Below are 57,671 nucleotides of genomic sequence, written 5' to 3'. Positions count from 1 at the left end.
CTCCTGGCTGCCATCTTTCGTGAAATAATACCGGACTTTCAGCTCACTCAGCTTCACTGGTGTTGTACCTTTATTTTTCAGATTTAAGAAAGGCTTGACTGCGTTATTAGCTGGATCGGTGTCCCCGGCCCGATACATTACAACCAGATCACCCGCTGGTTCTGTAGGATCTGTAGGGTCCGTTGGATCTGTCGGTGTACCTTTTGGCTCAGCGCTTACCGCAGTGGAATCCTTGCTTGTTCCTTTCGTATTCGTAGCACTTACAACATAGAAATAAGTTGTTCCGTTGGTCAGCCCCTTATCTGTGTACTCTTTCTCAGTAACAAGAGGTGCAACGGCTGAAAAAGGACCTGCTTCGCTGGTTGCACGTTTTACCGTGTAGCTGTCGGCCCCAGTGGACGCATTCCAGGTCAGCTTCACTTCCGCATTACCCGCTGTCGCCTTTAAGCCCGCTGGTACTGCCGGAGCGGCTGGTGTAGGAGTTGTTCCGCCACCGGATGAAGGGACAATCGCTGGATATGCATTTTGCACAAGCATAACAAACTGATCATGGAACCAAGCTCCTGAAATAGGTGCATTCGGTAAAGCATCTGTTAATGTGCCATCCTTGGTTGTATAGGTAGGATCACAGTATCGGTCAAAGCCTTTACCCTCATCGTTCGGAATGAGCGAGCTGGAACCATCGGAATCACCCGGAGGTTTCGCCCATACATAAGCATCAACATGGGAAGCTGGAGCCGTTTGTGGCGGAGTTCCCATACCTGCTCCGCTGTTATTGCACCAGTTACCACGGTGCGAGCGTTTGTCTACACGGCCTGAGTTCACATAGGAGTTAATATCACTGCCGACAGCGGCAGTCGGACGGTTAGGTCCTCCCCATCCGTTACGGCCCGTATCAATTAACATACCGAGTGAGCTCGGCCAGCCTGCACTCACAAAGTCTCTATGCAATGCCTCTGCGAAATCAGATTCATCGAAATTAGGATTCCATTCGTAGTATTTGGAAGATTTGATCGGCTGTCCGCCGATATTCAGGTTTGGATCAGGCAGATTAGGTTCTGTCAGCGGTGAAGTATTGGCTGTATTCGTGATAAAGCCATCCACACTGGACAGTCCTTTGCTCGTGTCTCTGAAAACATTCGTGAACAACGATACGGTTGCTGTGCGATTGTTATCCCAACCCAGCCAGCCGGAGTGACCGATATCTACATATTTGTAGACATTAGGAATCTCGTTCAGCTTATTAATTGTATACTTGATGCCGGCTTCATAAATTCCTGTAGATTTAGCTTCCGCGCATTTGGGGTCATTCAGATTGGTCACGAGGTTTGGCAAGCTGTCTGGTTCAATAATCGCTACAATGCGGATATCCTGATACTTCGGATTGGCAAAAATAGCAGCAATTTTATCGACATAGTCCTTTTTGTACGTTTCGAGACCCGCTTGGGTCAGCGGCAGCTCACCGTTGGAGGCCAAGGCATGGCAATCCCGTCCGGGCAGATCATATACAATAAACTCTGCCGTAATTGGTGTGTTGCCTTTCTTTTGCGCCAACACTTGATCCAAATGCGCTTCCAGGCCAAGCTTGCCTCCACCGCCGTTAATGGCAGCGATGCGATCAAGCCATACGGCTGTCGGGAATGTTTTGATGGTTTGCATTTTCGCTTTCAGATTGGCATCAGTAATCTTGGCAATCGATGTGTCGACACTAGCCGCATAATCAGGACTAACGTATTTTGTCGCCCCTTGATAAGGATTGTCCACATGGGATTCTGCATGTATTTTATCCGTAAATCCTGCACCTGGTAGAAAGCTGCTTGCGACGAGTGATAGCGCAAAAGCATACTTCATGCCTTTACGAAGCACTTGCTTGGTTTTCAATTGCTTCACCTATCTTTCCGTAAATTTTGTTGAATCTTCCTATAGCGGCACCTGATTGTTACATGATTATGTGTGAGTTACGCCATCTTTCTCCAAAAAAAGCGGCGTTCATAGCTGTCTAAGGTAAGCGCTTTCTATTTTTCCACGCGCTTACTTCCTCCCCTTTTTGTCACCTCCTATGTTAGATTATAGTGAGCTGGAAAACTGCTGTAAATTGAATAAATTAAGGTTTAAATTATTAATTAGGCACATGAATTGCCACAGTACCCGTTTTTGCTATCTCCCCATTTCCAAGGGCCGAGTCCTTCATATGATGAACTATGCCTGCTGTGACAAGCTCTCCCGACCTTCGGGATCGACACCAAAAAAGCGGATTTAGAAAAAAATTAGGGTATTTTCTTTAATTTCCGTCAGCTCAAATCGACAATGATAAACTCCAAACTCCGGTCTATGCCAAATCATTAAATCTATCGACACCAAAAGGGCATTTTCAGGCTCTCATCGCCATGAAAATACCCTATTCATCGTAGTGCAGCCTCACGGCCATTCATCATGCATGTACATGCAGTGAGCGTTCATGCAATTGTACCAAGCTGCCAGGCCTAGCTGGGCTACTCCTTTTCGCGTTCCTTGCCTTTGTCGGATTCGCCCGCGTTTTTGTTGGCCGCCTCCCGATCCAGCTGCATTTCCTCAATCGTCTTGACCTTAAGCCTTGCCGCTCCCTCATACGCACGAGTTGGGATCAGATCGCCCGCAGCTAAACGTTGACGCGCCTCGGCAATTGCCGCTCCGTATTGTGGAAGCCACGCTTCCTGCGCTACCAGCATTTCATCGACCATTTGCCAGATTTCCTTCGGATTACATACCGCACCCACCAGTGGGTCCATCATGAACGCCTGCCGCAACAGCTTGTCGTCCCCATGTACAGCAGCTTCAACCGCCAAACGCTGCACTGAAATGCTAACATTGCAGACAGCCGCAGGGCCGAGCGGCAGTTCACCCACATGAGGCATGGAAATGCCGTTACGATCCACATATCCGGGCGCCTCAATAATCGCATCATCCGGCAGATTGGAAATCACTCCGTTGTTGACGACATTAAAATGCCCCCGGTATACACGTCCTGTTTCCAGTCCTTCGATAATGTAGGAGCCATGCTCCTCACCACGATTCTCTGCCTTGTACTCCAATGGGTCTTCCTTCATCCAGTTTGGGAAATCTGTTTCAAACCAGTTGCGTCCTTCCGTACATACACGCAGATAGCCTCCCGTTTCTCCGTTAATCCAGCTTCCCAGATCAATCCAGTCGAGAATTTCATCCGGACGCTTCCGGTACCAGGGAACATACTCGCTTAGATGGCCGTTCGATTCGGTGCTGTAATAGCCAAAACGGCGAAGCATGTCGATGCGTACCTTTTCGGTGCGGCTATATTCGGGATGCTTTTCAAAAGCCTCCAGCAGTCCAGCTGTCAGATCCTTGCCTTCATGTGACGCCTGAATGTACCACGTCTGGTGATTGATTCCGGCACACACAATGTCCACATCCTGCTTCTCCAAGCCATATACTTCAGCAATTTGGTGATGTCCATGCTGTACACCGTGACACAACCCAATCGTACGTACACCGCTGTACTTGTTGCAGGCCCAGGTAATCATCGCCATCGGGTTCGAGTAGTTCAGCAGCAGCACATCTGGTGCGCTTAGCTCGCGGATATCCTTGCAGATCTCCAGCATTTCCGCAATACCACGCTGCCCGTACATAATACCTCCTGCACACAGCGTATCGCCCACGCATTGATCCACGCCATATTTCAGCGGAATGTCTACATCGGTCGCAAACCCTTCCAGCCCGCCAACCCGGATCGTACAAATTACATATTTGGCATCCTTCAAAGCCACTTTCCGGTCCGTAGAGGACTGTATTTGAATAGACAAACCGTTCTCCCGAATATCCCGCTGGCACAGCTCAGTGACCATATCCAGATTGTGCTGATTAATGTCCGTAAAAGCCACTTCAATCTCGTTAAATTCCGGCACCGTCAACAGATCTCGCAAAATTCCACGGGTAAAACCGATGCTCCCCGCTCCAATAAAAGTCACTTTAAATGACACGGCATTCAACCTCCAGCGTTAGATGTGTAGTATACCGTCATTGTAGCAATTTGCCAGAGGGAAGCGTTATCAAAATCATGACCAGATTCGCGTATAGGTGTCAAAAATCCTAACTTAACTTGCCATCTCATCCCTCTTCATCCTCCGCATAGTTCCACACATGGCGTTCCACGGCAGAGCGGTATTCGACAGGTGTCTTGCCTGTGTGCTTTTTGAAGAGCATATGGAAATATTGCCTGCTGCCCACGCCTACATAATCGGCAATTTCGTGAATGGGAATGTCCGTTTGCTGGAGCAGCATTCGGGCCTTGTCCATCCGTAGCATCGTCAAATAAGCAGTAAGCGTTTGTCCGGTATGTTTTTTGAAAATGCGATGCAAATACCCTGGATGCAGATTCACCGCTGCTGCCATATCCTTCACCAGAATATCCCGGTCATAGTTCAGATGAAGAAATTCGATACATCGTTTAATGTAAACATCCATTTGCTGCGTGTCACTCCGTCCTACTTCCTCACGCAGTCTGGCGATTCGCACGAGCAATTGCATAAACAGCAGCTCAACCATCGCACCGGGATGCTCTTTTCGTTGATCCAGCTCCAGCACAAGACTTTTCAGCGCATAATACACCTCTTCCGGGTCAGACAGCACCAGATACGGGAATGGACGCGACATGAGGGCCGTGACCTCCTGCTCCTCCGCTGCCATTTGTCGGATAGACGGCCCTATCCCCACCCCCTCCGTAAAACCGAACTCTACGTTCAGCATCCGGCACGGTTGATCTCCCTCCACCACCAGCCGGTGGGACACCCCCGCGTCGAGCATAATAAACTCGCCCTTGCGCAGGGTGATGCTCTCTTCCATTTTCCCGCCCGTCTGTACATCCACTCTGCACAAGCCTGAGATCATATACATAATTTCGGTAGAATGATGATCGTGATACGGCATGGTGTAATCGTGCCACTGCTTGTAATAGTAAGCAAAAAAACGGGGAATATAATCCCCGTCACGCAGCCGTGGCTCAAACAGACTTCCGTTCATCCCCGCACCTCCTGATGTATGTACATTTTTTAAGAGCTTTGCTTTCTCAACTGCCCATAAAATAAATCGCTGTAAAAGCCTCTATGAGCCAGCAGCTCATCATGCGAGCCTTGCTCATCCAGACGACCGTCCTTTAAAACGAGAATCCGGTCAGCCTGACGAATGGTATTCAGCCGATGCGCGATGACGAAACTTGTTCGACCCTGCATGAGCCGCTCCAGTCCTTCTTGTATTTTCATCTCGGTAATCGTGTCGATGCTGCTGGTTGCCTCGTCGAGTACGAGGATCGAAGGGTTAGCCAAAATAGCACGGGCGATAGCCAGCAGCTGTTTTTGCCCTTGGCTGATGCCGCTACCGTTAGCCTCCAGCACCTTGTCGTATCCGTCCTTCATCCGCATGATAAAGGAGTGGGCGTTCGCCAGCTTCGATGCTTCCTCTATCTCTTCATCGGTGGCATCCAGCCTGCCAAAGCGGATATTTTCACGGATTGTCCCTTGGAACAGGAAGGAATCCTGTAGTACAAACGCCATACGTGAGCGCAAGCTTTCACGCTGAACGGTGGTAATGTCGCGCCCGTCTAGCGTGATCATTCCCTTGTCGGGACTGTAAAAACGGGATATCAGCTGAATCAGCGTTGTTTTTCCTGCCCCGGTCGGACCGACCAATGCGATCATTTCGCCGGGCTTGGCTTCAAAGGAAATGCCTTCTAACGTATTTCCCCCGTCATCATAGCCGAAGGAAACATCGGTAAACCGAACTGCGCCCTCGACATGCTCCAGCTCTACGGCGCCGTGCTCGTCCTTGGACTCCTCATCCTCATCCAATATTTCAAAAACGCGTTCAGCTCCGGCAATAGCGGACAGCAGGGTATTCCACTGGTTAGCCAGATCGTTCAGCGGTCTGGTGAACTGACGGGCATACTCTACAAAAATGATGATCGTCCCGATGGTAATAGAACCGTGAATGGCCAAAATCCCGCCGATTCCTGCCACAATGGCAAAGCTGAGATTGTTCAGGCCGTTCATCAGCTTGGGGATAAAGCCGGAAATCGTCTGTGCCCAGAAGCCCGACAAACGGATACGGTCATTACGCTCACCAAAGCCGCGAATCACTCTCTTTTCCTGTGAAAATGCTTTGATAATTTGCTGCCCAGATAACGTTTCTTCGATGTATCCGTTCAGTTCGCCCAGGTTCTTCTGCCGTTCCTTGTATAAGGGACCTGTGCGGCGCGTAATCCAGCGCATCCCGACTGCCATCAGCGGCACCACGATAAAGGTCAGCAGTGTCATCAACGGACTTAGCCACAGCATGACTGCGAGTGTACCCACCAGCGTCAATACGCTCGAAAAAATCTGAATGGCTGAGCTATTCAGCGTAGAACTGACATTTTCGATATCATTGGTCAATCGACTCATAATCTCTCCCTGCTGACGTTTACCGTAAAAAGGAATCGGCAAGCGATGCAAATGTGAAAACAGGTCGAAACGCATCCGGTACACGGTCTCTTGGGCGATTTCGATCATCCAGATATTTTGCAGCCAGGAGGTCAGCGAATTGAGCAAATACACAGCCCCCAGCCCAATGAGAAAATAAATCCACGTGCGTCCACCCGGACCTTCCAGAAAATCGTCCACTGCGACGCCGACCAAATACGGACCCAGCAGAGCCAGCCCTGAACTGAGCAGTACCATAAACAGCACCAGCATCAGCTTGGCCTTGCGGCGGGCCAGATACTCCCATATCCTGCCCAGCGTGCTGGACCAGTTCTTGGCCTTGGCCTTGCGGCGTCCCTCTGCTCCTGCCGGGTTGCGCAATACACCGGACGGTGGTGTAGGCTGACGGAAGGGATCAATGAGTTCCTTGAACATGCGACTCCTCCTTACCGTATTGTGATTCATAGATGCGTCGATACAGCTCCGAACTGTCCATTAAATGATCATGACTTCCGCTCGCGATCAGACGGCCTTCATCCAGCAGTAAAATCTGATCTGCCGATGCGGTCGAGCTGATCTTCTGCGTAATAAGAAAGGTCGTGCAGGACAAGCCCTCCAGCGCCTCCAACAAAGCCGCCTCTGTCCGCACATCTAGCGCACTGGTGCTGTCGTCCAAAATAAGCACCGCCGGATGGCGCACCAGCGCGCGGGCAATAGATAGCCGTTGCTTCTGTCCACCGGACAGATTCACACCGCGCTGTCCCAGCATGGTGTCATAGCCTTGCGGCAAGCGCTCAATCATATCGTGAATTTGCGCCATACGAGCTGCTTCCTGAATCTGCTCCAGACTGGCATCCTCCAGCCCCCAAGCGATATTTTCCCGAATCGAGCCAGTGAAAAGAAGCACCTCCTGTGGCACGTAGCCAATGGCCTCACGCAGTATGGAAGCGTCCAGTTCCCGCGCGTCCTTGCCGTCAAAGCGCACACGGCCCTCATTTTCTTCATACAAACGCGTAATGAGCTGCACAAGTGAGGATTTACCCGACCCAGTGGCCCCCATAATAGCGATGCGCTCACCCGGTCGAGCCATAAAGGAAATATCCTTTAGCACCGCGAGATCGCTGCCCGGATAATGAAAGCTCACCCGATCCAGTTCCACCTTTCCCTCGATTCGCGTGTTATGTATCGGAATAGACTCCCGTTCTCTGTGGTCTTCATTATGTGTTTCTAATACCTCACGAATCCGTGCTGTGGAAGCGGTCGCCCGGGAAAACACAACAACAATCCCCGACAAGGCAGATAAGGCTCCAATCGTCCGCAATGAATAATTGACGACAGCGACCACCTGTCCCACACTGGCATCCCCTGTCGCAATCTGACCCCGTCCGAACCAAAGCACGGCGATAATCCCTGCATTCATCGTAAACAAAATGAACGGCATCGTCGTTTCTGTCCAGCGCAGAGCAGAAACCGTCCCTTTCATCAGTTCGCCCCCGTAGTGGGCAAAACGCTCGATTTCATGCCGCATCCGCACAAAAACCCGAATGAGCCGGATACCTGTCAGGTTCTCCTGAATCACCCCGTTAACGTCATCCAAACGACGCTGGACGCCTTTAAACAAAGTGACGGTTCGCCGCATCATCACCAGCACAAACACGAACAGCACCGGGGCCATAACCGCCAGCAACAGTCCAAGTCTGAAATGCACGACCAGCGACATCACGATGCTGCCAATCACCACCAGCGGCACCCGTGTCATAAACCGCAAGCTCATAAACACCGTATCCTGCACCTGTGTCACGTCCCCCGTCAAACGCGTAATCAGCGATGAGGTAGCAAAACGTTTAAACACCGGATAGGAAAAGGATTGTACCTTATGATACAGCTTTTCCCGCAAATCATAACCAAAGCCCTGACTGGCATGAGAAGCAAAAAAGGAACTGGAAATCCCCGCTATAAAAGCAATAATGGCGCTTCCCACCAGCACACCGCCCCATAACCAGACGACGGACAAATCCTGCTGCCGGATGCCCTCATCAATAATTTTGGAGATCAGATACGGTTGCGACAATTCCACCGTCAGCTCCAGCAGCATCATCACGAGGGCCGCGATGGCCGGAACCCGGTATTTTTTCAGAAAAGAGAGCATCATCCCCACTAGCATTCCTCCGATTCGCTCGACAGCCGTCCTTCCAGATCAGCGTGTGATCGTCATAACTTTTCAACCTGTCATATTACAATATATACACACTTTATACAGCACTATATTTTATTATACCCTTCTGAACGCCCTCCTTCTAACTAATAAATTAAAGATTCCTGCTGCCACAATTAAAAATATGCAAAAAAAAGAGAGTCCGTAAATACGTAAATACGGCTCTCCTTCTGAAAAAAAATTCAAATTTCCTTGACCCTTACATTTTGGTAAAAAGCCTGCCCTCCAAATACATTCACGCCAAAATGCCCTTCTGCAAACGTACCGTCCTCCAGGTCGATCACCTGTAAATTCAGGTAATAGCCACTCGATCCGTCAGCATTGGCGCAAAAGAGCATGGAACCAGCACTTCCACTTTCCTCCCTATGAGGCTTTGTAATAAATTTGAGATATTAATAAAAAGATTAGTGGTTGTGTTGGAAAGCATCTTCCTCATTCCACATCTACTTGAAGAGCGTCGCTGCACTTCTTGTCCTATCCTGAAATTCCTTTTTTCGAGGCTAACACAGAATAGCTCTTATTCTTCAATTTCAACGATGACGTTAACGACAGATGCATCGTGGTCTTTAATTCGAAGTGGTGCTGTGAAGGCAGAAATGAGCTTTTTGCCAACCAATGGCGCTGGATTAATGTCTTCATAAATGAGCATTGTCGGCTCTTCATACTTTTCATGGTCTAAAAAGGCATGGTGGACAAAATAGCCGTTTCCTTTTGCTTCTGTCAAATTTTCAATGCTCAAGGTATCTATGGCCACCGCTTTGCAGTTTGGCAACTTCGTCCGGATGTATTCGGCGGCTTCCGGAGAGACAGCCGGGAAATTATTGGCGTATTTCTCGAAATCCGTATCCCGGTGTTTCCAATGGCCCGTGTTGAAGATTAGAATATCCGCCTCATTCAGTTCTTCATATTCCTTGAGCTTTTCGATGGTGATAAAGCCGTTCGGGCCAAGCGGGCAATCAATTAATAGTGGCTTTCTGTAGATGAAGTCTTCAATCGGAACAGCATCTATTCCCTTACCGTTATTCTTATGATGCCACGGGGCATCGACATGGGTACCGGCATGAAGATACATGCTTAACACGCTTCCGTTCCAGTCATCCCCGTTGTCCAAACGCTCTCTAGGCTCTAATTTCACTTCCGGCAATCCTGGATAAACAGGCATTCCTTCATAAATTGGGTAACCAATTTCGACGTATTTTGGCATACTAACACGCTCCTGTAGAATATAAGATTCCATACTTAATAAGGACATTTTTACACCAAGTCCTTTTGTTAGCCTGGTAAACTCCATCACCATCAACATAAGGCTCACTGCTCATTAAAAATACTGTAACATTTAGTTTTTGCCAATTGAAAAGATCTTCTCTGAGTAAAACTACAAACATAGTTTTAAAAACATCCTTAATTTAAATGTGACATATATTCAAATGCTGTTGTTCCATATACGTTTTTAAATTGTTTATTTAAATGAGTTAAATCAAGTTCTTTACATATATCATCAAGTTTAAGTACATTTTCTAAGTTGGTATGATGAATTATATCTTTTGCTTTCCTGATTAGAGCGTTATCTCTCTTATAGTCTGTAGAAAGATTAGTTTGCATAAGGTTTTCCGTTAGAGATAAGAATAAATCACAGCACAAAGCCTCATCTTTTTCGTTTAATATTGCATTAAAAAGACTTAATATTCTTTGTTTAAGTCTATAATCATACACGATAGGGGTTGAAAAACGTACGATATCCTTTTTCTCAATAACATCTAAAAGCAAGATACCAGTTATTGTCCTCAGCTCGGGACAATATAACTGATATCCTTAAAAATAAAGCCGCCATTATGGCGACTTCATAAGCGTTTATGTTCTTGCCTTTGGCCCCTATCGTGAACGATTCAATGCTACGTTTCAATTGAGCATATGGATTAAAGACTTTCTCAGAGAATTCTACAATTGTTGCTGTACGCATAATATCTCATTTAGTAAATTTGGGATATGGATAGGTTACTCCCTCTTGAAGGGAGTTCATGTCTGCTTCCTGAGCGATATCCTAGAGTTATTTTATTTATTAATGAGAACAGATAACTCCCCTTCGAAAACTTTCACATCTTTATTGTTATATGTTGACAACAAAACTGTAACTATTCCTGTTCCATTATTCTTCTCATTTACTGCAATAACCTCGACTATTGTATACAATTCGTCACCTGGATAAACTGGCTTTAAGAATTTAAGATTATTCATAGCTGTTCCAGCAATTACATCATTACCATAACTCCCGGTTTCAACCCACAATTTGAAAGAAACAGCTATTGTTTGTATTCCAGAAGCAATTATTCCATTGAATCTACCTTGTTTTGCTTTCTCCTCATCCAAGTGCATATATTGTGGGTCAAACTCTGCCGCAAATTTAGTAATATTTTCTTTAGTTATTTTTATGGACTTCGTTTTAAAAATTTGGCCAACGTAAAATTCATTGAATTTCATTATTTTCACCTCATCGTTAATTTGCATTTTTTAATATTAAATCAAGGTTGTAAGGCTAATCAAGTTATGACTCTTTTGTTATGTGCCTGTCTGTACTCTTCAACTTTATTGAAGTGTGAGTATGCCTATTTTTAATTTCATGAAAATGACAGGTAATTAATATTAGACAATCATCTAATCGGATATGGATACATTTATCAAAATTCAGAATGATCAGTTAAGCCCTAATCAACTAAAGGGAGTTTTGTTGAACAAGGAATTAACATTGTAACACAGAAGGTTTAAAGTAAAAAAACAGATTATATAGAGAAGGTTTTCTATTGGAAGCCTGTGGGGAAAAGCGAATTTTATTTTGCAGTAATTTTATTACTTCGTTGGCTTACCTTTCAGCTTTTTATTATTAATAGAGGTAAAATATGTAGCTATAAGGCTTAATTAGAAACTATAAAGTCAGTTTGTCAATTTTTTATTATAATAATAGATACTTCTAAATATAATAAGGAACTCCGTTAGAAGTTCCTTATTATATTAAAAAATCAACATTTAAATTTAACAGAGCCAAAAATTTAATAACTATATAAGATGTCTGCCTCTATTTCCTTCGCATTTGTCTCCGAGGTCTCTGCCTCATCCACCTCATCGCTACTCTCTTCCTGAATTACGGCTCTTGGTGTGTAGAGCTTGGGAATTGGCACGTTCGCCCAATCCATATCAGATGCGAAGTAAAAGCTTGTATAGGATGGCTGGTTATAGCCCGTATTTTGGCGGGCCACGTCCGCGCGATATTGCGGATCATGCATCAGTGTGTACAATTTATGCGTCGTAGGCTCAGTGCTCAAATAGATACGGATCGCCGAGCTATCCGCTGTGCGGACGAGCATTTCTTCTCGCCAATCTCCGAAAATGTCGGCTACCAGCGATGGTGTTCCTTTGGTATAGTTGTTCGTCTTCGTTCCTGTTGCGGTCAGCAATGTGCCCCGTTTCCAGTCTTCAATGGTTGGGGTTACGTCAATTGCCCCGTTTACGATTTGAGTGGTCATGTCCGCCGCCCATTTGATACTCATATTAGTGCCAGGCATCTTGGTATCAAGCTGCTTGCCGGCAGCGGTCCATAAGCCCATAGCCCAGGTTTCCAGCCCTCGCTGATCCGGGTCTATGTCACCGACCATTCCGCGGCCTGTATCCTTGCCGGAATATCCACCGTAGATGACTTTGCCCGTTTTGGCATCTCGCAGCGAATAGCCATAAGGAGCATAGGTGCCGCCCTCATGCACCATAAAGATTTCTTTCCCCGGCCGATCAGGGTCAATATCCGTCACATGCAGCGCATCGCCGTGTCCCAGTCTGGCTGTTTGGCCCGGAATCGCGCTTTCAGGAGGCATGACATCAAATGAGCTGTACAGCAGGCTGCCGTCATGGTCGATGGTGGCAGATCCGTATACGATTTCATCCTTGCCGTCACCATCCACATCCGCCACGCTCAGCGAATGCGCTCCCTGTGTGGTTAAGGTGCCGAATTTCGGGTCTGTTCCATCGCGCCCATGCGGACTATCGTTAAATGGATTCGTCATTGGCGCCCAGCCGCTGTCCACCATCCAGTTCTTTTGGAGATGGCGACCGTCCCATGTGTAGGTGACCAGCGTGGAGCGCGTATAGTACCCGCGTGCAAAAACAGCGTACGGTTTGCGTCCGTCCAAGTAAGCCACGCCTGCCAGAAAACGATCCACCCGGTTGGCGGGTTCAATCCGGGCCATGGCGTAATCGCCCCACATGAGGCCATCGTCATGACGCTCCGGCTCATAGCGGACGGTGTCCAGCTCTGCTCCCGTTTTTCCTTTGAAAATGGTCAAATACTCCGGTCCATCCACAATGAAGCCTTCGAACTCTCTCAGCTTGTTTTTGTCGCTCCGCGCAGGCGCGTATACATCCATAAAGTAGTCGGTCAAACTTTCCGCATCCTTACGGGATAACGGATAGCTATACTTTGGAGCGATACCAAAGCATTCCTCCAGCGTAGCAGGCCATTTTCCTTTGACCACTTCTTCATGTTCCGTCCAGTTCATGAACATGTTCACCACATGCTCGTAATAATCCGTGCGGCTTAAACGGTAATCGTCCTTATGCGTAATCCCTGCTTTGCGATCCTCACGGGGCAGGGTAATATAGGTTTCTTTTTTTGGCTTGCCCTTCTTGTCAAAAGTAATCGTTTTGGTACCCGGAGCCGTTTTGAACATCAGCTCGGCTTTGCCGTCGCCATCAAAATCGTACACCATCATCTGTGTATAATGTGCACCTGACCGAATATTCACACCCAGGTCGATCCTGTATAACAGCTTGCCCTCAACCGTATATGCATCGACATACGTATTTCCGGTATAGCCCTTCTGAGAAACGTCCTTGGAGTTCGACGGGTCCCATTTTACAAAAAATTCATATTGTCCGTCTCCGTCCACATCCCCCACACTCATATCATTTGCAGAGTAGGTATAGGACTCACCTGCGGGTGTTACGCCATCGGCAGGCTTTTGAAGCGGAAGCTCATAGTAACCCTGCTGCCATGGCGTCACTTTGGCGCTGCGATCCTTTTCCCGTCCATTCACGACTGAAGCCACCCTGTAGACTGCATTTCCGGTTCCTTCTTTATCCACATAGTTGGTGCTGTCGGTTACCGTCGCGATCTTTTTACCGTCACGGTATACATTAAAATTCGCGCCTGTCAGCCCTGTTGGGCCGTAACCATTCACTTCCTGCGCCAACAGCCGCCAGCTTAAAAATACACCCTCCGGCGTCACCGCAGCCACCAGTCCCCGATCCAGCTTTTCCAGTTGGATGCTGCCACTTCGGTTCTGTTCGACGGCAACAGCCGATGCTGCCTGAAGCTCCGGTTCAGATGGAGCTTCTGCCGCCATCCCCACAGTTGTACCCGTCATCGCCAGCATCGTTGCCAACGCGGCGGTCAAGGTTCCCTTTCGCCATGCGCCTTTCCTTTGAGCCATCCAAGTCGTCCTCCTCAATTGTGTTGTGATGACAAGCAAATACCCAAAATGATTGCGCTTACATAATTTAAATTCCTTATTATTATAGTTTTGCCGTTCTCCCAAAAGCGTTTAAATATCCGGGGATTGTCTTCACAAATCCGTGTTGTTTGCCGTTTCACATAAAACAGCCCCCAGCAAGCCTGTACGAACACGGCAAGATGAGGGCTGAAAAGTATTGCTGATGAACTAGACCATTTCGATCTATATATTGTTCATTGGAAGTCGCTTATTGGATTTTTGTAAATTCCTCAGTTTAGTGATATCCGATGATTTGAGCGACAACCACGAATACTGCACCCAGTACGAACCAGACAGCCAGTAGCGGCCAAAAGAAGCGAACCCATTTCTGATACGGAATACCCGATACGGCCAAGCTCCCCATTAAGGCTGAGGAAGTAGGCAAAATCATGTTCGAAAATCCATCTCCAAGCTGGAAGGCAAGCACCGTCGTCTGCCGTGTAATGCCGAGCAGATCAGACAGTGGCACCATAATCGGCATCGTCGTTGCGGCCATTCCCGAACCAGAGGTGATGAATACGTTCATAATGTTTTGGAACACATACATGCCCAGCACTTGTACCGATTCAGGCAAATGTCCCACCATGATAGCAAGGCTGTTAACGATCGAATCAATCACATTGCCGTGATCCAGTACAACCACGATGGAACGTGCAAAACCGATAATCAGCGCACCATAGGTGATATCCTTGGCCCCTTTGGCAAACTCTGTCGCAATGCGACTTGGCCCGTAGCCTGCACAAAAGCCGGAAATGACTCCCATCGAAAGAAACAGGGCCGCCAGTTCCTCCATCCACCAATCTTTTTTGGACACTCCCCAGATCAACATCGCGAAGCTTACTACAACGGTCAAAATGATCAGGATATGCTTGAGCTGTACGGAAGGCAGATTGGATAGATCCACCGGCTTGTCTTCAGCGCTCTTTTCCAATTCGTAAACGAGGCTGCTTTCCGGGCTTTTCTTCACTTTGCTGGCATAACGCATAATATATAAGCTCGTAATGACGATCAGGATGACCAGCAGGATGGCACGAAGCCACAGCCCTGAAAAAATAGGGATTTGCGCAATCGCCTGTGCCAAGCCGACATTAAACGGATTCAGCAGCCCGGCAGTAAACCCACAGGAAGCCCCTAGTGAAATCATGGCCGTACCCGTCATCGCATCAAATTTCAACGCCCGGGCGATAGCAATACCAATCGGCACGAATACCATAACCTCGGTGGACATGCCCATCGTAAAACCGCCCACGGAAAACAGGGTAATAAATACCGGAATCACCCATATACCTTTGTTGGAAAAAGATCTCGCGACTCTTCCCGTGACCGCCTCAATCGTTCCAGAGGACGTAATAATCTGAAAAACACCGCCGATGGTCAGAATGAAAAAGACCACATCGGCAGAATCGACCAGACCGGATACGATGGATTTTGGAATATCCCACAGCGTAACCGGATTCGGATCGACATGAGTGTACGAACCGGGAACGAGCAGGGTTTTGCCGGTTGTTTCATTTTTAACCCGTTCAAACTCTCCAGCGGGGACGACATAGGTCAATATCCCGGCCACTAAGGTCAGAAAAATAAGAATGACAAAGGTATGCGGCATTTTCAGCCATTTTTTCGGGCCGCTCGGTACGGCCGTGTTGCTACTCATTCGGATGCTCCCCCGTTTCTCTGCGCTTGCCACTGTTCAAATTCAGTCCGTACCTCATTCAAAGCCATCGGATCGGTCACTAGATCATAAGCCGTTAATGCCAGCGCTTTGGCGGCATAGTTCATTTCAATCATACCTTCCTCCGCTCCCGCAAGCTGAGCAAATTCCGGCGTATGCGTGGAAGCGTCACCCAGTCGGATATAAGGATGAATTGCTGCGGTAATCTGGCTGACATTGCCAATATCCGACGAACCGATGCCCCCCTGTGCAGGTGGCTCGTGAACCTCCAGACCGAGCTGCTCCAGATTGCTCTGGAATAAAGCGGCTAATCTCTTGTTTGTATTGCGCTCCGCATAAATAAGTCCCTCGGCAATATCCACGGTTGCCCCCATGCCTTCTGCCGCTGCACGAACAGCGCGGTACACCTTGTTCCGCACCTCAGCCAAGCCGACGACGGTTTGCGCCCGCAAAATAAACACAGCCTCGCACAGCTCCGGTACAACATTCGGGGCGTCTCCGCCCTTTGTAATAATGCCGTGGATACGCACGTCGCTGGTGACGAACTGGCGAACTGAATTAATAGCCACAAAGGCATTAATCATGGCATCCAGTGCGCTAATGCCCTTCTCCGGGGAGGAAGCGGCATGGGCCTGCTTGCCATGAAACGTAAACGTGGCATCCACGCAGGCCAATCCCCCGCGCAAAACCATCGTTTTGCTCTGCGGATGCACCATCATTACGGCGTCAATGCCGTCGAACACGCCATGCTCGCACATGATGATTTTGCCGCCACCCTCTTCCTCGGCTGGTGTGCCTAGCACCACGATGCGTCCGGGCAGATCCGGCATCGCTTTCTTGAGGGCTATAGCGGCCCCCACTGATGCGGTACAAATCAGGTTGTGTCCGCAGGCATGTCCAATCGCTGGGAGTGCATCATATTCAGCCAGCAGAGCGATTGTGGGTCCGCCGGACTTCCCTTCCCATTCCGCACGGAAGGAGGTTTCCAGTCCGGCAATACCTTTTTCCACAGCAAAACCTGCCTGTTCCAGTGTATTTGTGAGCCAGCCCTGTGCCTGATATTCATGAAAGCTTAGCTCAGGATGTTTATGTATTGTTTGGGCAAGCTCCCGTAATTCGTGGTCCTTTGCATCTACAGCCTTCATAATCTCTTCATGGGATGGCGTTCTGCCATTATGTCCGTTCGCTGTTGAGTTCATCAATGGAATGCCGCCTTTCATTCGTCATAACGAATAAATATACAATCAATATTCAACATTGTATAAGCGAATGCCAGTGAAGTAAATTTAATATTTTTTGGCTTTATACTTAAAATTATTTTATATGTGACATGACTTTTTTTGAAATACGCCATTATTCGCCAATAATTACGTATATTCGCTGCCTTCATCAGGTCAAGACTGGAGCATCCATTCTACAAATCTTTCCACTGCCATAAGGTGGCTGGATTTATTTTTATACAACATCCATGTTCGACGCAGCACAGGCTCCCCATTCTTGCGAATCAAATTAAATGCATACAATTCATCCTTTGGAGAGACAAAAATTTCGGGTACGATGGAATATCCCAGTCCGTGTCGGACCATTTCCTTACAGGTTTCGTAGCTGTCCACCTCCATAGAAACCCGCGGCGGCCTGCCCAACATCTCACTCCACCACGCCTGCACCGATTCGTTAAACGAGGAATACATGTGACCGGAAAGCTGCGGTTTGCCCGGGTCCTTATAACGAATGAGCGGAAGCTCCGGCAATTGTCCAAGCTCTACAGCTTCTTTGGAGATCACGCAAATATGCTCCTCAGAAAGAAGATGCTTCCCCTCAGACCAAGGGTAATCATTGCGAATGACACCCAGATGAATTTCATCCCCGCGAAGCATTTCATAGATTTCTGCACTGAGTCCGCAGGTAACCGAAAATTGCACGTCAGGATAAATATCCTTGAAGCTCTTTAAGATCGGCGGCAGCCGATAATGCCCGTAGTAGCTTGAAATTCCCAAACGAAGTGTTCCTTTTACCTCACCTCTCAGGTGAATAACGGCTTCTTTTAATTCGGTCAATTCTCTCAAATTTCGTTTGGCATATTCAGCCAGTCGTTCTCCTTCCATGGTCAGCTTCGTTCCTCTGTTCCCGCGTACGATAATCGGCACCCCGAACTCCTTTTCCAATTGGTTCAAACGGTAGGTCAAGGCGGGCTGTGTAATATACAAACGCTCGGCGGCACGTTTCAGACTATGTTCTTCTGCAATGTAGCACAACATCAGGCAATCCTTTTCATCCATCATCGTCACTCCTTTCGTTATATTGTTCCCTTATTCATCCGTTCTTGTGTTCTCCGCAGGAAAAAAGCCCACAGATGTATCGGTCTATTATACCGCATGAAGGGCATGGGCAAAGACCCGGTTAAATCCAGCAAAATGATCCCCGTCCCATCTCCATCCACTTTGCAAAAGAAACTCGCTTTTAAAGCGACCGCTTCGCTTGTACAGCACCATTCCGCCTACTCCTTTTACATGTACATTTTTTTAGTTCAGCCTGCATAGAAGAAGCTCACCGAAGGATGAAAAGCATCTCCCATCATGTGAGCTTCTTTTGGGTTCTTAATGTGGAACAAAGGAGCTGAAATCATCCCGGCTGGACTGGTCTGCATGGTAAAACACTGCATCCCCATCCTGCAAATGAAAGGGTTGCCCGTACGGGTCTTTTACTTCTCTCCGGTAGCCTTCCAGTTGCCACTGGTTCAGCAGCGGGCCGTTAATATACTGCAAATGTGGACGCTCGGTATCCCCCTGACGGAGCGACTCCAAATTGAAGTTAACAATGATGTAGCCCGTTTTCTTAAATATGCTCGCATGCTCGTTTAGCTCCCGGCGACGGCTTTCTTCACGTAAATCAGTCCCTTTAGGAACCACGTATACATCAGCAGGCAGGCTATATTCGCCATACCAGCGCTGAATCGACGCATTGGCACGGTCGACATCGACTCCATCCGGCAGGTCCGTCTTCGGACCGATCAAGGTACGGACCGCAGCAGGCAGCACCAGCCAATCGTAACGGCCGATCCACGTCTTGCTGCGCGTGATACGCTGGGCATAGAGGGAAACATAGCGTTCCAGCGTCGACTGGCTCCGCTGTGCTTCGCTCAGCTCATGCTTGTATTGGTAGGCTGCTGTATCCTGCATTTCCTCCGTCGGTACATTGCGCAGCCGCTCATTTAAAATGACATATCGCTTCTCCCGATCCTCCGCCGATCCCAAACGGATGAACTTGCGGCTTCCCGCATGTGTATACAGCTCTACCTCTTCTCGCTGACGACCATCCTTGCTCACCCAATAGAATGATGGCGTGATGCGGATACCATCCTTGGCGCTGAACATATTCCCTTTGGTTTTGAGATCAAACTTGAAATGGTAGCCTGTCTTGATCGCCACATTTTGGTATCCTCCATGCGGATGACTGCCAGGGCGGACAGGCAAGGTAAACGGCTCCTGATTCCCCCTTGGCAATCCGTCGATGTTCCCTAGTCCCGTCCAATAGGACAGTCCGCTATGCACCGGGCTTCCTTTGCGCTGTCGGAACACCCGCTCCCAATGGTAGTCGGCAATATCCGTGATATGAAAATCATACATCCGTCCGATGACCTCGATCTCTACCACATCATTGGCGACATGATGCGCGATATCCGTATTGGCATGACGCTGCTCAGTGAACCCGTCCGGTGCGTTTTCCGCAATAGTCCGAAACTCGACGGTATAATTCCCTTCATCCACCCATACGGGCAAATAGAAGTCTGTGTCCAGTTGCCTTACCGGAATGTCAATCCAGGTTCCATGCGGATAGAATTGAGTTTTCCCCTTGTCGTACACATCGAACGGAAATCGCACCTGCTTGGTTCGCACATATTTGGCATACTCCCGATCACCATAACCGGGAATATTCAGATGCGGGCCCGCCGTTGAAATCGTCACGCAGAAAGGACGTTCCAGAATAAGCGCCGATCGACCTTTCGTCGGTTGGGTTTTCTGGTTGTGGGCCGCATCGTCTGACACACTTGAAAGATTCACCACGGGCGTGTGGACAGTCACGGTATTGATCCCTTGAATCGGCAAAATCTTATCTGCACCGCCATTGATATTTCCTTTGAGAATGGTATAGGTGATATCACCGCTACTAGGCGTATCGGGCTTATTTGTCTTGTGCTTTTCAATCACATGGCCCGGGCTGTAGAGGGTATCCGGCCCGATTTTTACGGGTTCAGGGATTTTGCCAGGAGTCGGGCCCTTTTCCTTGACACGCTGGTGGTCCATGATCGTTTGACCGTTGAATTTCACGGTATCGTTCTCCACCTCCACGTCTGGTGTAGCCTTCTGGGCCACAGGCTCCAGTGACCTTTGTTCATTGGGCACCTTAGGCATACTCTTGCCGCCATAAATATAAAGTGAACCCCCATCGATGATGCCCGGAGAAGGAGCCGGATAGTATTTTCCGTTGGTCGCTGATTCTACAGACGGCGGCGTGTAATTCCGTGGTGGAATCGTAATACTACCTCCCGGCAGTGCATAGTTGCGTAGCTGTGCGTTCTTGATACCATACACCTCAAGGTTGTCGATCGCCCAGTAGGAGTAAGGTTTTACAATTTCGTATTTGTAATACTCCACGACCTTCATGTGCCGGGTATCGTTGATATCTTCCCATTCCAGATCATAAGTGCGCTTCAGCTTGACGTTGTAGGTGCATTCGCCCTTCATCTGTTGGAACGTATTCTGAAACAGGTAATTCCGGGCCAGCACATTTCCGTACAGGCTTTCAGAAGTTGGAATACCCTTGGCTACATCAAAACGTGACGCGCCTCGCTGATCGGCTTTAATAACACCTGAAGCCATTGGGTCGAGGTATTTGTCCGACTGGCTACCGCTAGGCGTAGGTCGAGTGCAGGCGACTCCTGTCGGGGGCTGCTCTATCGTCTCTAGCTCCTTATAATATAAGTAAGCTGTAAACTGCTTGAAGGAGCCGTTATAAGTAAATCCGGGTACATTTCCCGGCAAAATGTCTCCGATGGGCGGTTTACCCGTAGTGCTTTTTTTGTAGCCAACATACTCATATCTGGGATCGGTTGGTGGGGTGAAATCATACGATTGATCAGGTTCCAGTTCATCTTCTATTGGTGTAAATACGTTGTTAAGAGATTTTTTATCAGTAGTAAAATGCTTGACGATTAGACTGCTGTCCAGTTCGATTTTGAAGAGGATGGGCTGGTAGATACGCCAGGCTTCTACTTCTTTTGCGCAGTTCGGGCATGACTCTTCTTTGATGTTTTCAGCTCGTACTTCTGGATTCAACCTTATGTTTACTGTAATCGGAATAATCGTGGTGTCCGTACCAAGCCCCTGTTTCTGGAAAGGACGAACATCCTTATCATAATCTGTGCCTTTACTCATCGAGTAGGCATACTGTTCGTAGTTATCAGAACGGGATTCTCTAAAGTATTCCGGGTGATTCTCATTGTCATTTTTCGTATACAGGCTTGCTGTAACTGCCTTGATTTTACGACCCGGAAAACTAAATTTATAGGTGAATGTGGCTTCACCCTGCATGTTCTTATAAGGTTCCTTGCCGCCGTCTGTAACCCATTTCCCCGCGGTATTCTTCCACATGTCGAAGTACATCATGCCGACAAAGTAACGGTCATTCTTGTCTGCAAAGTAGGACAACGGTGTAATTTCCGTATCGGCTACCGCCTTATTTGTGAGAAAAGAAAAAGGTGGGAGCTGCAACAGTAGCAGTACCCCCACCAGCAATACGGCCAGAATGCATTGTGCCTTCTTCATGCGCTTAATTACCTTTCCATGGGTTGACCATTATCGGAATATACTCCCTTGACGCTAATCCGAATGCAATATATTCAATGTCTTGGAGTTTAAAAGATTTGTAATTTTTTATGCCTTGAAAGAGCTCGTCTCCAGACGAATAAATTGGGTAATAGATCATCTTTGTACCATCCCCATTATCTTTTGTCATTGCTCTAAAAGGAGTGCGAAGACGGGTATCATTGTATTTGGTAATGAAAAAAATGCTGCCTGCTGTAGACTTCGTTTTTACCCTTATTTGGAGATATGGTACGCCGCTAGGAGCCGTGTAAGGTTCAACAGAATAAATATCGTTCAGTAGCTTAATAGGCAAAACAGATTGCTTGAAGATCAATACTTTGTCGTATGGCTTACCTGCAACATCATCGATGAGGTTCGGTATAGTGTTAATAGCCTTCTTATACGGCTCAATACTCACTGCCTGATGCCCCGTATCCTCCAGCGCGGCAATATCCTTCTTCCCAATCCAAACCCAGCGGCTGACCTTGTCCCATTCCACCGTCTGACCCAAGCCTTCACTTACTAGCCGCAGCGGTACAAAAGTACGGTTCTGCTTGAGAATAATCTTCGTCTCATATGTTTTAGTCTGTCCATCCACGGTAGCCGTGTTCTGTCCCACCGTCATGTTGACCACATGCGCGTCATTCTTAATCGACACGGCCAACTGACCGCCATTTTTCTCCCAGCCTACTTTAGCCCCCAGCGCTTCGGATACAAAACGAATGGGAACCATCACATAATCGTTATCATCCTGAAATGGTTTAGCGTCCGGAAACTGTATTTTTTTCGCATTCAATAATACTTCAATCGGTTTGGAGCTACTTGCTGCTTCCGTCGTTGGAATTGTACTGGTTGCTCCCCATAGCAACGTGACTGCGGTCAAACTCAACATCCATTTTTTCATACTCATCTCTCTATCCCCTTTGTCTGCTTAAACTATGAACTATGAACTATGAACTATGTATATCAGCCCAAAGACCACGAATTTATCGCATCCCCACTTTCGGAAAATACTGGATACAACTTATATATTATATGGTTTCCCTATCACAAAATCTATAAGAAAAACTTCTAATATAAAGCATTCTAAAAAAGCCAGACTACATTGACCAAAGTTTTATTTCCCTAATATCAGGAAGCTAACTCCTTCAAGTAGTTACATTTCCCAAAAAATCTCAACAAAAAAGGGCTGCCTCCCCCCTGTAAGGAAGAAACAGCCCGTGTGCTTCACGCGCAAAAAACGATGAATATATCAGTTCATACCCTAATGATTGTTCCAGCATCATCCAATATTTCTTACATCATAAATCATAACTGACTAAAAATCAAACGTTACTTTTTTCTCACGAAACATCTCAAATATCATTCATGCACACCTGAACTGCCATCCTGATATAGCTGCTCATACACGTCCTGGTTAACCATTCTAAGCCCAAACAATCGGCGGATACGCTGCCCCGGCTTGGCTTTGAAGGTTACTGTCGCCTTATCCTTGCCCTCCAGATATGCAGCCGGAATGGCGGCATTTACGTTATAAAACTTGTCGGATTCATCAAAGCCATCACTAAAATTTTCAAGCGGATGACCGTTAATCAAAATATCAAAACCGCAGTTTGGCATTTCCAGCGTAGCTGTATAGGTGATGACCAACAGCATCGGAGCAGCCGGATCTGTATTCAGATCAAAAGAAAACCAGCCGTCAATGCCCACATTCCGGTAAGGTCGGTTGTTCACATATCCGGTACGAGTCGAAGCATCTCCCTGGAAGTTATGATCCCGCTCCGGCTGCATTTCTCCAGGTTGGGCGAAATCGATCGTACACTGCTCCAGAATAGCCAGTTTTTCACGCGCAGCCGTGTATTCCTTTTCTGCCTCCTGCCACGCTTCCGGTGTAAAGATGTCCCAATATACGGAATAGGTGCGGTCATGCATTTTATACAAAGGAGACAATTCCACATCCCGGGGGTGGCCTGCATCCAAAGTGCGAAATGTGTTCGTTTTGCCCTCCACGGGTTGTATCCAGGCATCCAGCCCATCCGTTTTGGGAATGAATACCGGTGTGTACAGGAAATCCTTAGCCTTGGGATCATCTATGGGACCGAGGTCCCCTGCCAGTACCAGCGGTCCATACATAACAGCCGCCCGGTCAGGGTTATCCGGCATCTGCTCCAGTCTCAGCGACATCGGAATCGTCACCTCTACAACATCGCCGTCAATCCACGTTCTGGCGATAGAGACGAAGCTGCCCGGTTCCGATACGACCGCTTGTTCCTTGCCATTTACGCGGATGGTGATCCCTTTTTCAGCCCAATAAGGATAGCGTAACAGCAGCATAAATTTGGCAGGTTGATCACATTGAATTTCCAGCGTCGTATGATCGGTATCCGGATAGGACGTGCTTTGTTTTAGCGTAACGCCTGTGTCTTTCCATTCCAGCGTGGAAGCAATGAACTGATTGACATACAGCTTATCGTGATCGTGAAAATAAATACCGCTACCGTAGCTCGCATGGTTTTCCATCCCTGTCCCAACGCAGCATGTAAAATCATCAAACTTGCTTTCAAAATGCTTGTGTCCACCCATGGCCAGCGACAGAAAATACGTTACACCCCCATGAACCGGGTCCTGAGAGGCCAAAATATGATTAAACAAACCCCGCTCATAAAAATCTGCCTCCTTGGCGGATACATTCCACTGAAACAGATGGTTGGTCAGCTTGAGCATATTATAGGTGTTGCACGTCTCTGTCGTATGCGGCCCGATGCGATCATTTAAACCACCGGGCGCTCCAAAATATTCTCCAAAGCTGTTGCCGCCAATGACATACGAATGATGATCCACCACCCGATCCCAAAAAAACTCCACCGTCGCCCGGCGCTTCGTATCATTCGTCAGCTCATATTCCTTGGCAAGCCCGATCAGCTTCGGAATTTGCGTATTGGCGTGAATCCCCTGTAAACAATCCTCCTGCGAGCTAAGCGGGTCCAGCACCAGCTTGTGCCAGAAGCACTCAGCCAGCCGCAGGTAGCTCTCTTCTCCTGTATCCGCGTACAAATCCGCCAATACCTCGTTCATGCCTCCATATTCACAAAACATCATTTGCTGCATCTGCTCATCATTCATCGGCTTCAAAATTCCCCCGAGCCAGTCCGCCAGCTTGCGCTCTACTGCCAATGCCTTGTCACAGCCTGTCAAATGATATGCATCACGCAAACCAGCAAACAACTTATGCAATGTATACAGGGGAGCCCAGGCACCATTCAGGTCAAAGCCCTTCGAACGAATATTTCCGGCAGACACCTCTTCAAAAAGTTCCTTTCCCCCCGGAATGCCGGATACATACCCGTCACCATGCGCTTCTTGGCAAACGTCCAGCTCATCCGTAATATAATGTGCGATTTCTTTAAAACGGTCGTCGCCCGTCGAAGCATGCATCATAGAGCAAGCGGACAAATAGTGTCCCAGTGTATGACCGGAAATAGACATGGCTTCCCAGCCTTCATATTGAGGCGCTTTGGGCGCAAGTCCGGCATATTCCCGAAAACGCGCCAACAGACGATCGGGTTGAAGCTCCAGCAGATAGGATCGGTTCAACTCCATCGCCTGTTTGAAGGGACCTTCAGCCAACACCACCTCGTTCAGTGCGAACGGTCTTGCTTTCATATGGGCTTTTGCTTTGAGCGTCATTTTCCGTTCCTCCTTTAAGGCGAATTGGGGATGTAAAAAAGAAAGCGCGTATCTAGTACAGCCAGCCGTTAAGCCCCGCTGCCAGTGGTTTGCCCCCACTGCTGGTACAGCTGCGTTCTCGCCTCTGTAATGCCGGGATGAAACTGGATCAGAGCGTTTTTCCGTGTAAAATGGACCTCACGGATCGCCTCCTGTATCCGTTGTTCCCCGTCGGCTCCGCTAAGGCCAGCGGCATGGATCATGGAGGCGGCGGCTAATCGGCCTTGGGCCATGGCGACCAGCCCGCTTTCGATGCCGGTAATATTTCCGGCAACGTACAGCCCCTTGAGCGAGGTTTCCATTCGCTCACCATGCCGTGGAACATGCCCGCCCAGTTCGGGGCTGTACACGAATTTGCACCCCGCTACCGCCGCCAGCTCGGCGAGCGGATACAATCCGCCGCTCAGCGCCACGAAGTCGGCGGGTTCGACGCGCTCGCTGCCGGGAATAGGCGAGCCGTCCGGTTTAACGTGGACCAGGGTCACAGATTCGACCCGGTCCTGCCCGTTGACGGACAGCACTGCCGTCCGCAAACGGATCGGGATATCCCACAGACGGAAACCTCTGTGGGGATAGCAGCGCGCGATGAGACCCTCCATCCGCATCGCTGCTGCCAGCTTGCCGCCTGCACGCATCCAGGCGGCGGGAGCCAATCCCGACAGCTGTAGCAGCAGCTTGGCGGAGGCTGTCGGATCTGCCGCCGTACCAGCCAGCGGATTGGCGCACGGCAGTGTAATCGCCGCCACCTTCACCCCGGCGACGGATAACTCCCGGGCAATCGCCATGGACAGTACGTTCATGCCTACAATGATGCCGCGTTCTCCCGGCTTTACATAATGAACGTTGGTCATCACCTGCGCGGCCCCGATGGACATTACGCCCGGCAGCGTCCAACCGTCTAGCGGAACGGGAATTTCGGCGGCCCCGGTCGCCAGCAATACATAATCGGCAGTGAACAATCCACAGGAGGTGGAAATTTCCCACGTTTGGGTATACTCCATGCCATGCACAGATACGCCGCAGCGGATGTCCACCCCAAGCTCCACGCAACGGGTAACCAGTTCATCCGAAACGTGTTTTCCGACCCACCAGCCTTTGCTGCCTTCCTCATGATACTGTCCGGGCATACGTCCACCCGGCTCCGTAAATTCATCCAGTACGGTGACTGGCAACCCTTGCTCAGCGGCCGATGCCGCTGCGGACAATCCGGCGGGACCCGCGCCAATGACGATGAGATGCGCCATTTTATTCATGTCACAATTCTCCCTGTGATTTCATTCGAAAGCTGCCGTCCGGTTTCCACCACCATACCTTCCTCCAGCTTGGTCAGACAGGAACGGACGGTACCGAGCGGATGAACCGTCAGGCGGCATTCGTTACAATGCCCAATGGCGCAATATATGCCTCTGGCTGTGCCGGATTCCTCATTCCTTCTCAGCAAACGGACACCACTTGCCAGCAGCGCAGCCGCGAGTGGCTCTCCGGCCAAGCCCTGCATGGGGCGGCCGTCGAAAACGAAAGACACCTGTCGCCGCTCTGGCTTCGGCCCCAAAATAGGATGGTTCACAATACGCGCACGATTCATAGGGATCCTCCCTCTGCCAACTGACCGAACGTTACAGGACGCACCGGGGGCCTTTGTGATAACAACTCTGCCTCCCGGCGGGCAGCGGGATACTGACTGTAAAACCACGACTCGACCAATTGTCGGCATACCCTGCCCTGACACGCCCCCATCGTGACTCGCGTAGCCATTTTAAGCTGGCGCACCGTATCCACTCCCATGCGGCAGGCCTGCTCCAACTGCGCCATACTCACTTCTTCGCAGCGACATACGAGCAAATGACCTGACGCCCCAACCGTCTCGCTCTGGTCCGCCGCCCGCTTATTCATAGCTGATCGCACAGGTTTTAATGGCTGAATAAAAATCCAGCGCCGCCTGCCCCTGTTCCCGGGTATGTGAGCTGGATCGCTTCAAACCGCCGAACGGGGCCTGATATTCGACACCAGCCGTTTCCTGATTAACCCGTACCATTCCGGCGTCCGCTTCATCCAGAAACCGATGGGCGAGCCGCAAATCGCGGGTGAACAGCGAGGCGCTCAACCCGTAAACAGAATCATTGCACAGTCGAATCGCATCCTCGAAGTCGTCCGCCTGCATGACACCGATCACGGGGCCAAAAATCTCCTCCTGAATCAACGGATGTGACGAATCCAGCCCGGCTGCCACCAGCGGACGCACATAATACCCGTTATCTGTCCCGGCGGCGGCTCCGCCCTCGGCCAAAATATCTGCTTCCCGACGGGCCAGCGCGACATAGGACATGACCTTCTCGTACTGACCTGCGGATGCCACAGGTCCGAGATACGCGCCGGGGTCCAGCGCCGGGGCGATCTGAATTTTTTCCACCGCTTGGCGCAAGGCTTCCGTAAACGTTTCATAGACAGACCGTTCCACGATCACCCGGCTGGTTGCCGTACATTTTTGCCCGGCTGATCGGAAGGCTCCGCTGGCAATCATCGCTACCGCCTGCGCTATATCTGCATCCTTTAGCACAATAGCGGCATTTTTACCGCCCATCTCAGTCTGGTACTTGATGTTACGGCGCGCGCACCGCTCGGCAATGCCCAAACCTGTAGTGGTAGAACCCGTGAAGCTGACCGCATCCAATGCCGGATGCTCCAGCAGGGCATCGCCAATGCGACTGCCCTGCCCGACGACAAGGTTCAATACCCCCGGTGGAAGCTGTACAGCCTCGAACAGTTCTGCCACCCGTACCGCGGTTAATGAAGCACTTTCGGCAGGCTTCCAGATGACCGTGTTTCCGCACAAGAGTGCGGGGGCGATTTTCCAGAGCGGAATGGCTACCGGAAAATTCCACGGCGTAATGACAGCCGTTACGCCCAGCGGAATACGCTTCGTGTACTGGAGCACTCCCGGCTCATTCGAAGGGATAACCGTACCTATGGAACGTACGCCCTCTGCCGCGTAGTATCGGAGCAGATGCACGCCTCGCATGACCTCTCCGCGCAGCTCTGTAATCGGCTTGCCCATCTCACGGCTGGCCAGCTCAGCCAATTCGGACACGCTCGCCTCCAGCAACCCGGCTGCTTTGAACAAATAAGCTCCCCGCGCTGCCGGACTTAATGCCGACCATCCCGCCTGTGCAAGCCGTGCCGCCTCCCCGGCCTGTGTAATATCGCCCGTATCTGAAAAATGGACGACACCCACCTCCTCTTTCAGCGCGGAAGGATTGCGAACCACCATTTCTTCGCCGGAAGGACTTAGCCACTCACCGCCGATCCAATTTCTGCTCTCCATCGTCTTCACCTCCATTCAGGATGAAACCCCGCTCGGACGAACCGCCACCTCAAAAGCTTCGCGAATGCGGTCGTAATCCGCCTGTGGCAGCGCAAGTCTGGGCGGGCGTGTCGGGCCGACCGGAAATCCGGCCAGCTCCATCATGTATTTAATGGACTGTACGAGTTGCGGGCTGGCATCATAGCGGAACAACGGTAGCAGCCTGCGATACAAAGCGGAAGCTTCCGCTATATTTCCCGCCTGTGCAAGCTGGAACAGCTCTACCCCTTCCTTGGGTAACGCATTAGGTACCCCCGAAATCCAGCCTGTCGCGCCGAATAACGCCCCCTCCATAGCCAGATTATCTACCCCCACCATGACCTCCAGCTCTGTATTTTCCAAAATAGCGTGAATACGTCGTACATCACCTGAAAATTCCTTAACCGCTACGATATTTTCAATGCGCGACAAGTCCGCAAGGATATCCGGGGTCATATCGACCTTGTAATCATGGGGATTATTGTATGCGATGATGGGCAAGCCTACCTCCGACAATGCTTCATAGTGGGCCGTTACCTCATGAGGCAGCGGATTGTAATTAATGGGCGGCAGCGCCATGACGCCAGCTGCTCCGGCATCCTTTGCATGCTGTACCCAATGCACCGCCTGCCTGGTGGATGGAGCCGCCGAGCCGACAACGACCGGGACCCGCCCCGCCGCAGCGTCAATTACCGTATGCACAACCTGCGACCGTTCCTCCGCGGACAAAGCTGCATATTCTCCCAGTGATCCCGTAGGAACCAGTCCGCTAATGCCGTTTGCAATCAGATGCTCGCACAGCTCGGTCAGACGTTTGTAATCGACCTCCAGCTCTGCCGTGAACGGTGTAACCAACGCCACATATACACCTTCAAAACGTGCCATATGCTCACCAACCCTTTCCCATCTTTATTTTGATATCCAGTATGTTGCATCCTTCGATTCCAGTCGCTCGCGGGTACAATATATAGACGGATAGAATCATTCCGATCTATGTGCTGCTGATGGAAAGCCGCTCTTTGAATTGATGCAAAATGCTCACATAAGTAAAAATCCTGCTCTGAGCGGGTCCTCTGGATCAACCACAAATTGATGATGTCCCGTCACCCAAGCCGAGCCTGTAATTTGCGGAATCACTGCCGAATAAGGGCCTACCTGTGTTTCCCCCACAATTTCAGCCCGAAACATGGAGCCTGTGATGCTTTCGTGTACAAATGACTCATGCAAGCCCAGCTTTCCATTGGCGTGTAGCACCGCTACCTTGGCCGAGGTTCCTGTGCCACAAGGTGAACGGTCGATGCCTCCCGGCGGAATGACGACTACATTGCGGCAATCGGCCTGCGAAGCCACAGGTTCCCCGTAAAATTCAATATGCGTCAGTCCCTGGATGACCGGATTTTCAGGATGCACCACCTCAATCACAGCATTCACCGCCTCCCGAATCCGCACCGCCGTTCGTACAATCTCTGCCCCATTGCTCTGCTCCAGCGCAAGACCGATGGAAGCCGCCTCAATAATGCCGTAAAAGTTACCTCCATACGCAATATCCAGCGTGACTAGACCGATCCCCTCGACATCCACCTCTACCTCCCGACGGTAAACAAAAGAAGGAATGTTCGTGAACGTCACCTGTCGCACTTTTCCCTCGTCTACATCCAGCAGCACTTGAACCGGGCCTGCTGGGGTATCCAGCAAAATCGTTTTTTTGTCCGCAGCAATCAATCCGCCTTCCATCAGCGCCGTGCATACGCCAATCGTATCGTGGCCGCACATCGGCAAGTAGCCGCCTGTCTCCACGAAGACCACACCGATATCGGCACCCGGATGGCAGGATTCTGTTAAAATACAACCCGACATGACCTCATGCCCGCGCGGCTCGAACATCAGCAGACGACGAAAATCATCATGATGCTCTGCCATATACGTCATCTTTTCCAGCATCGTATGACCCACCAGCTTGGGCGCACCGTGAATGACTGTCCGCGTCGGATTTCCTCCCGTGTGGGTATCAATCGTCGTAATTTTGCCTGGTACACTCATCCGGTTACCTCCCCATAAAGCTGATTGCTGCTAAAAGCTTCCCCAAATCGGTCATACCGCAAGGGCTCTACCGGAATGCAAGTCGATTCGCCGCGTACCATTTCGGTCACCAGCTTCCCCGTAACTGCCGCGAGGCTAATACCGTCTCCTTCATGGCCCGAGGCGATAAACAGCCCTGGTATTTCGTTCACCGCCGATACAATCGGCAAGTGATCAGGCGTCCATGGCCGCAATCCGGTATATGCCCTCATCAGCGGCACGTTTACCAAGTCTGGAAAAAAGCGAATCGCTCTGCGGGCGATTAACCGGATCACCTGCTGATCCACACCTGTATCCATACCGACAAACTGACGGCTACTGCCGATCAGGATATTTTGCGATGCGGTCGGCTCGAATACCAGTGCTACACCATATTTTTCATACACCTCATCCACACTCCGCTGCCCGCCAAACTTGCTCATCAGATACCCGAACTCCATCACCTTCCGGTTCCCGATCGAGGGCATCCGGGCAGACACCAGAATATGTCCTTTGCGCGGCTTAATCGGAAGATGAAGACCGAGTGATTGACCGATGCTGCGTGTCCATACGCCTGCCGCCAGCACCACCGCTCCAGCGTGGATAACACCATGAGGCGTCTCCACTCCCCGGACGTTCCCCCCTTCGTCCTTGAGGACGGACTGTATCGGCGTACGCGGCAGTAATCTGGCTCCCATCCGACGTGCGGCCCCGGCCAGTGCATACGTCATCAGCACCGGATTCACGGTTGAATCTGTCGCACATTCCAGCCCGCCCGGCAAATCTTTAGCCAAATGCGGCCATTCCTCCTGCAGATCCTGCTGATCCAGCATGCGAAACGGAAGTCCCTCCTGCTGCTGACGGGCCACCCACTGCTCTGCCGCCTGCATCTCCTGATCATTTTCACAGACCAAAATACTGCCCGGCGCACGATACTCGAACTCATCCTCCAGTTCTCTAGCCAGCTCTGCCACCAGCTCCTGTGATACCAGCGACATTCGGCTGTCAAATCCCGGCTCCTTGTCGATCGCTAAAATATTTCCATCACAACGGGACGAAGTGCCTCCAGCAATCTCCCCTCGCTCAGCCAGCACAACCTTCAAACCGGATTTTGCCGCATAATAAGCGATAGCTACCCCGATGATCCCGCCACCTACAACGACCAGATCTGCCGCATCGTGTTTCATTCATTTCCCCTCCCTCCGACCACTCAAGCCCGAGTACATCATAATCATACGCATCATAATCAAGCCGACTTTGTCCCCGAATCTCCACCCTTGCAAGTTCACTTTAAAATCCGTGGCAGCCACGATGGATTATTTTCAGTTACAGCTTGAGCGTAAAGCTTTGGGTCACAGGCTTGCTCAGCTCGTCATAATCCCGTAGCTGTACGGTGAACGTATATGTCTTCTTCTCTGCTCCGCTGTCTGCTGTCCCGCTGATCGTTCCTGTGAAGCGATCCAACTTCAAGCCTGCGGGCAGTTCACCGCCTGTCACAGTCCAGTCGTAAAACGGTACGCCTCCTTTTGCCTCCAGCTTGGCCGTGTACGCCTTTCCTTTGGCGGGTTCAGGCAGTTCCTTCGTAATGATTTCCGGCGCAATGAAAGGAGTCAGATTCTTACGCAGCGGCCAGCCTGCCTTTTCCGCTACCAGCAGCGAAAGCTTCGTGTTCATCCAGCGCCGGGTCGGGAACATATGCCGCCAGCCACCGTTTTGTCCGCTCAGTCTGTCAACCTCCGCAAGCTCCCCAGAGAGATGATAGCTGTCGTCCAACGCGGCCGCTCTGTGTTGATAGGCCATAATGTCCGGGTCAATTCCTGCCGCTTCCTTCAGTGCTTTGACGCCCGGGAACGTGTCGCTGAACACAATCGCATGACCAAATTCATGCATGATCAACCCATGCACATCAGTTACCTTGGAGAGATCGGATTGATACCATTCTTCATCGTCCACCGATGTGAATGGAATTGCATCATCATAAAAATCCAGAATCAGACTGTAGGAACGGTTTAAGTTCCCCGGCACAGTCACACCATTGCGTGTATGATAATTGCCGTTATCGGCTGGAAAGCCTGTAGAATAAGGTCCATTCAGACCTCTCATAAACACCCACATGCCCTTATAGGGCTTATCATTCGTCACCTGTATTTCATTTTGCCAGTCGTCTCCCGGCAGATGGTTTACCTCCGCATTGGCAGGAACCTCGTCGAAGGAATCCAGATCAAAGTAATAGAACCAGTCCTTCACCGCCAGCTCTGCGGCTTTTCTGGTAGAAGCATCTTTGAAATAGGGCATAATCGTATCGAAGCGGTAGTCAAAATGTATGGGTACTTTTGGCTCTTCATTGTCGTCCTGATCCAACACCCGAATCGGAATGGACTGGACCTTCGTCTGCCCATCATGTCCGGCAATGGACATAGAGAGCGTATAATGCTCTATTTCGCCGTTTCCTCCGATCCGGTCGGGATGGATGGCTAGTCGGAATTCTTTTTCCTCCTGCGCGTTGTTAAAGGTTAAGGTCTTGCTTGCGCCTTGGGCCGACAACGTACTTGGCAAATCCATCATCAGCCGGGACGTGCCCTGCGCATTCAGCGTAACCGTCACTGGAAAAGCGGCGTCCGCAGGCGGCTTTACTTTTAGCTTCACATACGGGTTCGCAAGATATCCTTGCCAATCGACCAGGTCTATACCGTAATCGTTCACCGTCCGGCTAAAGATGTCGATGACTTTTGCATCCGATTCCGCCTCGGCATAAGCCTGTTGACCCGGAATGGCTGGGGTCAAAACAACGATGAGAGAAGCCGCTAGCGCGGTCAGCCATATTTTCGTGCGTCTTTTTTGCATGTTCATGCGATCCCTCCATATCGTTTTTGGATGACTGGCAGACAGACATGTTCTTACAGCATTTTGCATCATTTGATTCCCAACGCTCGAAAGTACAATATATAGACGAACTAAACCGTTTCGATCAATATAATATTGCTGATTTGAAAACGCTCTTGGGATGTATGCAAAATGCTCACAATAAAAGCAGCTCTTTTGGCGAAGAGGTCAGTACCTTTACACCATCTTCTGTGATCAGCACATCATCCTCAATACGAACCCCGCCGAAGCCGGGGATATAAATGCCTGGTTCCACGGTAATGACATGGCCCGGTACGAGCACCGACTTACTTTCGCGGGACAGGCGTACCTGCTCATGAATTTCCAGACCAAAACCGTGGCCCAATCCGTGACCAAAATGTTCCCCATAGCCGTATGAGGCAATCACATCCCGCCCCAGACTGTCCCCCTCACTGCCGCTTATTCCGGGGCGAAGTCCTGCAATCGTCTTCATGTTCGCTTCCAGCACAATGGCATACAGTTCCTCATGACGTTCTGACGGTTTGCCGACGAAAACCGTACGCGTGATATCGGACAAATAGCCGCGCACATTTGCGCCAAAATCCATCGTGACGAACTCGTTCTGACCAATTTCCTTGTCACTGGCCAGTCCGTGCGGCAGCGCTGAACGCTCACCCGAAGCGACAATAAATGCAAAACCACCCGATTCCGCGCCAGCCAGCCGCAGCCGATATTCCAGCTCCGCCGCAATCCGCCGCTCTGTAACCCCTGGCTGAATGTAATTCAGCACCTCCGCAAAAGCGGCATCGGTGATACGCGCCGCTTCGCTGATCGTGCGAATTTCCTCATCGTCCTTCACATCGCGTAGCCGTTCAATCACATCCTCTGTTTGCACATATTCCAGCGAACCCAGCACGGCTGAAAGCTGATTCGATTGCTGAAGTGAGAGATGACGGCTCTCCAACCCCAGCCTGTGAACCCCCAATTTGTCTATCAGATCAGCCACCGTCTGGAAAATTTGTGCCTCATGCCGAATGACCGAATATTCCGGTGCCTGATCCGTTGCCTGCATCATGTAACGGAAATCCGTCACCAGAAAAGCATCTTCCTCCGTAATAAGCACGATCCCTGCCGAGCCTGTAAACCCCGACATATAGCGCCGATTGGGTCCGTGTGTAATGAGCAGCGCATCTATACCCAGCGCCGAAAACTCCGACCGCAATCGGGCCAATCTGCCCGGAACACCCTGTACCCACTTTGCCGAACCGATTTGCTTTTCCAAAGCTACAGCCGCCTCCTGAATTGTAGTTTCAATTCCTTCTAGCCTTTGATGCCTGTCAATGTGATGCCCTCAATAAAATAGCGTTGTCCGATAAAGAAAATCAGGACAATGGGAGCCAAAATCGTGCTGGAAGCCGCCATCAGATAAGGCCAATTTGTGTTGTTCAGCCCCCGGAAAGTCGCCAAGCCCAGCGCCAGCGTAAAATGCTTTTCATCGCTCAAATAAATAATCGGGCCTAAAAAGTCATTCCACACATCAATAAAAGTAAATATCCCGATCACAATCAACGCGGGCGAAGACAATGGAATAATGACGCGCCATAGTACGGTCAGAGGTGTGCCCCCGTCCATATATGCCGCTTCGTCCAGATCACGTGGAATGGTCAGCATGAATTGTCGCATCAAAAAGATGTTAAACGCCCCTCCACCGAACCATGCGGGAACAATCAGCGGCAGGAATGTATTCAGCCCACCCAGCTCACGCCACATAACGAAGGTTGGAATCAGCGTCACTGCGTAAGGCAGCATCATCGAACCGATCAGCAGTGAAAAAATCAGATTACGTCCGGGCCAGCGCAGGCGGGCAAAGGTAAACGCCGATACAATTGAGGTCATCATCACTCCTGCCAGCACACATACCTCAATCATGAACGTATTCATAAAATACCTGCCGAACGGTACAGAAGTCAGCGCTTCCGGGTAATTGCTCCATTGAAAAGGAGACGGTATCCACTCTGGCGGGAACACGAAAATTTGTGATGTGCCCATCAGAGAACTGCGAATGAGCCATACAAATGGCAACAGCATCAAGATACTGCCCATGATTAAAACGACATATAGCAGAACACGACTGATTTTGAGCGGCTTGGCTCGGGTGGTGGTGGCGGGACTACGGGAGCGTTCAGGCTGTGGATGCGGTTGTTTCGGTGTTGGTGAATTGTTGACAGAAGAAGCGACTTGATTCATGAACGTTCCCCCCCTTCATAGTGAACCCACTTTTTGGACGTGGAGAAAATCAGGACGGTCAGCACCATAATGACGAAAAATAAGATCCAGGCCAGCGCCGACGCATAGCCGATTTTGGTCTCCGTAAAGGCCGTGCGCCACAAGTAGAATACATAGAACAGGGTCGAATTGTTAGGCCCCCCGTTCGTCATGACATACGCCTGATTAAATGCCTGAAAGGTACTGATCAAAGACATGACCAAATTGAAGAAAATGGTCGGTGTCATCGAAGGAATCGTAATATGAAAAAATTTGTGCCACATATGGCCGCCGTCCACCTCAGCCGCTTCATACAGATGGGTGGGAACGGACTGAAGCCCTGCCAAAAAGATAATGACCGTGTTCCCGATACCCCAGGTGCTCATCATAATCAGTGAGGGTATCGCAGTGCTCTCGTCATAAATCCATTTGCTCCCCGGCAGTCCAACACTCTCCAGCAGCGAATTCAACAGACCAAAATCCGGGTTGAACATCCACAGCCACAGCATCGTGTTGGCAATACTCGGCACAATGGTAGGTAAATAATAAATCGTGCGGAACACCGATAAACCCTTCACCTTTTGATTTAATAGCAGCGCAATGATAAACGCCGCCACCAACCCGAGAGGCACGCTGCCCAGCGCGTAATATGTGGTCACGAACATGGATTGGGAAAAGGTAGTGTCCTCCGTCAGAATCGTCCGGTAATTATCCAGGCCAATAAAGGTCATCTGTCCGCCAATGGTCCAGTCGGTCAGGCTGAATACGAATGAGGCAGCGATTGGGCCAATCGTAAATATGAGTAGTCCCAGAATGGCAGGAAGCGCGAACAACAGACCCCAGTTACGCTCCATGCGCATCATTCCTGATTGCTGCCGCTTCATGGGCCAATCTCCTTTCGCAGCTGTGCTGCCGATTTATTCATCCGGATATACTCCCTGGAGCAGCGGCTGAATAATAGGCTCCAGTTCATCCAATGCCTGCTGCGGCGTCTTTTTATTCGTCCAGATCAGGTCCAGCCCCGGGGTCAGCTTGGAACCGATATCAGGCCAATTGCGAAGGGTAGAGGTGGACGGCTTGATCGCATAATCTCTGGCATACTCGATGCCTGCCTGCTGAAATTCCGGCGGATGTGCAGCATTATTTGTCCATGATTGGATGGCTTGCTTATCGGTATAATATTTTTCCTCGATAGGCATCCACAGACCGGATTTGAACAAGTCCACCTTTTCCGGATTGTTATGATACAAATAAAATTCGAGTGCTTCCTTCGGATGCTTGGTGCTCTGGAAAATAACAGTGGCTCCCGCAACGATCATCGTTTTGGGTTCTTTAAGCTTCGGCAGAACGCCGATACTCCATTGCAGCTGCTTGTTGTTCGAAAAATCGAGCAGCGACCAGGTTCCGTCCACCACCATGGCAACCTTTTTCGTCTGAAGCCGGATCGTATTGGATGGCATGTCCTGCTGCTGGATCAAATCGGGAGATACATGCTCTTTGAAAACCAGATCCTGTAGCTTCTGAAATACCTCCACCGACTCGGGGCTATTCAGTGTGTACTTCTTGCCCGTTTGGTCGGTCAAAGCTCCGCCGTTGCTCGCCAGAAGCGGTCCCCAGGAGCTGCGGTCGTTGCCGAAGGCAAAGCCGTATTGCACAATATTTTTCGGATCAAAGCTGCTGTCACCGGGATGCCTGCCGTTCTGATCCTTGGTCAGCTTTTTGGCGATTGCCAGAAATTCATCCCATGTCCAGGCCTTTTTAGGATCAGCCGGAGGAACGGGTACGCCTGCTTCTGCAAACAGCTCCTTGTTGTAAAATAACTGCATCACTTCCAAGGCGGTGTAATTGCCGATAGACTTGCCGGGCTCGCTGTAGAGATAAGAGGATTTAAGCTTGTTTTTTAATTCGGGATATTCATCATAATAGGAGGATAAATCCAGGAGTCTGCCTTCACTTGCCCATTTCATAGTAAGCGAATCGCCGAGGTAGGCGATATCGGGAAGCTGATTGGCGGCCATTAACGTGTTAATCTTCGTCGTGTAATCACCCGGGACATGCTCGCCCTTCACTCGGATATCCGGGTGGGATGCATTAAAGCTTTGGATCATTTTTTCCATTGCCTGCTTCTCGTCATTGCTCCCCCAGTACATGAACTTGAGTTCGACCGCATTAGGGTTGACCGGTTCACCAGCGTTACCACTGCAAGCCGTCAGCCCTGTCAAAATCGCCGTCATCACGAGAGCCATCCATGTCCGTAACCTTCGTTTCAGCAAATCAACCGGCCCCTTCCTGAACTGGATTCTCCTTACAAGCCTATTATGCGCCGAGAGCCCGGAGCCGACTACCCAACGACTCCAGACTCTCTTTGTTTTGGTATGATTTTTTTAACAGCGCGTTTACAAAAATGTTTTACGAAACTCCGTTGGGGTCAGTCCGGTATGCTTTTTGAAGGCAATGCTAAAATAGTTCGTATCCGCAAAGCCCACAAGCTCCGCCACCTCAGCAACCTTCCGATTCGTGTCCAGCAGCAGCTCGCGGGCACGTTCGAAGCGGACACGCGTCTGATAGTCGGCAAAGCTTTCTCCCGTAACCTGCTTGAAACGGGCACTCAAATATTTGGGGCTCATATTCATGTACTCTGCAAGACGGTTCAGCCCGCCATCCTCCTGAAGATGCTCCCGAATCCATTCCTTGGCCCGCTGGAATTTGCGTGGAATGCCCTTCTCGCGTGATTCTCGGACATGGCGACCCACCCGCACAAAATAGCGGGATACATAGTCGATCATCTCGGGACCGTGCCGCAATCGGGACAGCTCCAGCAACGGGTCCTGCTCCTGCATGGACGTTTGGCCTACGGATGCGTCGCTTTGGACGATCCGCATGACGAACAGAACGAGCTGGGTGACGATCATTTTTACCTGCTTGACGGGCAAACCTGCCAATTGTCCCGACCATTCCTGTAAAATCGCATGTACAGCGGCATCATTTCCGGCCCGAATTTCCGTAATCATCAGCAGCTCCTTCTCCAGCAAATGACTGCTATTCGGCTCGGCCGCCTGAATGCTCTCATAGGGGATGATCTGGCTATAGCCGACCCAGCCCCGATGTTCTGCCGCCCGCACAGCTTCCTCATATGCTTCGGGGAGCTGCTCCATCCGCCCTACAGGCCGGCTAATCCCGATGGACACCGCACGGTTCAGCCGCTCCTGTACCGCCTGCCGGATATGCTGTGCTGTCCGCTCCGTCGTCCTGCAAGATGCTGCTGCCAGCAGCACGACACGCCGATCCCGGGAAACCGCCGCTCCGTGTGCCTTCGCCCCGGTTGCTGCCGCAGCTTCCCAAGCCAGTCCGGCGAATACATTGCTGCTTCCCTCCTTGCAGCCGTGCAGCTCGCTCGTGGCGGCCGCTTCCTGCTGCTGCGGCTCTTCCAGCTCGCAACACAGCACGGTATAGGGAGGCCCGGAAGTCTCGCCGGAAAGCTCCAGCCCGTCCATCTCCCGAATAACCTCGGCTGCGGGACGCCGCTGCTGTAACAGATCCAGCAGCAAATGCTCCCTGTACAGCGGCTCCGACGAACGATGACGGTGAATGACTTCCTCCTCGCTTCTTCTCAACTGCACAATACGGTCTTCGGCCCGCCGCAGGGCCGCTTCAAAATCCCCGCTGGTCACAGGCTTGAGCAAATAATCGACCGCTTGAAGCGAAACCGCCTGACGAATGTACGTCACAGATTCGTACCCGGTCAGGAATAGCAAAGGTGTACGCTGATCCTTTTCCCGAATGATTTTTGCAATGTCCAGTCCGCTCATATCCGGCAAATTAATATCCAGTAAAATTATGTCCGGTCGCCGCTCCGCATACAAACGTAATGCCGTTTCGCCGTCACCCGCCACATCACTGACTTCCACAGGCAGGCCGCTTTCCGCCACCATCAGCTTCAGTCCTTCCCGAATATGATATTCGTCGTCCACAATCAGCAGCCGGTACATGCCATCCTCTCCCTTCCTTATTCGTTTCGAATCGGTGCCAGCAAGGTAACCGAGGTGTATGCTCCCGGCTCGCTCGTCACGGACAGTCCATATTGCGGGCCATAATGGCGAAGACGCTCATGTACATTACGCAGCCCAAAGCCAATGGCACTTTCCCGCCCGGCATCCAGCGACTTCCGAATATCGTCCAGCCGCTCGGCTCCGATACCGCCTCCATCGTCACTGACCGTTAATCGCAGCGCATCGCCTTCCTTTGTACCGGACAACATGATGTAGCCACGGTCGGTACGCCCTTTTAAGCCGTGGTAAATGGCATTTTCAACGAGCGGCTGGAGTATAAGCTTGGGTACGTAAAACCCGCAAATATCTTCCTCCACCTCGCAAATCCACTCGAACGAATCCCGAAATCTGAACTGCTGCACCTTCACATAGGCGCTCACATGCTCGACTTCCTGCCCCAAGCTAATCTGCTCCAGGCCATAGCTTAGCGAGATGCGAAAGCATTTACCAAAAGCCCCGATCACCTCTGCCATATCCCGTTGCCCATTTGCCAGCGCCATTCCCTTGAGCGACTCCAGCGTGTTGTACAGAAAATGAGGATTAATCTGTGCCTGAAGCGCACGAAACTCTGCCTGCTTGCGCGACAGTAATGCTTCATAGACCTGCCCGTACAGCTCATGATTTTTTTGCATCATATGAAGAAAACGCTCCCCGATCTGCCCCACCTCATCCTTGGGATTAAAAATAACAGGGGGAGGTCCCTCGGAACCTTTGGCTGAGCTTGTGGCGCTCGTGCTTCCATCCACCGCCATTAATCGGCTCAACTGAAGCAACGGACGACGGATCGTGTCACTCAGCCGATAAGACAGCATCCAGCCCGACACCAGTGCAATTAAAAAAGTCCAGATGGTCCAGGCACCAATCTGCCGCGCATCCTCGAACAGCACGGACTGATCGACTTTTTGCAGCAGTGTCCATTGTCCTTCATTCAACGGGCCGTAGGAAATCATGGTCTGACGACCGTTCCATATTCTCCAGTCCTTCGTAAGCATGGGTTTGTCCACAGCGGATTTGGCAATCTGCCGCAGCAGCGACTTGTCCGCAACCGCCTGCTCCGGCAAACGGTATACAGGCTCGCCCTTCTGATCCAGCACCCACATTTGGGTATTGCCGTCCGTTTCATGAAAGGCAAGCCCCCGGAACAGGCTGGCCTTGTCAATTTCCAGCAGTAAAAATCCAAGCGGTGCATAGTCTCCAGTCGTTTTTCGAAGCAGCTTCCCGACATAGAGTCGATCATTCGCCATTCCTCGTCCTGATTCGAACGGTGAGTGGGCCATCCACATCATGGGCTGCTCGGCGAGCAGTCGATGATAGTAAACACGTGCTTCCTCTAATGTAGGAAGGCCGCCAAAGCGGACCGAAACATTCCCTTGATACAGTGAATGCTTGGACCCGCCATTGGCGGCATACATGAGGAAGGACGTGATATACGGCTTGGTCTGGGTTTGCGCCCGAACGACCATGCTGAGCGTTTCATCGTTCCGTAAGTATTCATAATCGTCTTCCGGCTTGTTCTCCAGGGTGGCCTGCACATCGGGATTGCCGAGAATGGCATTGGTCAAATCGTTCAAATCGGAAAGCGTCGCATTGACGTAATTTTCACTCATTTGCCGGGACTGCATAGCCAGCGTTTCCGACTTCTCACCAAGTGAATGGGCCGCGATTCGGTAAAAGGTAAAGGTCAGCACCACCATCGGAATGACCGTGAGCACCAGTGTCAGTACGATAAATTTCCCACGAATTGTAGGAATCCCGGTAAACTTTTGACGACCACGGCCTCCCATTCATCTGCCTCCCTTACACATAGGCTGGAAGCCACTCTCCGTGCGCCGCAATCAGGTCATCGCACAACGAAACAATCTCATCCATGGACAGCTCGGCTGATGTGTGCGGATCCAGCAGTGCGGCATGATAAATATGCTCTTTTTTCCCGGTGATTGCAGCCTCAATCGTCAGCAATTGTGTATTGATATTCGTCCGGTTGAGCGCAGCACATTGGGGCGGCAAATCTCCGACATAGGTCGGCGTGACCCCGTTGCGATTCACCAGACAAGGCACCTCCACACATGCTTCCTTCGGCAGATTGGTGATTAAACCTGTATTCATCACGTTGCCGCCAATGGTAAAAGGCCGATCCGTTTCGATCGCCTCCAAAATATACGAAGCATATTCATTCGACCTTTCATGGCGAAGATCCTGATTACCCAAAAGCTCCCCGCGCATCGTTTCCCATCGTTCAATCTGGCTCACGCAGCGGCGCGGGTACTCATCCAAAGGAATATTGAACCGTTCGATCAGTTCAGGGTATGCCCGCTTGATAAAATATGGATGATATTCCGCATTATGCTCGGACGATTCTGTAATGTAATAGCCGAATTTCAGCATCATCTCAAAACGCACCATGTCGTTATGCTTTTCCCGCTGCTTGGCGGCGGCCCGCTTTTTAATCTCAGGATATAAATCCACACCGTCCTTGCTCACTTCGAGCAGCCACGCCATATGATTAATGCCTGCGATTTTCGCCTTTACGCCTTCCTGCTCCAGTCCCAAGCTTTTGAACAGCTCCGGTATACACGCCTGCACGCTATGACACAGCCCCACCGTACGGACGCCGCCGTATACGTTCATCACATTCGTCAGCACAGCCATCGGGTTAGTGTAGTTGAAAAACCATGCATCCGGGCATACCTCACGCACATCTGCGGCAAAATCGAGCATCACCGGAATCGTTCGTAAGTTGCGGAAAATACCGCCAATCCCGACCGTATCGGCAATCGTTTGGCGCAGACCGTATATTTTGGGAATTTCAAAATCCGTAATCGTACACGGATCATAGCCGCCGACCTGAATGGCATTTACCACATAGGCTGCTCCACGCAGCGCTTCCTTACGGTCGGTGTAGGAGCGGATCACACAGGTGCTCCCTGTTGTTTTTTTCAAATTGGATAAAATATTTTCCGAATCCTTCAGCCTTCCGGGGTCAATATCGAACAACGCCAGCTCAAAGCCCTGCAAAGCAGGTGTCAGCATACAATCGCCAAGCACATTTTTAGCAAATACCGTACTGCCTGCACCCAGAAATGTAATCTTGCTCATGCCTTTTCCCCCATTCACATTCGTATTCGCAGCTTTGTACTCCAAATGCAAGGATACCCACCGCCACTCTCCCCTTTGCAGGAAGAAAGTGACGGTGGGAAAGGTTATTTAACAAGAGCTATTCAATGTTTCCTCCAGATCGTAATACCCCTGCTGATTTAGCAGAGCTGACAGGAGTAGGTGTTTCGGGTGTTACCGGGTTAACCGGATTTGTCGGCGTTCCCGGAGTTCCAGAGTTGACAGGGGCCCCTGCCTCGATCACGGTCACCTTGGCAATCGCCTTCAATTCTGTTCCTTCTACATTGCCCTTCAATTCAAATGAACCCGGAGTAGCATATTGTGCAGGATCAATATTTTCCCACTCTACAGCTACCCATTTAGTGGAGTCTTCTCCATACGTTGCTTCCACTACGCTTGGCAATTCGGGTTTTTCACCCGCACGAGTGGTCACGTTTACTTCTTTTAAAGCCGTGATTTTCTCGGCTCCCGTCAGGCTCTGTGCTGTACCGGAGGCCAGACCTGCCACCTCGGAAGCATTCAGAGCCCGGCTGTAGATGCGGAATTCATCCACCAGACCGTCGAAGTATGGGTCAGGGTACTGAGACTTACCGATAAAATTGTTTTTGGTTTGACCCAGACTGGTAGGATTCAACGTCAGGCTGGTATTGCGTCCCACTTCTTTTCCATCCACGTATAAAATACCTGTGGAGCCTGAGAGAGTGACCGCAACGTGTTTCCACACCCCTGTCGGCAGCACAGGAGCCTCAATCGTCTGTTCCTGTCCCTGCCCGTTGCCTTGGTTGGTAATCGCAAACAGCATCGTATTTCCGGCTTTAGGGGTCAGGAACATATATTCATTCGTCCCGGAGCCGAAGTCAAAAATCCGTACATAATCGCTCAGGCTGTTCGCTTTGACCCAACCGGATACGGTCAATTGCTGTGCCCGGCTCACGATGCCCGCCGGGAGCTGCACGTAGCTGTCCTTACCATTCAGGCTGACAGCATTGCCTTTTTTCCCCACAGCCCATGCAGCCGTGCCCTTCACGACAGCATCATTGCGACTGTCCGACGAATCCGTAGCGACTGAACCGCTGGTTTCGTCAAACTTATACAACGCAAGCTGTTCAAGTAACGGAGCCGCCGGTTCTACGATCACGCTTACTCTGGCCTCAGCCGATAACAGCGAGTCGCTGGATGTCAGCTTGAATATATACGTTCCCGGCTCAGAAACGCCCACCTTCGTGCGCAGCGATGTTTTGCTGCTGAACGTAACCTTCGCACCTTGTGGCCCTTCGACCAGACTCCACTCGCTCGTAACCTTGCCTTGTGGAATTCCATCATCCGTCGCCGTGCCTTTCAGAATGATTGGATCCGGCAGCTTCACCTTGGAAGCTTTACCAGCATCTACGACAGGCGCCTTGTTCGGATCAGGCGTCGTTGGTGTCAGCTCCACCGTGTAGGAAGAGGCTGTGCCAATGTCCAATTTCAGCTTGTTGGTAGGTGCATACGCATTAAATTTACCTTGCGATTGACCACCTACTTTAACCAAATACGTTCCTTTCTTCAAACCATCAAATGTAACGTACGTGGAATGTGCTTGGCCTGGCGTTTGGTTTTTCAGTTGGAACCATACATAATCCTTGGATGTTGCCAGCTTGGCTTCTGTGTATTGATCCCTGTCCAGCTCGATATACAGCTTTTCCGTGATCAGGTTGACCCGCTTAAACAGGCCGTCCAGCGGCTTAATCGTATACACGTTGCCGCTTTTGCTCACCTCCGCTCCGTAGCCTGTCAATCCGAAGATCGGATCTACTGCAATGTCGGCACTTAGCGTTTTGAGTGCACCGAACAGTCCAAGATCGGCCTCGCCGCTCATGCCGCGCCAGCCGTTAAAGAGCGGAACATTTTTACCGCCTCCGGTGCCGTTTGTTCCCTGGTTACCTTTTTCCGCCTGATACGTCCATGCGACTGCCCCGATGTTCTCAGGGTCCGAGCTGATTTGCCCGGAATTAACCGCCCCCACATTGGCGATTTTAGCTGCATAGGACAGACGCTGTTGTTCCTCGCGGTGATTGTCCTCATGGTGCCGTATCCAGTCGTCCATCGCGTAGCCTGCAAGCGAAGTCGTGTACTGGAAGTTAAACCAGTTCTCCCCGGTAATCGTCACCGGATCGGTATAGTAGTACCAAATGGGCATATGTCCGCGTGCTGCACGGGTTTTAGCATTGATTTTACTCATCATTTCCAGCGCTTTGCTTTGCTCGCCTTCTGTATCTATATTCTGCTTGGCTAACGTATATACGGCCTCTTCCCCAGTGTTATCGTAGCTGTATTCGGAGCCGTAAGGATATTTTGTGTTTTTAAAATTGTTATATTTGCGATTCATTTTTTCCTTGAGATCGTTCGCCTCATCGTCATAGCCTTCATCATGAAGTGCCTGAATAATATCCGGTGTGGTCAGTTCGCCCATCAAGCCCGTTTCCCAGTTGTACGCGACTGGCCCTTCGTACAATGCTTTGAAAATGTTATACGCCCGCAGCAAATACGTTTCCTTCGGCTGCTTGTAAGTGACAAGATCCGGGTATTCCTTCGCAATCTTGTACATGCTGAAATACGTGTTATACACATGCGGGTAAGCGTACCCCCGATAGGTTGGTGTATCGTTCGGCTCCGGCATCAGGAAATCATGAATCAAATAATCCTCATGATGGCCGTTCATCAGATTCGTCCAGATGGCCGTCTCCAAATAATCGTCTACCGCCCGTACCTCTTTGGCAACCGGAGAAAGTGTGTTTTTCTCAGCCAGGAACTGTCCGTGGGTCAGACCCCAATCATCCCCCCAGCCCCAGTATCCGTTGAAAATGTTACGCTTGGATTTGGTATGCATCATCCAATCGTCAAAGACTTTATCGCGCAGATCACCCGGTACATTCCACTGGGTTTTATCTACCATAAATGTAGCGTGCCGTTGCAATGCCAAATCAATCGGCTCGATGGCATAGAACTGTAAAACAGTCTTGTTGCCGTTTCCATACTCCACTGTGATGAAGTTTGGACCCAGTTTGGTGAATTTCAGTTCATAGATGTGGTGCCCTCCAGTCTTGCTGTCCGCCTGCGGAATGACGGTTCCATCTGGATAGGTTACCTTGCTGATCGCCTGCTTGGTGCGCAGATCCACTTTTGCCTTCTGATTCGTAGGCACGATCATCCCCGGTACAACCGTTGTATCCACCAGGTTTTCTTGATACAATGCATCTTTCACATCATGCTCGTCCTTCACCGCCAAAAACTTGAAGCCATAGTTGCGGCTTTGGCCGGGGTTCAGGATCAGGCTTGTATTGGGCAAATATCCACGGTTTGTGGACTTAATCACATTGGAGTGAATATAAAATACATTCAGTCCCTCCAGCCATTTGCCTTCATTCGCCGGATTCCAGGCCCATTTGCTGCCCGGATGCTCCTCATCCCGCCAGTGATCCTGATACTCAAAACCCGCACCTGTTGTGGAATCAGGTATCAGCAGCAGCGAAGAACCAATGCCGCTGGGACGTCCAGCCGTAATATAGGAGCTGTTATTGCCGACAAAGGAATGCGTTACGACTCTAGTCTCGTAAATTGCATCACCGTTGGTCCACTGCTCATTGAATGGCAGCGGCAAACCTAAATCGCCAATCTCCAACTTTTTGCCACTTGTGTTCTGTACCTGTATATTCCACAACACCGAACCGTTCGACTCCGCCGAATACGTTTCGATGACTTTAAAATTGCGTATGCCTTCTGCGTTGCTTGAGTTCTCATACGTAACGGTAACGCGGTTGCCACTGGTCGTGATTTTGCGTGCATCTGCCGACTTGTTCGTCCATGCCTTGGTCCAGCTGCCTTCGTCCAGTCGGTACGTGAACATCAGCTCACCGAGCCATTGATGATCCGCCGTATTCTGCTCGGGTGTTACCGTTGCGTTCATCACGTACTCTGTTGGGAAAGCATCTCCCTTGATACGGATGGATGAAATTTCGCCATGCTCACCTGTCTGAATCGTCAGCTTGTCATTGGATAGTTCATGGGCCTCTGCCGTATGCGTCCCAAATAGCACAGACGCCGCGGTTAAAAACAAAAATGCCGCCAATATTCCCTTAAATTTCATCAATACGGCCTCCTTTTGGATCTTGGGGTCCTGATTTGCTTGCCAATCGCCTGAACTCTCTTCATTTCGCCGCAACCTCCTTGGAAATGTAAGCGTTACAACTCCATTGTACAAATACTTGTCCATTGGTAAAATCAACATTTTCAACCGATTTATATAGGATTTCAACCTAATAGGGGGAGGAGTTATGGTGGGGGAGCTCGCTACGCGTGCAGATTGTTCTTCCGATTGAATAATATCCATTATTTCATAAAACTATAAACGCTTATAAAAACAAATCAATACCTTTACGGACACAAATACATTATGAAAATGACCGTCCGTAAAAGTATGCTTTTTGACACAACGGAAAACATCCGGAATTCATAATATTGAAACATTTCGTTTTCCTTGGCGAGTATCGTTTTGACCCGAAAGGAGTTACCACCTTAGATTCATTGCGGCCATTGAACCAAGGAAAGGCAATAAAGCCGGTTACACCCTTAGCGTTGTAAATCCGCGTTTTACTGGCGGTACCCCTTGAAGCACTTTCAGGACTATTATAGGTTACTGCAACGTTCAAAGCCCTATCAGAATAGGAATAGTTAATATGTTCATGTTCATGTTTATGTTTAGCACTAACGAAACGAACGATCAACAGCGAAAAGCTTAGAACAAAAAAAACGCCAAGCTTGGACAAGATCCAGGACTGGCGTTTTTTTGATATTATCCCCATATGCATCCATTTACTTTGCGGGTGGTATCAGCTTCGCTGGTACTACCCCAAGACCGACGATGCTACGTAAGTGGCTTTATCAACGGCAATTCAGGATCAATCACACCTTCGAATCACGATTGGCAATCTAATCAAAATCACGGTTGGTAAAAATATGTATAGCAGAATGAGAACCATCGGTGTTTGGGAAATTCCCGGCATCGATGGTTTCTTTTTGTTTTCGACTTTGGCTAAAATAAAAATTTGCAATAAAGGAATATAGAGGTGAAATCTATTTATTCCTTCTCTTAGCTAAAAACACTAAAAAATACAATATTCCAAAAATAAGACTTACTAGAAATGAGGTTGATAATGCACTAAAAATAAAATCAGACGCAGGCAAAGTGAAGAATTTAGTCACACCGTTAACTGTAGGCGACTGTGTTGGGCCTTTGATGAAGGAATAATATATGCCTACCATAAATCCATAAGACAAATACTTAATTAGGTTTTTTTCAAATTTGCTCATAACGATAACCCACCCTAAAATTTTTTTTGAAAAAGGAGAATTTCAATAATTATGAAAACAATCAAAATAATGACTAAAACCGCAATCTTGGCAGCAATGACCGCTCTATTACTACCATACGGCGCTCTTGCTTCTGCAAGTGAAGCACCAAGCCATTAGCTTTTTTATTTTTTCAAGCTTCAATTATGATTGTCTTATCCCAAAAAAACTATCAAATTTGACGGAATATTGATCATTAAACTTAATACCGTTCCATTGATCAGTTTCTTTTTCAATAGCTAGAAATGAGGTCATTTTAGGAGAAAAGTAACTATGGACAGTTCCTACGTTTTGATAAACTTGATAAGAACAAACAAAAACAATGGTTAATGTAACGAATATCGCACCAATTAAGCCCATTTCCTTGAGTTTACTATTAACCATATTTCTCGCTCAACTCCTTAATCAATAGAAATATTATTTTATCCAGTAGTGTTACCTTTTCCTTGCAGAAACCATCTGCTTTTTAAAATAAAGTGATATAATGCTTATTATACATACGGATGTTTATATTTCCCAGTAAATAATATTGCAATCTCTATATAAGCCGAACTTGAAAAATGACATCAAAACAGAGTAGGCAAATGGTCTTATACAATTTGAACACATCAACTCAATTTGAATGGAGTATATCATGATCATTAACAAGCAAGAATTTTATGTGACTGGGCTAAATTATACCGTTAGATCGGCAATCAACAAGGATGCAGCAGATTTATCTGAATTAAGATTACAGATTGATGGAGAGACAGAAAATTTGGATAGAGAGCAAGGGGAGGCATTTATAGATGCATCGGGGTTTGAACAGATTATACAAACAGACACTGTAAAACCAAGAAATTTATTTTTAGTTGCTGTAGTTGGTGATCAAATCGTGGGGTTTTCAAGATGCGAAGGAGTTTATTTAAATAGATTCGCTCATAAAGTAGAATTTGGAGTCTGTGTTTGTAAAGAATTTTGGGGATATGGTATGGGGAAAAATCTGCTGAAAGCATCTATCGACTGGGCTGATTCCAATGACATTCAAAAAATGTCGTTGAATGTTTTAGAAACAAACGATAAGGCCATTGCACTGTATAAACAACTGGGGTTTGAGATCGAAGGTATATTAAAAAAAGACAAAATTCTGTCCGATGGTAAGTACCACAACACAGTTATGATGGGACGATTCAATGAATAATTCTAGCAATAAAGCTCCTGTGAATCATCACGGGAGCTTTATTGTGCATGTTATGCCTTTTTACCTGTAACGTTTAGGATTATCTGTCTGATCAATAATAAACCAAGTTGAACAAGAACGGAGTGGGCGGAATGGTGCTGTACAAGCGATAGCGTTCGCCTTTGTGCCCGGATTTCAACCTTCTTGGCTTGATTAAGAAATCCGGGCGCAACAGCGATGGGAAGCACCATCCGACCGCGTAGTGGCGCCTCATGTACATTTTTAACTCAGCTTATAAAAAAACTTTATGCGAATAACGCATAAATATCAATATGTAGCTTCCGCATGCCGTATACTTGCCTTGGGTGATGGATTTACGTGAGAACAAAGACTTAACAAAATAGTATTTATAGGAGGCATAGTGAAAATGATTTTGGAGGATATGTATTATGGGAATTGGCATCCCAGTGAACAAATAAAGTCTACCGATCCTGAGTCTCAACAAGTGAATCAAAAAATTAGTGAACATATGGAGATGCTGAAAAATAAATTTTCAGAAGTCGATTTTGAGCAAATGGAAGTCATATTTGATTTATTAAACGAGTCAACCTCCCTGCACTCCGCAGCAGCGTTTATCCACGGGTATCGAACGGGAGCAATGACGATGATTGAGGTATTTAGCGGGGAAAAGGGAGCGGGGTCAGCTTAAGAATGGGAGCCTTAAGCCCAGTTTGCATCACGCCCTGAAACCTGCTCCACACTTCCTGCTTAAAAATAGGTTCGTGCATAGGTGGTCGGTCAGCGAAGCGGGCAGAATTGTTCTAAAGAAGGGTTAGCGTTCGCCTTTACCCCCGGATTTTCACCTTGTAATGGTTCATTAAATGAAAAAAATCCGGGGGTAACAGCGATCAAAAGAACAATCTGCACCCGTAGCGTCCCCTAACAATGTTTTTAATCCCCCACCCGATTCAAAAACACCTTCGTCCGCTCCAGCTGCGGATTGCCGAAAATTTGCTCCGGTGTGCCCGACTCGGCAATCTCTCCATTGTCCATAAAGATGACACGATCCGCCACATCTCTCGCAAAGTTCATCTCGTGGGTCACGATGACCATCGTCATATGCTCCTCAGCCAGCTTTTTAATAACTCGCAGTACCTCGCCCGTCAGCTCGGGATCAAGGGCCGAGGTTGGCTCGTCGAACAGCAAAATGTCAGGGTTCATCATCATTGCCCGGGCAATCGCCACACGCTGCTTCTGTCCGCCCGACAGTCGGGACGGATACGCATCGGCTTTATCCGCCAAGCCGACTTTAGCCAGCAGTTCCGCGCTTTGACGACGCAGCTCAGCCTTGCTCGTTTTTTTCACCAGCTTTGGAGCCAGCTCCAGATTATCCTGTACCGTCAAGTGAGGGAACAGATTAAAATGCTGGAACACCATGCCCATCCCCGTGGTAATGCCCTTAATGTCGCCTGCCGGGGCGTACTGACCATTTTCCACCAATGCTTTATCATGAATGCGGATCGTCCCGCCCGTCACATCTTCCAGATGAACCAGACTGCGAAGCATGGTGCTTTTCCCCGAGCCAGAAGGACCGATGACCGCAACGACCTCACCCGCCTTGACGTTAAAGCTCACTCTTTTCAGAACGTCGAGCTTACCGAACGATTTTTTCAAATCGATTACTTCTATTGCGTTAGTGTTCATATCCCGACATTCCTTTTATTCGAATTTAAAACGTTTTTCCAGCGCTCTAAAGAATAGCGTCAGCACCAAAGCCAACAACAAATAGATCATAGCCGCTACAAAATAAGGCACAATCGTAAAATCACGGTTCACAGCCGTATTGGCAAAATGTAGTAGTTCCGGTACAGCTACCGCATATAGCAACGCCGTATCTTTGACCAGTGTTGTCGCCTCATTCGTGACCGCAGGCAAAGCAATCCGTACCATTTGCGGCACAATGACTCTAATCAGCGTCTGCGACTTGCTCAGGCCCAGCACTTGTGAAGCTTCGTATTGTCCCTTATCAATCGACAACATCCCGCCTCTGAAAATTTCAGCAAAATAAGCCGCATAATTCAGCACAAACGCCAGCAACGCAGCCGTTGTCCGGTCCAGCACCAGATACTCCCCGATCACAGGCAACATCGGCAGACCAAAGCAAAAGAACAGCAGTTGCAGCAAAAGCGGTGTGCCCCGTATGACATAAATGTACGTATGCATCAGCCAGGCAATAGGCTTAATTCGGCTTTTCGCCAGCAACGTAACGATAAATCCCAGCGGAATGGACAAGATGAGCGTGATGAAAAATAAAATAACCGTCATCTGCGCCCCTTCGAGCATAGGCTTCATAATTCGTAAAATATAATCCATACTCATAACCTTCGACTCCTAAACCCTTAGTTCAATACGCTACGTATTAATTCAAAACTTTATCTTCACCAAACCACTTTTTCGAAATTTCAGCGGCTTTACCGTTCTTGTGCAGCTCATCCAAAGCGGATTGTAACTGCGTTAGCAGCTCGTCGTTCCCTTTTTTCACGCCGATACCATACTCCTCAGGGGCCAGCGATTCGCCAAGCAGTTTATACGTTCCTGGCTCTTTGGACATGTAGTATTTGGCTACCACTTCGTCAATGACAACCGCATCCAGACGTCCGGTTTTCAGATCGGTCAACGCAAGCACATTATCGGGATACTCAGACACCTGTTTCAGTTTGCTCTTGATCGGATTCGCATCCAGTGCATCGGCTGCCGAGGACAATGTTTGAAGACCCACGTTTTTGCCCGCCAGATCGTCCAGCTTCGTGAGATTGGATTTGGCCGGGAGCGCGATCACCTGACTATTTTTCAGATACGGCTTCGTAAACAGCACTTTTTCCTTACGCTCATCCGTAATCGTATATCCGTTCCAAATCAGATCAATACGGCCGCTGTTCAGCTCGGATTCTTTGGCAGACCAGTCAATGGGCTGGAATTCCACTTGCTTGCCCATTTGCTCCGCAGCCGCCTTGGCATAATCAATATCAAAGCCGGTCAGTTCGTTATTTTCATCTCTAAAACCCATCGGTGCAAATTTATCATCAATTCCGATAATCAGCTTGCTGTTATCCTTACCACCGGAACATCCGGCCAAAACGATCATAATCAATCCAATCATCATTGTAAACATGGCTGTTTTTCTCATTTTATTCCCTCCAGCAATGGTAACCTCCCTATCCTAAAGGACAGGCGGCAAACGCTTTAGTTCGTTAACACGTTATCAGAGTATCATCATAACATACCGCAAGATACTCGTCGAGAGGATGGAGCGGAATCTTAGCCTTATAAAAATGGAAAACCTGTGACGAAAATTTGACCAATGTTCTATAATGTAAAACCTTACCTTGACATGTCACCTAAACCGTTTTATCATTTCCTAGTATTCTTATATACTTTTATTTATTTAAAGAAAGCTGAAAACCAGCAGCGTAGCTGCCCTGAAATGACGATTAGCCTACAGATAACCATTATTTTCAGCATAGACAGGAGAAATAAAGCCCCATGTACATTTTAAAACGTCTTTTTACGATGCTCGTTACATTGTGGATTATCGTCACTTTAACGTTTATCATCATGCACATCATTCCGGGGGACCCATTCTCGAACGATTCTAAAACGATTCCGGAAGCAGTGCTGCAAAACATGCGTGCCAGATACAATCTGGACAAGCCGCTTGCCGTGCAGTATGTGTTGTATCTGAAAAATTTGCTGGTGCTGGATATGGGCCCATCTATTCAATCAAAAACGACGGACGTAAACATGCTCATTGCCAGAGGTTTTCCACCTTCCGCATTGCTCGGCATTCAATCCATCGTAGTTGCGATTATTGCGGGAATTGCACTCGGAACGCTGGCAGCTTTACATCATAATCGACCATTGGATTATATTTCGATGTTTATTGCCATTGTCGGTATTTCCGTGCCCAGCTTCATTTTGGCACCGCTTTTAATCAAATATGTCGCCGTCAAATGGCATCTGCTCCCGGTCGCCTCATGGGGAACCTGGCAGCATACGGTGCTTCCATCGCTGGCTCTCGCCGTTTCCCCTCTCGCCGTCATTGCCCGCTTCATGCGGACAAGCATGCTGGAAGTAATGCATCAGGAGTACATACGCACCGCCAAAGCGAAAGGGCTATCCTCTTGGGCCGTAGTCATCCGTCACGGATTACGCAACGCACTGATTCCCGTGCTGTCCTTCATCGGACCCCTGTTCGCTTCCGTCATTACAGGTACCTTTGTTGTGGAAAAGATATTCGCCATTCCCGGCATCGGTAAATACTTTGTAGACAGTATTTTTAACCGGGATTATCCGGTCATTATGGGCACAACCATTTTCTACAGTGCCATTCTGGTCGTTACCTTATTTTTAATTGATATTTCCTATCGCCTTGTCGATCCGCGAATCAAATTAGTCAGCAAAGGAGATTAACATGAAAGCAGCACCCACTGTCGAAAGGGACAGCCTGTTCAGTCCCGTTGACCGCAGCCAGTTGCCCGCCCCCACATTGTCCAGACCCAAAGAATCACTATGGCGGGATCGGCTTCGCAGACTTTTCAACAACAAGCTCTCTCTGCTGGGGCTTTCCTTACTTATCATTATTATCGCGCTGGCGATTGCCGGACCTTCCATGGTTCCTTATGCACCCAGTGACCAATCCCTATTAAAGACGAACCTTCCTCCTTCGGGAGCGCATTGGTTTGGTACGGATGATCTGGGGAGAGACGTATGGGCACGAACCTGGGCCGGGGCGAGAATCTCGCTGATGATCGGGTTTGCCGCTGCCGCCATTGATTTGGTGCTTGGCATCCTCGTCGGCTGTGTAGCCGGGTATTGTGCAGGACGTGGTAAAACGGGCGACCGGATTGACAGCAGCCTGATGCGTATCATTGAGATTTTGTACAGCATCCCTTATTTGCTGGTCATCATTTTGTTGCTGGTCATTATGAAGCCGGGACTGCTCACGATGATTATTGCCCTATCCATCACCGGATGGGTGGGTATGGCACGTGTGGTTCGGGGGCAAATTTTACAGCTCAAGCAGCAGGAATATGTGTTAGCCGCCCGTAGTTTGGGAACCTCCCATTCGCGCATTATTTTCAAGCATTTGCTGCCGAATGCAGCGGCGATCATTATCGTGAACCTGACGTTCACGATTCCGTCAGCTATTTTTGCTGAATCGTTCCTGAGCTTTCTCGGTCTGGGGATTCAATCTCCTTCCGCCAGTTGGGGGACAATGGCTAACGATTCACTCGGGGTCATTTTAAGCGGACAATGGTGGCGCCTGTTCTTCCCAGGACTGATGATCTCGCTCACCATGCTGGCGTTCAACACGCTCGGAGATGGGCTTCAGGATGCGCTTGATCCGCGTTCACAGCATTAATTACAAGGATTTACAAATGAAAATAGGAGGGCTGTCTACCATGATCCGTAATTTCTCGCCCAACAGCAGAACCAACGGCAGCTCCTTTATGGAACTGCGCACACGCGGCATACCTGTCGGAAAGGAGGATGAATAAATCCCGGTACGGTGCACCTTACATTTTGGAATAACATTTTGCATAACTAACAAAATTAATGGAGGAATTATACGATGAAAAAAATGCATTGGATGACTGTCATTTTACTTTTGGCAGTAACGGCTTTGGCCGGATGCTCTGGCAATACAGACAAAACAGCAAGCAATGATCCAGCCGCTGCGCCGCAAGCAGATACTCCGCAAGAAATCACCACCAATCTGGCAGGTGGCGAGCCGTATACACTGGACCCTGCTTTTGCATCAGATACAACGTCCTACTTTGTTATTGATAACCTGTACGAAGGTCTGTATACATATGACAAAGCCGGTAAAATCGTAGAGGGCGCTGCCAGCAAAGTAGACGTAACTCCTGACGGCAAAACGTACACCTTCACTATCCGCGACGGCGCGAAATGGTCGAATGGTGACCCGCTTACTGCTAAGGATTTTGAATACTCCTGGAAACGGGTCCTGAATCCGAAAACGGCTGCCTACGATCCTTCCGCTCTGTACTACATCAAGGGAGCAGAAGCCTACAACACAGGCAAAGGTAAAGTCGAAGATGTAGGTGTTACAGCCAAGGACGACAAAACCCTTGTGGTCGAGCTGAAATCACCGCTAAGCTTCTTCCCAACGATCGCAGTGGGCCATGCATATCTGCCCGTAAACCAATCCGTGGTTGAGAAAAGCGACAAATGGGCGGCAGAAGCCAACACCATTGTCGGCAACGGCGCGTATGTAGCCAAGGAATGGAAGCATAATGAGCAAATTACATTGGCGAAAAACGATCAATACTGGAACAAAGATGCCATTACGATGGCAACGATTAACTTTAAAATGGTTCAAGACTCCACAACCTATTATCAAATGTACAAAACAGGCGATTTGGACCTGATTTTGGGTCTTCCCGTTGATACGCTGGATCAGGAGAAGAGCAACAAGGAATTTTTGTCGCATCCATCTTTCAGTGTGTACACATATTCTTTTAACGTAAAACAAAAGCCGTTTGACAATAAAAAAATCAGACAGGCCATTGCTTACGCGATTGACCGTGAAATCCTGGCGACCAACGTAACCAAAGGTGGCGAAACTCCGGCTTACGGATACGTACCATACGGAACAACAACTCCATCCGGTAAGGATTTCCGTGACGAAGCGCCGAAAAAATACTATGAGTTTGACGCTGCCAAAGCGAAACAATTGCTGGCCGAAGGTCTGAAAGAAGAAGGTTTGACCAAGCTGCCACCGATCACCTTCAAGTACAACACTTCGGACAAGCATAAAAAAGTAGCTGAAGCGATTCAGGAAATGCTGAAAACGAACCTGGGCGTTGAAGTGACGCTGGAAAATCAGGAATGGAAAACATACATTGATACCTTTAAACAAAAGAACTTCCAGATCGCCCGTATGGGCTGGGAAGGAAACTTCCTTGATCCGCTCGGCGTATTGGGACACTATACTTCCAAAAATTCGAATAACTTTACCAACTGGAGCAATCCGGAGTATGACAAGCTGATCGAATCTTCAACCTTCGAGCTTGATCCGGCAAAACGCTTTGAGCAGCTTCATCAGGCTGAGGACGTATTGATGGAGGATCTGCCAATTATCCCGATCCAGTTCTCTGCGGATACGGCATTGATCAGTCCTAAAGTTCAAGGCATCGTATTTGACGCTCGTTCGAACCCGGATCTTCGTTTTGCCAAACGGGTCGAAAAATAATGTTTTTTCGTTTCGGGATAACGGCCCTGATCATCGGTACCTTTGGTTATCTGTATGCCTCACCTCATCTGTTGGATGGCCATGAAAATGTGGCAACAGCGAATCTGCTATTTCTGTTAGGCTTGCTGAGCTTGGTGATCGGCGCAATCTTCCACGTCCTGCAAAGCGGGTTTCTCACCCTATTCCTGCGGGGATTCGCCGACATCCGACATCTGTTCATCCGACAATCCAAGGCATTACAGGAGGAAAACGAACGCTTGCGTTCGGATGAATCTCTAACTGCCTGGAAAACGTCTGTGTTCCGTCACCTCAAGGTGTACACCTCGGGATGCGGTACGGGGCTTGTGCTTTGCTCGCTGGTTTTAATGGGAATAAGTTAGACGTATGAGAAGCTTTCTTGCGGTTGGTAGGCGCTGCGCGTGCAGATTGTTCTTCCGATCGCCACCGCCCTCGGATTTTTATTATTGTATACAACCTGTAAAGGTTAAAATCCGGGGACAGCGTATGCTTACGATGCGAGCTTTCCTTCGGAAAGCTTTCAACCGAACGCTTCGCTTCTTCAGAACAATTCTGCCCGCTCCGCTGGCAACCGCCGTAGAGCTTCTATACGTTTTAGTGGTGTGTAAGGTGGAAAGAGGGGTAGGACAAGTGATTTAACTTGGCCTGCCCCCTAGACAATACAAAAAAAGAGAGTTCCGCGAAG

General features: G+C 49.3%; 44 protein-coding genes and 1 pseudogene (1 of these 45 running past the window's edge). 6 read left to right on the top strand and 39 right to left on the bottom strand.

Annotated elements, in window-relative coordinates; all coding sequences use genetic code 11:
* The 36 genes and pseudogenes from QD47_RS14170 to QD47_RS14005 all read right to left on the bottom strand — a co-directional run.
* Window positions 1–1,890, bottom strand: partial view of a glycoside hydrolase family 6 protein gene (locus QD47_RS14170; protein ID WP_044646744.1) — the 5' portion only. Its footprint begins 276 nt before the window's first position; 1,890 of the gene's 2,166 nt are visible here — the first part of the coding sequence; the start codon lies at window positions 1,888–1,890; the stop codon falls past the left edge of the window.
* Between the two features lie 602 nt (window positions 1,891–2,492).
* A complete protein-coding gene (gene melA, locus QD47_RS14165) occupies window positions 2,493–3,992 on the bottom strand; it encodes an alpha-glucosidase/alpha-galactosidase (RefSeq protein ID WP_044646743.1) in 1,500 nt (499 codons plus the stop codon).
* A gap of 5 nt (window positions 3,993–3,997) precedes the next feature.
* The gene (locus QD47_RS33735; protein WP_268794247.1) at window positions 3,998–4,123 is read right to left on the bottom strand and encodes a hypothetical protein; all 126 of its coding nucleotides are present in this window, start codon (window positions 4,121–4,123) and stop codon (window positions 3,998–4,000) included.
* Complete coding sequence (locus QD47_RS14160) at window positions 4,120–5,031, bottom strand: AraC family transcriptional regulator (protein ID WP_044646742.1); 912 nt, start codon at window positions 5,029–5,031, stop codon at window positions 4,120–4,122. The genes QD47_RS33735 and QD47_RS14160 overlap by 4 nt, the downstream gene beginning before the upstream one ends.
* 29 nt (window positions 5,032–5,060) lie before the next feature.
* On the bottom strand, window positions 5,061–6,899 hold the full coding sequence (locus QD47_RS14155) for an ABC transporter ATP-binding protein (RefSeq protein ID WP_044646741.1): 1,839 nt from the start codon (window positions 6,897–6,899) through the stop codon (window positions 5,061–5,063).
* Window positions 6,880–8,616: an ABC transporter ATP-binding protein gene (locus tag QD47_RS14150; RefSeq protein ID WP_082067188.1), complete on the bottom strand. Its 1,737-nt coding sequence runs from the start codon at window positions 8,614–8,616 to the stop codon at window positions 6,880–6,882. The genes QD47_RS14155 and QD47_RS14150 overlap by 20 nt, the downstream gene beginning before the upstream one ends.
* Window positions 8,617–8,861: 245 nt before the next feature.
* Window positions 8,862–9,017: a hypothetical protein gene (locus QD47_RS32540; protein ID WP_200893438.1), complete on the bottom strand. Its 156-nt coding sequence runs from the start codon at window positions 9,015–9,017 to the stop codon at window positions 8,862–8,864.
* Between the two features lie 179 nt (window positions 9,018–9,196).
* Window positions 9,197–9,982: a cyclase family protein gene (locus tag QD47_RS14145; RefSeq protein ID WP_235332267.1), complete on the bottom strand. Its 786-nt coding sequence runs from the start codon at window positions 9,980–9,982 to the stop codon at window positions 9,197–9,199.
* A gap of 98 nt (window positions 9,983–10,080) precedes the next feature.
* Window positions 10,081–10,446, bottom strand: a pseudogene (locus tag QD47_RS14135) (helix-turn-helix domain-containing protein); the annotation flags it as partial.
* A 285-nt stretch (window positions 10,447–10,731) separates the two neighbouring features.
* Window positions 10,732–11,157, bottom strand: a complete 426-nt coding sequence (locus QD47_RS14130; RefSeq protein ID WP_044646736.1) for a MaoC family dehydratase — start codon at window positions 11,155–11,157, stop codon at window positions 10,732–10,734.
* A 566-nt stretch (window positions 11,158–11,723) separates the two neighbouring features.
* Complete coding sequence (locus QD47_RS14125) at window positions 11,724–14,153, bottom strand: rhamnogalacturonan lyase (RefSeq protein WP_044646735.1); 2,430 nt, start codon at window positions 14,151–14,153, stop codon at window positions 11,724–11,726.
* A gap of 295 nt (window positions 14,154–14,448) precedes the next feature.
* Window positions 14,449–15,867: a YfcC family protein gene (locus QD47_RS14120; RefSeq protein ID WP_044646734.1), complete on the bottom strand. Its 1,419-nt coding sequence runs from the start codon at window positions 15,865–15,867 to the stop codon at window positions 14,449–14,451.
* Window positions 15,864–17,084, bottom strand: a complete 1,221-nt coding sequence (locus QD47_RS14115; protein ID WP_044646733.1) for a M20 family metallopeptidase — start codon at window positions 17,082–17,084, stop codon at window positions 15,864–15,866. Before QD47_RS14115 ends, QD47_RS14120 begins: the two co-directional genes overlap by 4 nt.
* Window positions 17,085–17,279: 195 nt before the next feature.
* Window positions 17,280–18,167: a LysR family transcriptional regulator gene (locus QD47_RS14110; RefSeq protein ID WP_082067187.1), complete on the bottom strand. Its 888-nt coding sequence runs from the start codon at window positions 18,165–18,167 to the stop codon at window positions 17,280–17,282.
* Between the two features lie 84 nt (window positions 18,168–18,251).
* The gene (locus QD47_RS33730; RefSeq protein ID WP_268794246.1) at window positions 18,252–18,377 is read right to left on the bottom strand and encodes a hypothetical protein; all 126 of its coding nucleotides are present in this window, start codon (window positions 18,375–18,377) and stop codon (window positions 18,252–18,254) included.
* A gap of 105 nt (window positions 18,378–18,482) precedes the next feature.
* On the bottom strand, window positions 18,483–21,710 hold the full coding sequence (locus QD47_RS14105) for a DUF5704 domain-containing protein (RefSeq protein WP_044646731.1): 3,228 nt from the start codon (window positions 21,708–21,710) through the stop codon (window positions 18,483–18,485).
* A gap of 4 nt (window positions 21,711–21,714) precedes the next feature.
* The gene (locus QD47_RS14100; protein ID WP_044646730.1) at window positions 21,715–22,659 is read right to left on the bottom strand and encodes a copper amine oxidase N-terminal domain-containing protein; all 945 of its coding nucleotides are present in this window, start codon (window positions 22,657–22,659) and stop codon (window positions 21,715–21,717) included.
* A gap of 452 nt (window positions 22,660–23,111) precedes the next feature.
* Complete coding sequence (locus tag QD47_RS14095) at window positions 23,112–25,436, bottom strand: glycoside hydrolase family 127 protein (RefSeq protein WP_082067186.1); 2,325 nt, start codon at window positions 25,434–25,436, stop codon at window positions 23,112–23,114.
* Window positions 25,437–25,504: 68 nt separating this feature from the next.
* Window positions 25,505–26,728, bottom strand: a complete 1,224-nt coding sequence (locus QD47_RS14090) for an NAD(P)/FAD-dependent oxidoreductase (protein ID WP_082067185.1) — start codon at window positions 26,726–26,728, stop codon at window positions 25,505–25,507.
* Entirely contained in the window at window positions 26,725–27,060 is a 336-nt protein-coding gene (locus tag QD47_RS14085) for a (2Fe-2S)-binding protein (protein WP_044646729.1), read from the bottom strand. The genes QD47_RS14090 and QD47_RS14085 overlap by 4 nt, the downstream gene beginning before the upstream one ends.
* On the bottom strand, window positions 27,057–27,368 hold the full coding sequence (locus QD47_RS14080; RefSeq protein ID WP_044646728.1) for a (2Fe-2S)-binding protein: 312 nt from the start codon (window positions 27,366–27,368) through the stop codon (window positions 27,057–27,059). The genes QD47_RS14085 and QD47_RS14080 overlap by 4 nt, the downstream gene beginning before the upstream one ends.
* Window positions 27,361–28,797 carry an aldehyde dehydrogenase family protein gene (locus QD47_RS14075; RefSeq protein WP_044646727.1) on the bottom strand — a complete coding sequence of 479 codons (1,437 nt, stop codon included), beginning with the start codon at window positions 28,795–28,797 and terminating at the stop codon, window positions 27,361–27,363. The genes QD47_RS14080 and QD47_RS14075 overlap by 8 nt, the downstream gene beginning before the upstream one ends.
* Before the next feature lie 15 nt (window positions 28,798–28,812).
* Window positions 28,813–29,700 carry a dihydrodipicolinate synthase family protein gene (locus QD47_RS14070; protein WP_044646726.1) on the bottom strand — a complete coding sequence of 296 codons (888 nt, stop codon included), beginning with the start codon at window positions 29,698–29,700 and terminating at the stop codon, window positions 28,813–28,815.
* A gap of 153 nt (window positions 29,701–29,853) precedes the next feature.
* Entirely contained in the window at window positions 29,854–30,855 is a 1,002-nt protein-coding gene (locus tag QD47_RS14065; RefSeq protein WP_044646725.1) for a proline racemase family protein, read from the bottom strand.
* Window positions 30,852–32,060, bottom strand: a complete 1,209-nt coding sequence (locus QD47_RS14060; protein WP_044646724.1) for an NAD(P)/FAD-dependent oxidoreductase — start codon at window positions 32,058–32,060, stop codon at window positions 30,852–30,854. The genes QD47_RS14065 and QD47_RS14060 overlap by 4 nt, the downstream gene beginning before the upstream one ends.
* A 139-nt stretch (window positions 32,061–32,199) precedes the next feature.
* A complete protein-coding gene (locus QD47_RS14055; protein ID WP_044646723.1) occupies window positions 32,200–33,723 on the bottom strand; it encodes an Ig domain-containing protein in 1,524 nt (507 codons plus the stop codon).
* 169 nt (window positions 33,724–33,892) lie between these two features.
* On the bottom strand, window positions 33,893–34,999 hold the full coding sequence (locus QD47_RS14050; protein WP_044646722.1) for a M24 family metallopeptidase: 1,107 nt from the start codon (window positions 34,997–34,999) through the stop codon (window positions 33,893–33,895).
* A gap of 38 nt (window positions 35,000–35,037) precedes the next feature.
* Window positions 35,038–35,964: a carbohydrate ABC transporter permease gene (locus tag QD47_RS14045; RefSeq protein WP_044646721.1), complete on the bottom strand. Its 927-nt coding sequence runs from the start codon at window positions 35,962–35,964 to the stop codon at window positions 35,038–35,040.
* Window positions 35,961–36,866, bottom strand: coding sequence for a carbohydrate ABC transporter permease (locus QD47_RS14040; RefSeq protein ID WP_044646720.1), 906 nt, complete (start codon window positions 36,864–36,866; stop codon window positions 35,961–35,963). The genes QD47_RS14045 and QD47_RS14040 overlap by 4 nt, the downstream gene beginning before the upstream one ends.
* Window positions 36,867–36,899: 33 nt before the next feature.
* The gene (locus QD47_RS14035) at window positions 36,900–38,255 is read right to left on the bottom strand and encodes an ABC transporter substrate-binding protein (protein WP_235332266.1); all 1,356 of its coding nucleotides are present in this window, start codon (window positions 38,253–38,255) and stop codon (window positions 36,900–36,902) included.
* A 123-nt stretch (window positions 38,256–38,378) separates the two neighbouring features.
* Window positions 38,379–39,971 (bottom strand): helix-turn-helix domain-containing protein, encoded by a 1,593-nt coding sequence (locus QD47_RS14030; protein ID WP_044646718.1) that lies wholly within the window; start codon window positions 39,969–39,971, stop codon window positions 38,379–38,381.
* 17 nt (window positions 39,972–39,988) lie between these two features.
* Complete coding sequence (locus tag QD47_RS14025) at window positions 39,989–41,815, bottom strand: cache domain-containing sensor histidine kinase (RefSeq protein ID WP_044646717.1); 1,827 nt, start codon at window positions 41,813–41,815, stop codon at window positions 39,989–39,991.
* A gap of 13 nt (window positions 41,816–41,828) precedes the next feature.
* Complete coding sequence (melA, locus tag QD47_RS14020) at window positions 41,829–43,127, bottom strand: alpha-glucosidase/alpha-galactosidase (RefSeq protein ID WP_044646756.1); 1,299 nt, start codon at window positions 43,125–43,127, stop codon at window positions 41,829–41,831.
* Window positions 43,128–43,245: 118 nt separating this feature from the next.
* Window positions 43,246–47,271 (bottom strand): DUF5695 domain-containing protein, encoded by a 4,026-nt coding sequence (locus tag QD47_RS14015; protein ID WP_044646716.1) that lies wholly within the window; start codon window positions 47,269–47,271, stop codon window positions 43,246–43,248.
* Between the two features lie 986 nt (window positions 47,272–48,257).
* Entirely contained in the window at window positions 48,258–48,494 is a 237-nt protein-coding gene (locus tag QD47_RS32160; RefSeq protein WP_044646715.1) for a hypothetical protein, read from the bottom strand.
* Window positions 48,495–48,677: 183 nt separating this feature from the next.
* Entirely contained in the window at window positions 48,678–48,917 is a 240-nt protein-coding gene (locus QD47_RS14005; RefSeq protein WP_052646772.1) for a hypothetical protein, read from the bottom strand.
* Between the two features lie 250 nt (window positions 48,918–49,167).
* Here QD47_RS14005 and QD47_RS14000 point away from each other — a divergent pair, with 250 nt between their 5' ends.
* On the top strand, window positions 49,168–49,713 hold the full coding sequence (locus QD47_RS14000) for a GNAT family N-acetyltransferase (RefSeq protein ID WP_044646714.1): 546 nt from the start codon (window positions 49,168–49,170) through the stop codon (window positions 49,711–49,713).
* Window positions 49,714–50,119: 406 nt separating this feature from the next.
* Entirely contained in the window at window positions 50,120–50,401 is a 282-nt protein-coding gene (locus QD47_RS13995; protein WP_044646713.1) for a DUF6809 family protein, read from the top strand.
* A gap of 242 nt (window positions 50,402–50,643) precedes the next feature.
* Here QD47_RS13995 and QD47_RS13990 read toward each other — a convergent pair whose 3' ends face one another.
* From QD47_RS13990 to QD47_RS13980, 3 genes are read right to left on the bottom strand one after another with little or no spacing between them, the layout of a single operon-like run.
* Window positions 50,644–51,396 carry an amino acid ABC transporter ATP-binding protein gene (locus QD47_RS13990; RefSeq protein WP_044646712.1) on the bottom strand — a complete coding sequence of 251 codons (753 nt, stop codon included), beginning with the start codon at window positions 51,394–51,396 and terminating at the stop codon, window positions 50,644–50,646.
* 15 nt (window positions 51,397–51,411) lie between these two features.
* Window positions 51,412–52,071 (bottom strand): amino acid ABC transporter permease, encoded by a 660-nt coding sequence (locus tag QD47_RS13985; RefSeq protein WP_025683112.1) that lies wholly within the window; start codon window positions 52,069–52,071, stop codon window positions 51,412–51,414.
* Between the two features lie 40 nt (window positions 52,072–52,111).
* Window positions 52,112–52,879, bottom strand: coding sequence for an amino acid ABC transporter substrate-binding protein (locus QD47_RS13980; RefSeq protein WP_044646711.1), 768 nt, complete (start codon window positions 52,877–52,879; stop codon window positions 52,112–52,114).
* Between the two features lie 356 nt (window positions 52,880–53,235).
* On the opposite strand from QD47_RS13980, the gene QD47_RS13975 reads away from it, so the two are divergent.
* From QD47_RS13975 to QD47_RS13960, 4 genes are all read left to right on the top strand, one after another.
* The gene (locus tag QD47_RS13975; protein ID WP_044646710.1) at window positions 53,236–54,162 is read left to right on the top strand and encodes an ABC transporter permease; all 927 of its coding nucleotides are present in this window, start codon (window positions 53,236–53,238) and stop codon (window positions 54,160–54,162) included.
* Window position 54,163: 1 nt separating this feature from the next.
* Window positions 54,164–55,114: an ABC transporter permease gene (locus tag QD47_RS13970; RefSeq protein WP_044646709.1), complete on the top strand. Its 951-nt coding sequence runs from the start codon at window positions 54,164–54,166 to the stop codon at window positions 55,112–55,114.
* Window positions 55,115–55,324: 210 nt separating this feature from the next.
* Window positions 55,325–56,968 carry a peptide ABC transporter substrate-binding protein gene (locus tag QD47_RS13965; protein WP_044646708.1) on the top strand — a complete coding sequence of 548 codons (1,644 nt, stop codon included), beginning with the start codon at window positions 55,325–55,327 and terminating at the stop codon, window positions 56,966–56,968.
* The gene (locus QD47_RS13960; protein ID WP_044646707.1) at window positions 56,968–57,348 is read left to right on the top strand and encodes a DUF3899 domain-containing protein; all 381 of its coding nucleotides are present in this window, start codon (window positions 56,968–56,970) and stop codon (window positions 57,346–57,348) included. The genes QD47_RS13965 and QD47_RS13960 overlap by 1 nt, the downstream gene beginning before the upstream one ends.
* Window positions 57,349–57,671: the final 323 nt, after the last annotated feature.

The sequence above is a fragment of the Paenibacillus terrae genome (genome assembly GCF_000943545.1).
GTDB lineage: Bacteria > Bacillota > Bacilli > Paenibacillales > Paenibacillaceae > Paenibacillus > Paenibacillus terrae_A.
Note: the sequence above shows the minus strand (reverse complement) of the source record. Positions and strands in the feature narration are given on the sequence as shown.

What these genes read in the sequence shown, in the direction of transcription:
- QD47_RS33735 (WP_268794247.1), bottom strand. Translation starts at nt 4,123, where the DNA reads ATGAGATGGCAAGTTAAGTTAGGATTTTTGACACCTATACGCGAATCT.
- QD47_RS14160 (WP_044646742.1), bottom strand. Translation starts at nt 5,031, where the DNA reads ATGAACGGAAGTCTGTTTGAGCCACGGCTGCGTGACGGGGATTATATT.
- QD47_RS14155 (WP_044646741.1), bottom strand. Translation starts at nt 6,899, where the DNA reads ATGTTCAAGGAACTCATTGATCCCTTCCGTCAGCCTACACCACCGTCC.
- QD47_RS14150 (WP_082067188.1), bottom strand. Translation starts at nt 8,616, where the DNA reads ATGATGCTCTCTTTTCTGAAAAAATACCGGGTTCCGGCCATCGCGGCC.
- QD47_RS32540 (WP_200893438.1), bottom strand. Translation starts at nt 9,017, where the DNA reads ATGCTCTTTTGCGCCAATGCTGACGGATCGAGTGGCTATTACCTGAAT.
- QD47_RS14145 (WP_235332267.1), bottom strand. Translation starts at nt 9,982, where the DNA reads ATGTTGATGGTGATGGAGTTTACCAGGCTAACAAAAGGACTTGGTGTA.
- QD47_RS14130 (WP_044646736.1), bottom strand. Translation starts at nt 11,157, where the DNA reads ATGAAATTCAATGAATTTTACGTTGGCCAAATTTTTAAAACGAAGTCC.
- QD47_RS14125 (WP_044646735.1), bottom strand. Translation starts at nt 14,153, where the DNA reads ATGGCTCAAAGGAAAGGCGCATGGCGAAAGGGAACCTTGACCGCCGCG.
- QD47_RS14120 (WP_044646734.1), bottom strand. Translation starts at nt 15,867, where the DNA reads ATGAGTAGCAACACGGCCGTACCGAGCGGCCCGAAAAAATGGCTGAAA.
- QD47_RS14115 (WP_044646733.1), bottom strand. Translation starts at nt 17,084, where the DNA reads ATGAACTCAACAGCGAACGGACATAATGGCAGAACGCCATCCCATGAA.
- QD47_RS14110 (WP_082067187.1), bottom strand. Translation starts at nt 18,167, where the DNA reads ATGATGGATGAAAAGGATTGCCTGATGTTGTGCTACATTGCAGAAGAA.
- QD47_RS33730 (WP_268794246.1), bottom strand. Translation starts at nt 18,377, where the DNA reads ATGGTGCTGTACAAGCGAAGCGGTCGCTTTAAAAGCGAGTTTCTTTTG.
- QD47_RS14105 (WP_044646731.1), bottom strand. Translation starts at nt 21,710, where the DNA reads ATGAAGAAGGCACAATGCATTCTGGCCGTATTGCTGGTGGGGGTACTG.
- QD47_RS14100 (WP_044646730.1), bottom strand. Translation starts at nt 22,659, where the DNA reads ATGAGTATGAAAAAATGGATGTTGAGTTTGACCGCAGTCACGTTGCTA.
- QD47_RS14095 (WP_082067186.1), bottom strand. Translation starts at nt 25,436, where the DNA reads ATGACGCTCAAAGCAAAAGCCCATATGAAAGCAAGACCGTTCGCACTG.
- QD47_RS14090 (WP_082067185.1), bottom strand. Translation starts at nt 26,728, where the DNA reads ATGAATAAAATGGCGCATCTCATCGTCATTGGCGCGGGTCCCGCCGGA.
- QD47_RS14085 (WP_044646729.1), bottom strand. Translation starts at nt 27,060, where the DNA reads ATGAATCGTGCGCGTATTGTGAACCATCCTATTTTGGGGCCGAAGCCA.
- QD47_RS14080 (WP_044646728.1), bottom strand. Translation starts at nt 27,368, where the DNA reads ATGAATAAGCGGGCGGCGGACCAGAGCGAGACGGTTGGGGCGTCAGGT.
- QD47_RS14075 (WP_044646727.1), bottom strand. Translation starts at nt 28,797, where the DNA reads ATGGAGAGCAGAAATTGGATCGGCGGTGAGTGGCTAAGTCCTTCCGGC.
- QD47_RS14070 (WP_044646726.1), bottom strand. Translation starts at nt 29,700, where the DNA reads ATGGCACGTTTTGAAGGTGTATATGTGGCGTTGGTTACACCGTTCACG.
- QD47_RS14065 (WP_044646725.1), bottom strand. Translation starts at nt 30,855, where the DNA reads ATGAGTGTACCAGGCAAAATTACGACGATTGATACCCACACGGGAGGA.
- QD47_RS14060 (WP_044646724.1), bottom strand. Translation starts at nt 32,060, where the DNA reads ATGAAACACGATGCGGCAGATCTGGTCGTTGTAGGTGGCGGGATCATC.
- QD47_RS14055 (WP_044646723.1), bottom strand. Translation starts at nt 33,723, where the DNA reads ATGAACATGCAAAAAAGACGCACGAAAATATGGCTGACCGCGCTAGCG.
- QD47_RS14045 (WP_044646721.1), bottom strand. Translation starts at nt 35,964, where the DNA reads ATGAATCAAGTCGCTTCTTCTGTCAACAATTCACCAACACCGAAACAA.
- QD47_RS14040 (WP_044646720.1), bottom strand. Translation starts at nt 36,866, where the DNA reads ATGAAGCGGCAGCAATCAGGAATGATGCGCATGGAGCGTAACTGGGGT.
- QD47_RS14030 (WP_044646718.1), bottom strand. Translation starts at nt 39,971, where the DNA reads ATGTACCGGCTGCTGATTGTGGACGACGAATATCATATTCGGGAAGGA.
- QD47_RS14025 (WP_044646717.1), bottom strand. Translation starts at nt 41,815, where the DNA reads ATGGGAGGCCGTGGTCGTCAAAAGTTTACCGGGATTCCTACAATTCGT.
- melA (WP_044646756.1), bottom strand. Translation starts at nt 43,127, where the DNA reads ATGAGCAAGATTACATTTCTGGGTGCAGGCAGTACGGTATTTGCTAAA.
- QD47_RS14015 (WP_044646716.1), bottom strand. Translation starts at nt 47,271, where the DNA reads ATGAAATTTAAGGGAATATTGGCGGCATTTTTGTTTTTAACCGCGGCG.
- QD47_RS32160 (WP_044646715.1), bottom strand. Translation starts at nt 48,494, where the DNA reads ATGAGCAAATTTGAAAAAAACCTAATTAAGTATTTGTCTTATGGATTT.
- QD47_RS14005 (WP_052646772.1), bottom strand. Translation starts at nt 48,917, where the DNA reads ATGGTTAATAGTAAACTCAAGGAAATGGGCTTAATTGGTGCGATATTC.
- QD47_RS14000 (WP_044646714.1), top strand. Translation starts at nt 49,168, where the DNA reads ATGATCATTAACAAGCAAGAATTTTATGTGACTGGGCTAAATTATACC.
- QD47_RS13995 (WP_044646713.1), top strand. Translation starts at nt 50,120, where the DNA reads ATGATTTTGGAGGATATGTATTATGGGAATTGGCATCCCAGTGAACAA.
- QD47_RS13990 (WP_044646712.1), bottom strand. Translation starts at nt 51,396, where the DNA reads ATGAACACTAACGCAATAGAAGTAATCGATTTGAAAAAATCGTTCGGT.
- QD47_RS13985 (WP_025683112.1), bottom strand. Translation starts at nt 52,071, where the DNA reads ATGAGTATGGATTATATTTTACGAATTATGAAGCCTATGCTCGAAGGG.
- QD47_RS13980 (WP_044646711.1), bottom strand. Translation starts at nt 52,879, where the DNA reads ATGAGAAAAACAGCCATGTTTACAATGATGATTGGATTGATTATGATC.
- QD47_RS13975 (WP_044646710.1), top strand. Translation starts at nt 53,236, where the DNA reads ATGTACATTTTAAAACGTCTTTTTACGATGCTCGTTACATTGTGGATT.
- QD47_RS13970 (WP_044646709.1), top strand. Translation starts at nt 54,164, where the DNA reads ATGAAAGCAGCACCCACTGTCGAAAGGGACAGCCTGTTCAGTCCCGTT.
- QD47_RS13965 (WP_044646708.1), top strand. Translation starts at nt 55,325, where the DNA reads ATGAAAAAAATGCATTGGATGACTGTCATTTTACTTTTGGCAGTAACG.
- QD47_RS13960 (WP_044646707.1), top strand. Translation starts at nt 56,968, where the DNA reads ATGTTTTTTCGTTTCGGGATAACGGCCCTGATCATCGGTACCTTTGGT.